We start from the raw sequence: 57671 nt of genomic DNA on the forward strand, positions 1-57671 counted from the left end.
CTTCATGTTTTGAGCTGATAAAAAAGGCCCGGTTTTAATTTTAACGCGGGCCTTTTTTTTAGTTCAGTTTCGGTTTTGATCAGTGATCATCATGATCTCCCTCTACAACATGGAGCGGGAACTTCAACGTAAAGTCAGCTGAACCGCCAAAGCGAACATGGTTTGCATCATCCCAATCTGCAGCAGTAGTTTTTGACTTATCCAGGCCGTGACGAAGTACCGCAGTTAAGGTCATAGAGCCGTCGGATGGTTTAAGAGTTGACAAGCGTCCTGTTACACCAACCTTATCATCTTCATAAGTATAATCCAGCACACCTTCCTGTGCTCCGGTGATAAACATCTGGTGCTCATCAGCTTCTTCAACGAATTCATCCTGCATCTCGCGGCCGGCAAAATCATAAGCTACTACCTTCAGGCGGTAAACTGCATCTGCATGCAGATCGTAGTGGCTTCTTGTTGCATTGCCATCTGCACCGAACACAATTTTAACCGTGTCGGTTGTTTCGTGGAAATGATCATCATCTGCCTCCAGTTCTATAAAATTGAACACAACGCTCTTGAATTCTTCCTGGGCAACTTCCGGCTCTGGATCATCTTTTTTACAAGCATTGAACGTTAAAATCAAGCCGGTTGCAAGTGTTGTTGCAATGATTCGGTACATCTTAGTGATAGTCATTTTATTGAAAATTAAAGTGTTAAACATTTATTGATTATGATTATTAAAATTTGAAAATGGTCCTGATCGTGATATTTCTCCCCTGATCATGAGAATAATATTTGAACCGGTTCATGTATTCTTTATACAAAGTGTTAAAAAGATTATCTACGGATGCGTTTAATACCAGTGTGTTTTTTCCCAATTTGAGTTCGGTACCACCCTGTATGCCGAACAAATGGTAAGCTGGGGGTGGCGGCATATAGTCGCTTGATTCCACATACCTGTTCTGCCGGGCCACGTACAGATGTTTCACATTGATGTAGCTTCCTGTGATTTTTTCATCGGCTCTTAAAAAGTATGTCAGGCTGTTTTCAATACGGTCGGAAGGGATCCAAGGCAGGTAACCATCTGTGTTGAGGTTTTTCGCTCTCACCAAAGCTCCTTTCAGTCCATAATCAAGGCCTCTTAAAATACGGTATGTTAAGCCAATATCACCGCCTGAAAATAGCGCATCCGCTTGTTTGTAATAAAACTCAGGAAACGTTCCCCTAATACTTTGATAAAAATTACCTGTAGGCTCCAGATAGATATAATTATTAATCCGGTTAAGGAAAATGCTGAGATCAAGGCTCAGCTTATTGCCATGGTGCTCCGCCGAAGTGATCCATTTATAACTTTTTTCACTTTCGAGACCAGGATCACCGATCTCGAAGGCAGCAGAGCCATGGTGCAGTCCGTTACTAAAGAGCTCGCTTACCACAGGAGGCCTCCAGGCGGAAGCGAGATTAGAACGCAGTGCCCATTGGTTTGGCAGGTTAAGCACACCTCCAAGGCTTGCTGAAAAGTTATTAAATTCCCCTGTACCTCCGTACAAATTCTGTTCAATATCATAACCTAATGCATCCTGGTATTTATGGTCAAATCGGATGCCGGCTTCCAGCTCATAATTGTTTTTACTCAGCTTCGTGATATAATACAGACCTGCATTATACGTGTCGTAGTTTGGAATAAGAGGAATGACGGATGTTCCCGGAACGTTGTTATTTACCTGCAGCAATCCGTTTACTCCCAGAGTCTGTTTCCAGCCTGCACTACTAAAACTTTCCAGGAACAAATCCAGGGTTTGCGTGGTGAGTGTAAGGTCAAGGGAGGGAATGCTGCTTCTTCCTCCGCGACGTTTATCATATTCCTGACGGGTATTGCGCTGAAAGCCATAGATGAGATCAATATGAGTGTTACTGTTTAGATGAAAATGGCTTTCCAGTTTCAATAGGCTATGAGCTACGTCTTGTCGCGGAGCATCGATACGATAGCTGAAGTCTGCCTCCTGAAAAGGCCTGCCATTGGCGATGACCGCTTTAAGATCCTCGATGCTGCCCACGTGGGAACCGCCGAATATTCCAACCTCGGTTTGAAAGTGGCTGAAATAGAGATCAGTTTCAAATTTCTTACGCGAATATCCAAGCGCACCGGAAAAGTTAAGCTCCCGTAATCCTGTATTCTCCAGGTAATAGTCAGCAGTCTCTATATTTCCCGAGGTTTTTGCAGTGCCTTGCAATCGCCAGGCCAAGCCCGGGAACTTACTAACCCCTCCTTCGACTCGACCTGAGATAGCACCTGCAGCTCCATTCGAAGAGCCGGTAAGGTTTAACTCTCCTTTTATTTCAGGCTGCTTCGGTAGAGGAGAGGGTTTCACAAGGATGACCCCGCCGATAGCCTCGGGGCCATATCTTACACCTTCTGCACCCTTAATCACCGTTACCGACTGTGCTACAAAAGGGTCTATTTCTGGTGCGTGCTCCATACCCCATTGCTGTCCTTCCTGCCGGATACCATTGTTTAGTATCAGAAGACGATTGCTGTGGAGACCCTGAATTACAGGCTTCGAAATCGACGAACCTGTCTGAAGTGTGCTTACTCCCGGAACTGTTTTAAGCGCATCGGCAAGTGTACCTCCTCTTGTTTGCTCAAGCTGCTTACCTGATACCGTTACAGCTTTGTTTAGTCCTGAAGTAACAGGCTTTCTTCCCTTGACCACAACTTCGTCAAGCTTTACATCTGACCGTTGCAATGGAAGAGTAAGATCCAGGTCGGATGTGACGGAAAGTTTCCTTTCATAGACATTGTAGCCTATGGCGTTAACCGTCAGTATAATGGTGCCATCACATAGCTTGTTTAGGCTAAAATGACCGTGCTCATCAGTGTAAGAGGTTCGGTTGGACGTAGATATTCTGATGGAAGCGCCGGGAACAGATTCTTTCGAAAGCGAATCTGTAATAAGGCCTTCCACGCGGAAGCGACAATTAGTTTGCTGGGCAAACAAAGATCTGGAAAAACAAACGAGTGTAAGGATAATAAATACCCGGTACTTCATAAAATATACGATTAAAATGATGATGCGCAGCAGACGCATGCAATAGCCTAAAGGCAATAAGCTTATGAACAAATTATCCGCAGGATACGTGAGAGGATATTATGCTATGGGTGGGCCCTTATTTGTCCAGGTGTGGACACAGCGGTCAAATAAACTTTCTGTGAAAGATGCAGGCAACACAGGAAGTTTTGTTTGGAAGATCAATGATGCTAGTCCCTGATGGTTGCTGAGATAACGTGATTGATGGTTTTGAATGTAATCACAAACCTTGCACTTGATCTCCGCCTTGTTAATCTCCGTATTTGAGGTGTTATAGATGTCTTTAACGGGTTTGATGACTTTACTGTTTTTACCTAACGATACAGAACAGGTCTCCTCATGATGGCTGTGTATGCATTGAGCCAACTGAGCCGCAGAGAAGATCAGCAGCAAGAGCAACGCAATGTAGTTATTTAAGCTTCGGAAATCTGTCATCACTATTAACGCCCACAAAAATGACATTTTTACCTGATATAATGAAAATTTAACTAAAGTGTTCTAAAATTTTTACAATCCTATTTTAAAACTAAGAATATTAATGCATCTTTGTTGCATATTGAAAAGGCAAAGAATAATATGGCTAGATAGATTCCGTTCCGCAGGTTCGCTTATGCTGCTCATGCTTTTCCTTTCTGTGCCTTTGATCAATGTCTTCCATTATCACACTGCGGTAATGCAATGTGAACTGCCGGGGGATGATGAATATATAGATAGCCTTGGCGGTGTACCTGAGCGTACATTTAGCAACACACATATCGGCCCTGAAGTTGATTCATGTAGGATATGCGATTACTTGGCTCATAAACAAGGTAGAGAACTTTACTTGTCTTTTCCTCCGCAACTAGTGCTTCCCATCCTGGAGCCAGTTATGCGAAATACTCCTGTAATTGCTGTGAACTATAAATTCACTCTCCAGGGCTTCACTAATAAAGGTCCCCCTTATTTGCTGGCCTGATATTAGTTCGAATGATTACCGATTGTTTTTACGCAAAGCATATGTTAGAATATCTATTATATTTTAATATATAGCTGTAATTAAAACAGGTTTCATTTTTTTGAACATTCTCACAGGCCCTTCACTTCTTCAATCTCATAATATAATTTAATCGCATAAAGCGATGTATCCTGAAGCTAACCAGTATTTCTGGTTCAGGGACGTCGTCTGATCCTATGTTGGTCAATAATACCGTCTTTACAATAAGCGCCGAATGGTTCAATTCGTTATGGCATCTATCATTTTTATAGCAACAAATGCATCTGTGCAGGCAAAGCAGTTTATGTTTTCAGGATCTGTGACTTATACAGAAGGACAGCCATTGCCTGAAGTACAGATCAATGTGTCTGGCAGTTCGCTTAGCGTACACAATTCTTCCTACAACATGACGCTTTTAACTACGTAGGATACAACATTGACTATTAGTAATCTCTCGTCTAATTAAAGAATAATATAAAGAATCACTTCAATCAATCAATCAATCAAATGAAACATTTAAAATCACTAAAATTCGCCTTTTTTGCAGCTATCATCATTGTATCGTCTGTAACGTCTTGTAAAAAAGATGACAATGATCCGGAACCAATAAAAGAAGGTATCGAACGCTCGGAACTGATCCTTACAGAAGTGAACGGGCATGCTCATGGAGATCATTTTCATGATCTGGCAGACATACCCGGAGCAACCCCAATTGTTATTAAATTTGACGAAAAGGGTACAGCTACCGCCAACGGCCATCTTCATCTGGAAGCAGATGCCATTTATAAAATACAGCTTAAAACTTGGGACTATACAGGTAAAGAAGTGCAAAACGACTATATTGCAAGCAAAGCTGTGGCTGATAACTATAAAGCATTCCTGGTGGGAGGCAATTTGATTCTCAATCAAAACACGCAGAACGAAAGTGGAGCTATTTTTCAACCTAGGGAAGCTACTTATGGAGATGGAACCGCTGTATCGGGTGCGATCCAAACTACTGGAATATTGAGCTACTTTACTCTCGGGCACGAAAATGAAGGCGAGAAAGAAGTAAGCTATATCCTCAGAAAATTAAATAATGGTGTAAAAGCGACAATCACCAGAGGCGATTGGAATCATAACGATTATGCAACTAAGTTTGCCGGAGAGGATGTACTTAAACTAAAGTTTGAGATCCATGCAGAGGGAGGGCATGATCATTAATTAAGAATTATTGCAGGGCTAATATTTTGCCCTGCAATAATATTATTAAACTCCGCTAAATGCCGTGAATCCTCCGTCCACCGGCAAAATTACACCGGTGATAAAGCTGGCTGCAGCGGAACAAAGAAATTGCACTGTTCCGTTTAGCTCCGAAATATCACCAAATCTCTTCATAGGTGTTTTTTGAATCACTTTCAAGCTTCTGTCGGTATAGCTTCCATCAGGATTAATAAGTACTGCCCTGTTTTGATCACCAATGAAAAACCCAGGTGCAATGGCGTTAACTCTTACACCCTCACCAAATTTTTGCGCCATTTCTGTAGCAAGCCACTGGGTGAAAATGTTTATCCCTGTTTTTGCCACCGAATATCCTGGAACGCGGGTAATGGCCGAATAAGTAGCCATAGAGGATACATTGATAATACTTCCGGAGCCTTGCTCCGCCATCAATTCTCCAAATGCCAGGCAAGGGTACACCGTACCATTGATATTTAAATTGGTAACCTTTTCCCAATCCTCGATCTTCATATCAAAGACATTTTGATCCTCCCTTAAAGTAGCTCCGGGGATATTGCCTCCGGCGCAGTTCACCAGGATGTCTACACTTCCCCAATGGGCTTTAATTTTCCTTGCTACTTCTTTTAAGTTGTCTATGTCAAGAACATCTCCAACCATGCCGGTCACATCTTTATGGATCTGTTTTAATTCGGCAACCCTGGTATCCAGGTTTTCCTGCCTGATGTCCATAGCAACAACTTTAGCTCCGGCTTTCATTAAGCTTGCAGCGATGCTCCCACCTAATACACCACCGGCCCCAGTAATTACGGCAACTTTGCCGCTTATATCAAATAATGATGTCATTTGTAAAGATTTGTAAGAGTATTTAAATTAATTATGATAAACTCCGTTCAATACCTATTTCTAGTCCGGTAATTTCCACGAGCCCCCTCATCCGTCCGATAAGTGGGTAACCGGGATTGCTGGTCCTATTAAAATCATCAAGTATTTTCAACCCGTGATCTGGCCTGAATGGCATACGGTGATCCTTTCGTCCATTGGCCATTCTCTGGTGCTGCTCTTCCAAGAGTGCTTTCAAAACCTCATACATATCAACTACACCATCGAGGTGCGCTGATTCGTAAAAGCTGCGTGTCCCGATACGCTTTATATTTCTTAAGTGAACAAAGTGTATGCGTTCGCCAAAACGCTTTGCAATCTTCACGAGGTCATTATCCTCCCTCACCGACAAGGATCCGCTGCAGAATGTAAGTCCGTTCGCTCTTGACGGATAATTGGAAAAGATCCAGTCGAAGTCCTCGAGAGTGCTTGCTATCCTTGGCAAACCCAATAAAGGATACGGCGGGTCGTCAGGATGAATACAAAGGTTGATACCCACTTCTTCGGCCACAGGAATAACGTCTTCCAGGAACAGGAGCAGGTTATTTCTTAAAACATCTTTATCAATATCATCATACTTGCTCAGATAGTCCAGAAAAACTTGCTTGTAATTCTGAACATTGCCTACTGTGCCATTGATAAAGCCCTGAGTGACTACAATAATATTAAAAGCAAGGGTATTTTGCTCGTCAATAGTCATCTTATCGAAGATCTGTTTTGCTTCGGCTAATATATCCTCAGGATAATCCTGTTTTGCATTGGGGCGATTCAGGATGAAAATGTCAAATGCAGCAAAGGTAGCGTGATCATAGAGCATGGATTCTGCACCACTTTCGCTCACAAAATGAAGGTCTGTTCTTGCCCAATCGAGCACAGGCATAAAATTGTAACAGACCGTGTCAATTCCGCAAGAGGCTAGATTCCTGAGAGAGATCTTATAATTCTCAATCAGCTGCTTACGGTCTGAATTGTTTTGCTTTATTCCCTCAGACACCGGCAGGCTTTCAACCACACTCCAGCGCATACCATGTCTTTCAATTTCTTCTTTTACCTGCATAATTTCTTCTACAGGCCAAACAGCTCCCCCTTTTATATGATGTAAGGCGGTAACTATACCCTCTACACCAAATTGCCTTAATTCGGAAAGCTTAATACTGTCATTGGGGCCGAACCACCTCCAAGTTTTTTCTAGCGCCATATTTCCTATTTGTGTTTATAAATTGGTTATTTGAGACCGACGTAGTTTCATATACAAGTAGCAATCGATTGCTATTTATTATATATCGCCTATGAAGCCATTTGGCCTTTTAATTTATTAAGTTTTATGTTTTGGTTAAAAAAAATTTGCGATGTAAAGGTATGTAATTCGTTTGAAATAACAATCGGTTGTTATACTAATTTTTAATCCTTAATTTAGGCGGAAGGGAAGCTAGTAATAAGCCTAAGAACACTAAATTTGCTTTCAGCGATATGAAGCCTAAAGAAGTTACTATTTATGATATTGCGGAACGTCTTAATATTGCTGCATCCACAGTAAGCAGGGGATTAAAAGGACATTCTTCAGTCAGCCTGGAAACACAGAAAAAGATTGCTGCCATTGCGGAAGAAATGGGCTACAGGTCCAATAACTTTGCCGCCAATCTCAGAACTAAAACCACTAATACCATTGGAGTAATATTGCCGCGACTTAACAGCAGCTTTGTAGCCAATGTAATTGCGGGGATTGAAAAGGTGTGCAATAATAAAGGCTATAATCTCATCATTACACAATCCCTGGAGAGCAGAGAAAAAGAGATAAGAAATGTAAAAACCATGTTTTCGAACAGGGTAGACGGGCTCCTGGTTTCGCTATCTGAAGACACAAAAGACATTAGCCATTTCGACCTCTTCTTTAAAAAAAATATTCCTGTTTTATTTTTTGACCGGGTTCCTAATGATAAATCCGTTGCTTCCGTCTTTATAAATAATGAAGAAGCAGGGTATCTGGTTACTAAGCACCTGATCTCTACCGGAGCAAAAAGAATTGCACATATCAGTGGTAATCAGGAAATCAATGTTTATGAAGACCGGTTTAGAGGTTATCTGCGCGCTTTAAAAGAATTTAATCTCAGCTTCGATGAAAGATATTTGATTATAACTGACCTGGGAGAGGAGACCGGTAGAGAAACAGCAAAAGCGATTGTTAATATGAAGGCGGATGGTGTTTTCGCGGCCAATGATACTTCAGCGGCGACTTGCATGAACGAGCTGAAACGACTAGGGTATACAGTTCCTGACGACATTCTGGTAGCAGGTTTTAATAATGATGTCATTTCACGAAATGTAAGCCCCCCGCTTACTACCGTAGACAATCCAGGTATGCTGATCGGTGAAATTGCCGCAAAGTCGATGGTTGATCATTTGGAAAACCAGATGAATCTTCACATCACCTCGGGAATAATACTAAAATCGGAACTGATTGTAAGAGAATCTACGGGCAATATTCCACAAATAGAGGAACAGAAATATGCTGATGAGCAAAGTAGGCTTAAGGATTAAGAAATTAAAAAGAATCTCCAAAGGTGCTTAGAATAAAGAAACCTGTTCCGCTGATCCTGACTGCTGATTTTGGTACGCACGGATCAAATTAAGTATTTCCGCACCAAACTGGCTGGTCTTTTGCTGGCCGACTCCTTTGATCGCTCCCAGTGCTTTTAAGCTTGCAGGTAGCTTCAGTGCAATCGTTTTGACGGTTTGATCACTGAAGATCATGGAAGCTGAGAGTTTAAGCTGCGCTGCCTTTTCTTCACGCCAATGAATCAAGTGCGCTACCAGTTCCTCATGTGGGTGCGCGCTGAGCGCCTGAATGAGTTTTTTATACCGGGACCGGTCTCTCCTTTGGAAGGATAAATATTCCTCCGAAGAAAAATCCTGCTTGCTAAAGTGCGACATCAACTCCTCTTTTTTCAATATAGCATCCATAATCGCATCAGCCTTTACTACCTTACCCGGCGAACCATCGGCCGCTGTCCGTAGTTGTAACTCCGCTTTCTCTATGGTACTATGGAGTTTATCTTTGAAATATAACGCAGCCTTTTTAATTCTTTCGGGCGCATAGCCGGGCAGTTGGGCCTGCATTTTTTTAGCAATTTCAAACACATCGTCATCTAAAGCCAGCGAGACACCTGGTAATTTTCCCAACGAAGTATGAAGTTCCGTAAAGCTGAAAAGCTCCTGAAGCAAAAACTGCCTGTAGCGTTCTTCGTCAGCTTTTAAAGTATTTTCATCAGGGGCAAGCTTAGGTGCGGAGGCATCAAACTGCTTCACGTTGGGGTCAGCAATAATATTGGCTTTCGAAACAGGCTGCCTTAACAGTAAGCCGTCAAGACTGCGGCAACGACTTAGCGCTACATAGGCTTGCCCTGGTGCAAATGCTTCACTGACATCCACGATCGCCTTGTCGAACGTGAGGCCCTGGCTCTTATGGATCGTAATTGCCCAGGCAAGTTTGAGCGGTATTTGGGCGAAGCTGCCAGCCATGCTTTCACCGATCTCACCATCTACTAACTTATACTGGATATTCGACCATTCGCTTGCCTGCACGGCGATCTCGCGGTCTTCGTTTTCGCATTGAACGAAGACCGTATCAGTGGCCAAGCGTATGACTCTTCCAATCTTTCCGTTGAAGTACAACTTTTCAGGAGAATTGTCATTTTTAACAAACATCACTTGTGCGCCGACTTTTAACTGAAGATTGATGTCGGTTGGATGGCTATCTGGCGGAAATTCACCGCGAACAGACGCTTTGTATTCAACCAGGTCTCCTTCAAGCTCCTGGAGGCGAGATCCGTTGATCTCCTGGACGATCCGGTTATGCGTAGTCAGTACAATGTAGCTGTCAGTATCATCTAATGTTGCGCTATAACGCTCATTCAATCGAGCAAGAGACTCGTCGCTGATCTGCTGTTCCCGAACCTGATTAAGAATATCTACAAATACCGGGTCACTTTGCCTGAATACCTCTGTAAGCTCAATACGGACAAAGCCAGCCCTGTTCAGCGCGCGACTGCTGAAAAAATATGGCGAATTGTAAAAGCCTCTTAAGTGCGACCACTCGTCATCGCGTATAATGGGACTCAATTGCGAAAGATCACCAATGAGCAGCAGTTGCACTCCTCCAAAGGGATGATCATTCTTTTTAACATTCCGCAGCAACAGATCAATACGGTCAAGCACATCGGGCCGCACCATGCTGATTTCGTCGATGGTCAATAATTCCAATGCCTGCAGAAGCTCGCGCTTTTCCTCGGAGAAATGACTTTCCGGACGTTCAGCGCCTTCAGGCAATAATGGGCCGAAAGGCAATTGAAAGAACGAGTGGATAGTCATCCCTCCGGCATTGATCGCGGCAACGCCGGTTGGTGCGACAACCGTTAATTTCTTCGAAGTATTTTGACGAATCTTCCGCAGAAACGTCGTTTTTCCCGTACCGGCCTTCCCGGTAAGGAAAACGATGCGGTTGGTTCGCTGTAAGTAATCTTCAGCGACTTGAAGTATTTGGCTCATGCTCCTGTCTTCCTAACTCAAATCTTTTCACGCCATCCCAGTGCAGGTGCAACATGCTCCAAAATAGATGATAGCACGTGTATATTATAATCAACTCCTAAAGTATTAGGTATGGTCAATAGGAGTGTGTCGGCTTCCTGGATAGCTTCATCCTGGGCTAATTCCTTGATCAGCTGATCCGGTTCTGCAGCATAACTTCTTCCAAAAATTGCCCGTCTATCACTTTCAATAAATCCGATTTTATCACCCTGATTGGCTTGTTGTCCAAAGAAATATCTATCCTGATCGTTTACCAATGCAAAAATAGAACGACTGACAGAAACCCTTGCTTCCCTCTCATGTCCGGCCTTTTTCCAGGCTTCTCTGTATAATCTTATTTGCTCTGCCTGCTGTACATGGAAAGGTTTACCACTTTCATCGTATTTTAAAGTAGAGCTTTGCAGGTGCATTCCGTTCTCTGCTGCCCAAACGGCGGTTGCATTAGACGCCGCTCCCCACCAGATACGTTCGCGCAATCCTTCAGAGTGAGGCTCTAAGCGGAGCAAGCCTGGTGGATTCGGAAACATTGGGTAGGGGTTAGGGTCGGCAAAGCCGATACCGTCTAGTTTATTTAGAAATTCCAATGCTTTTCGGCGTCCCATATCTGCGTCGGTTTCTCCCTCTGCAGGTTCATAACCGAAGTGTCGCCAACCGTCGATCACCTGCTCGGGCGAACCCCTGCTAATTCCTAGCTGTAAGCGCCCCCCGGAAATCAAATCCGCGGCGCCAGCATCTTCTATCATGTACATCGGGTTTTCATACCGCATATCGATCACTCCGGTTCCGATCTCTATTTTGCTTGTTTTGGCACCGACAGCCGAAAGCAAAGGAAATGGCGATGCCAGCTGGGCCGCAAAATGGTGTACCCTGAAGTATGCGCCATCTAAACCAATTTCCTCGGCAGCAACAGCCAGATCGATAGACTGAAGTAATGTATCGGCTGCAGTGCGGGTTTTATAGGCAGGATGGTTGGACCAATGCCCAAATGATAAAAATCCTATTTTTTTCATAGATCTCTTATTCTTAAATCAAAGGTACACCAAAGAAAGAACATGTAGGGAATGACCTTATGAAATCGCATGAGCGCATTCCTAAAAGAGGATCGTGACTGTCGAAGTCGATACAAATTCGTGAATTGGAAACAAAGCGTTGTTCATTGTCCATATTTCCTGTTTCAGCCTGTTAATATCTGTTTTCGTCGGTTGAGTGTTTGAAGTAAAAGAAAAATCAGGGATATTAACCGAAATAATTCTTTTTAGAACATAATTAACCGATTACCCAAGTATAATATGAACACTATGCTCAGCAGGCTAACACTAATGATCCTGATCCTATCATTACCTTTTACCTCTATTCAAGCTCAGGAAAAGTCCTACAGGGAAGTAGCGAAAGAGCGGGCCGATAAAATTATTGCAAGCCTTGATCTTTTTGTCAAAGATAAATTGCTTCGTACAAGGGATAATATTGCGGATCAGTATGTTGCCTTAAATGAAATTCAGGAGGCCAGAGATAAGAAGATAAAAAGTGTAGAGAATACGGCAGATGCCAAAAAGCAGATTGAGATCATTAAAAAGGAGTCGGACACTGCAATTGCTAAGCTGCATCAATCGTTTCTGGCAAAGCTGTCGAAGGATATGGACAGGGAGCAAGTGGATAAGGTGAAAGACGGAATGACCTACAACGTCGTTCCCCTTACGTTTGCAAACTATTTACTGATGTTGCCCTACCTTACTCAGCAGCAGCAAAATAAGATCATGGATTACCTGGTAGAGGCTCGTGAATATGCTATGGATGGCGGTTCTTCAAAAGAAAAACACGCCTGGTTCGGAAAGTACAAAGGCAAAATAACCAACTACCTGACGGCAGAAGGATTCGATTTAAAGAAGGAAGGTGCAGACTGGGCTAAGCGTAGAAATATCAATAGCTCAGAACTGGAAATCGTTGAATCAAATCGCATAATAACTGTCCTGAAATTTGATGATGACGCTCAGAAAGAGTCTGCAAGAAACCTGATTGCGCACCAGTACCAGCAGATTCAGGAGCTTCTAAAAGAAAGAGATGCAAAGATGGCGGAGAGTCGTGCGCAGATCAAAGACAAGGAGCAAGCCAATAAGGCTGAATCTGAGGTTTGGGTTCGCTATAAAAAGAAACTTGATGATCAGAGAGATCTGTTCATTCGTACCTTGGTAATGTTTGTGGGATCTGAGCAGGTGGAACTGGTAAAGAATGAAATGACTGGGAACGATCTTCAGAAAGAGTATTCCAAGTTTCTGGCTTTGCTTCCGGATATGAACAATGTGCAAAAAAAGAAAGTATACGACTACTTATTGCAAGCCAGAAAAAATGCGATGAACGTACTGACCAGCAGGGACCGGGAGCAGTGGTTTGCAAAATATCGTGGAAGAGCTAATAACTATCTGGCCAGCCAAAATTATGATCTGAGGAAGGCAACGGAGGAGCTGGAAAAAAGAGAAGCGAAGGGTGTGAAATAATTCAGATGCGGCGCGCTTCCTAAAAAAGTGGCAGGCGATGGAGCCGTCTGCCACTTTAATTTAAAAACATTGATGTTCACTTTAGAAAGTACTGGCATACTAAACTTTAGATCTCTGCCTTTCGTAGTCTATTTTACCATAGTCTCCATTGCAAAAATCTCTATAGGCATTTGCGATCTCCATTTGGAATTCATCACAAAAGGGCCTTCAGCGAATATCGGTTTCTGATAAGACTCTCCACCAAATAAGATAAAGTCACAGGCTTCCTAAGGCTGACATCATCTATCAGTGGCACAGCAGAAAACGGTATTCAGATTTTATCGACTGTTATCCCCAACTGATGGAACGTTTTCCGCAGCATACCACCGCGTCCTATCTCGGGGTTAATAAAGATACGCTTAGTCGTGTGAAACGCCAACGCCTTCCCCAAAAATTAAAGAAAGATACTAAGTCTTTATTAATTTTTTATATTGACCACGAATATGAAGAAGTTTATTTTTGCCTGCATTTTATTATTACACGCCTTTTGTTCTTTTTCGCAACCTGTTGCAGGAGGAAAATCAAAAGGTAAGGTCGATTCACAAAGCTTTATTGTTCCCGGTGCAGAATGGAAAGATACAGATGGCAACCCAATCAACGCACACGGTGGTGGAATCTTGTATCATAAAGGTACCTATTACTGGTATGGTGAACATAAAGGAGATTCCACTTATTGGAATCCTAAAGTTCCCAGTTGGGAATGCTACCGTACCGAAGCGGGAGGGGTGTCTTGTTATTCTTCAAAGGATCTTAAAAGCTGGAAGTTCGAAGGGATCGTGTTGAAACCGAATTTAACAGATTCCTTGTCCGATCTGCATCCTTCGAACGTTTTGGAAAGGCCTAAGGTGATTTACAATGAGAAGACAAAGAAATTTGTAATGTGGCTGCACGTCGACAGTCATGATTATGCTAAGGCTGCCGCTGGTGTTGCCGTTTCGGACAGCCCTGCTGGAGAATTTAAATACCAGGGATCCATACGCCCAAATAATGCCATGAGCAGGGATATGACGCTGTTTAAGGATGAAGATGGTAAAGCTTATCATGTATATTCTTCAGAGCATAACAAGACATTATATATCAGTTTGCTTACAGACGATTATCTACAACCAACGGGCACCTTTACCCGGAACTTTATAGATAAGTCCCGGGAAGCTCCGGCCGTGTTTAAACGTAAAGGAAAATATTATATACTTTCCTCCGGTTGTACCGGTTGGGATCCTAATCAGGCTGAATATGCAGTTGCCGATTCTATGTTAGGTCAATGGACGGTAAAAGGGAATCCGTGTAGCGGGAAAGATGCGGAATTTACGTTTTACGGACAAAGTACGCATGTGTTACCGATAGCCGGAAAGCGTGATGCATATATAGCCATGTTTGATAAATGGAACAAAAAAGACCTGATCAATTCAAGGTATATTTGGCTGCCTGTAAAGTTTACGGATAACGCGGAACTGGATATAGCATGGCAGGAAAAATGGAATATTGATAATTAATTTTTCGTTCGGTTTAGAGTTACCTTTATAACACAAAAAACTTAAAGTACAGTTGGGCTTGCTGCCCCCATTGTTTAAACGCCTTTTGAAGCGTTTCTTTTAATCCCGTATTGTCAATAGCTTTTCCTTTAGCCGGCGCCTGTAAGCTTGTTTTTGCCACAGGGGTGTCAGTTACCTTTGTCGCAAACCAGCTGATATGGTCGTGAGGAAGTGCTACTCCGAGGATCATCCCCGGAAGGCCGCTAAAGGTTTCCGGTCCTCCGGAAACAGGTATCTTATCGCTGTAAAAAGCCACTACATAAATGGAATCCATTACCAATGCATTTGCCCTGCGGCATTGGTAGCCTGCTATTTCTCTTGTTTCATCCGTTATCTTCCACTTTATTTTCCGGGTATTATCTTTCACCAGAAAAACCTGCTCAAACACTGTTTTCTGGATAGTGGTGCTATGGGTGGTATAGTTATTATGCACCACGTTAATTTGATTCACGCCGGGAAAAAAAGCAAAGGAGTTCTGTGGCGGGGTTCCTCCGGTTTCTGCCGCTTTAAAAAGTGATTCTTCTCTAGAAAAAGTAAGGACGCTTTTTGTGGTTACGAACTGGGGCTGTGAAGCTCTGTACTGATCATAGGTCCTTTGCATGTAGGCCTCGTTATCTTTATTGATAAAGGATCTTAGCAATGCAAACATGTTTACCTTCTTTTCGTACTGTATTTCGCCTTGCTGCGTAAATCGTACGTGCTGAGCTGTCATTTGAAAAGATAACAGCAGATTTAAAACTAAGGTGCTTAGGATAATTTTCATCGCGGTGTTGCAGGTGTTTTTATACCTCCACCCATTTTGTTGAAATCCCAAATGAGCGAAAGTAGGAAATATCTTTTAATGGTAGTGTAAGTGTTCTGTGTAATGGTGTTTCCGTATGCATTGCGGCTGAAACCATTGTTCTGGTTCAACAGGTCGTTTCCTGATAAGGAAAGCGCAAGATTATCCGTTTTCAGGAACTTCTTCTTAATGCTTGAATTCACTATAAAGCGTTCGAAATCCTCGTTGAAGCTTATCGTTTTTTCCTGGAAGCGATATTCTCCGTTTAAAGAGAACTCAAATTTGCCAGGTAGATAAAGACCCACATTACCCTGTCCGTTAAAATTCCATCCGTTATTGTTCAGCTGCTTTTGCAGGGATGACTCACTGGTATTATAAGAGGGGCCAAAAGAAAACCACATTTCATACTTCTTGGCCTTGTATTTATTGACACTCAGGTTTAAGGAGTAGTTGTTAGACTTTGTACGATTGAGCTCGTCATTGATGTAATTGAAGTAGGTGTTGCCATAGCCGTTAAAATTAAATCCAAGATTGAGATCTCCTAAAGCAGGGAATTTCCTGGAGAAACCTCCATACAAATTGAAATTGGATGGTAATTTGCCTTTAATATTTACAGATTGATAGGTGCTTTTGCCGAAGGAATCAGTGAAACGGCTATCTACAATGGCGTTGGTTGTAAATTGAAAGGAGCCGGAGGCATAAAAGTACTGATTGCTCAGGATCTTAAAGGTGTTGTAGTTAGCGTTGAAACGGTTATTAAAAGAAGGCTTGAGACCGGGATTCCCAAGGTAAATATTTAGAGGGTCGGTATTTACTCTTACCGGTTGTATTTGGTTAATGCCCGGCTGGTTGTTATTACCATTATAGTCAATCCTCAAAGCTTTCTGCTGCGAGAATTTGTACTGGTAATTTACCTGCGGACTGAAGTTGATAAATTCTCTTTTGTAGCTGTTGGAATTATACAGATCAACCTGGTCAAAGTTAACATAGGAAACCTTGCTGCCGAAGTTTACTGTGGTTTTATCCTTTTTGTAGTTGAAGATTGCACCTGTTTGGTGTGATAACTGATTCAACTCAAAGTTATTACTAAATACCTCATCAAAATCATTATAAACTCCCGGAGCGGTTTGATTATATGAACGCATGTCCGAGGAGCCTTTATTTAAGCCCAGGCTATAGTTAAAGGTTAATGCCAGCAGTTTACTCAGGGGTTCGGTATAAGTGATGTTAGAATTGAATACCTTGCCGGTACTGTTATTTAGTTTTAGTTGGTCAATTTTAACTTCACTGTCTATAAGAGGGCTGCCATCGGGACTACTTACCGGGTTATAAAACTGGTTAACAGAGTTCAGGTAACCTTCAGAATCGTTTTTGTTGTACGATCCGGTAGCATTTACAGAAAGGGTGCGTCGTTTTTTCTTCAGCTTTTTGGTCCAGAAGACATTCGCATAAAAGTTTTGCTGGTCGCCTTCGTTAGTTAGCAAACGGGTACTTGTGTTTTGCAGCTTTTGTTCTCCATTGCGACTGACGGTATTGTAATTGTTGTTTGACTCAGTATTCCTTATAGTCCCTTCAATAGTGAGCTTAAGATCTGAGGTCGAGTCTAATTTTACTTTATAGATAGCGTCTAGTTTCTGACGCGAAAGATAGTTTCTGAAATCCTGATCACTGTTGGTGTTTAACACCCCTGTCGGCAGGTTATTCTGGCTCAGGTTATTTCTTATCCCATTGATGTCAATCGCACCAACTTTATAATTCAGGTTTATAGATTCCTTATTTTCGTTCCATTTGGTTTCATAATGAACTGCACCTGTCTGTGCTTCGGGTATGCCTTCACCATTGTAATTAATGTCATCGCGGTTGCCATAAAACACAATATCTCCGTCCGAATTAACCTCGGTATTCGAAGCTCCGTACCTATTGCGGTCTTCCCAGTTCAATCCTGTTTTTCCTGTATTACTGTTTATGCCATATAAAGATATTTTCTGTTTGGCTGTGAAGGCGTTGAACATTGCTTGTGATGAATTGTAGTCGTCGGATGCGCCCGCATCTACTTTACCGAAGTAGCCTTTCTTTTTGTCTTCTTTAAGCTTAATGTTCAGTGTTTTGTCTTTAACGCCGTCATCGATACCGGTAAATGTCGCCTGGTCGCTTTTTTTATCATATAGTTGTACTTTATCAACCATATCGGCCCTCAGGTTTTTAGTTACCAGGGTTGGGTCGTCTCCAAAGAACTCTTCTCCGTCGACCAGAACTTTTGTTACCGTTTGGCCCTGTGCTGTGATTTTACCATCCTTATCGACCTGTATACCGGGAAACTGTTTGATCAGGTCTTCAACCCTGGCATTCGGTTGTATCACATATGCCGAGGCGTTAAACTCGGTAGTGTCTCCTTTGATGGTGATCGCATCGGCTTTCCCTTTGATCACGACTTCTGCAAGCAGACGGGCGGTTAGCTGCATGTCGATATTTCCGCAATCTTTCGTAATATGGATACTGTCTAAAGTAAAATGTTCCACATAGTCGGCATAACCCGGATAGGTCATTAGCAGGATCAGTTTACCTGTGGGCAGGTTATTGATGCTGAAGTTTCCGTCAGCAGCAGCGCGTGTAAAATCAATAAGTGTAGAGTCTTTTGCGTTTAAAACGCTGATGCTGGTATTGGGAAGTTTCAAAAAGGCTGCAGAGTCTCTTGCTACACCTTTTATAGTAAACTTGTCCTGGGCGGAGGAAGTAATCGAAAGAAGGAGTAGTAAAACTACACTCAGTGCTTTAAAAGCCATTCTTCTCATAAGATTTAGGAATGTGTTAAATTGATTAGTAAAGCGTTTAATTAGTTTTTTCTTCGAATGTAAAAATTAATTTTAAGATAAAAATGGTCTGATTGTTAAGGTTTGTTAAAAGATGATCTTTTTAAAAAAAGCTGCCGGATTAATAGGAATTTTGGGAAGAATTTGAATATCGTATTTGTGTATACCAACTATGATAGCGCAGAAGTTTTTTCTTAATGGGAAGAGCCTGGGTGTACAGCGTAAAAATAACAGCAGTCCCCAGAACCGCTAGCGCTTAATGTGGATGGATGTGAAATACGAACCGGGTACATTAAAGGTAGCCTCAAGCAGTAAAACCTTAGCGGTGAAAGCCTGAATTCAGGGCTATTCAGGCTTTCCCTTAGTCTGAATAGCTTTGAATTTCTGAATCTCTTGCGCTATCACTTCCTACGTTTCAGAATAAATAATCCTCAGGTACCATTGTTGAACCGGCCGCGTTAATGTCAATAAAAAAATTGCAGAAGCTGAGAGAGCTAAAAGAATATACGTATCGAACAGGAGGCTTATGTAACCGGTTAACAGCAAAAGCCTGATGATCTCCAGGTAAAAGATCCATCTTCGCTGTTCAAGCAGAGCCCCACAATTGATCAAAGTGATCAGGATAAATGCAGAAGAAAAGAACTTATCAGCAAAATCAAGATCACCAAAGAAGTAGGTGACCAGGAACAGCAGACTTGCCACTGCCAGTACCTGGATGTTGAGGTACACTTTAAAACTAAGCTTCTTGACCGGTCTGTTTACAACTTTGTGGGGTAAGAATCTCTTCTCGAGAGAGGCCCTGATATCCTGGTCGAGAATGGCTGGGTCTCCGAAAATGATCTTCAATTTGTTCCATAATCCGGTAGTACGCCTGCAGGCTTCGGCCATTTCCATGTAGTAGTGGAAGTGTTGCCACATGAAACTGTAGCTGTTAAGGGGATGTGTTAAACCGTAAACTGGCTTTTCTTCCTCTTTTTCAAATGTACCGAATAGTTTGTCCCAGAAAACAAAAAGATCGCCGTAGTTTTTGTTAAGATACTTTTCATTAGATGCGTGGTGAACCCCGTGGATCGAGGGGGTAACGAATACATATTCCAGCCATTGAGGAGCTTTCAGCAGCTGTGTATGAGTGAAAAAGGAATAAGCCCCATGGATCACCAGGATGCTCATTACCATAAGGGGATCAAATCCAGCAAATGGAAGGATGCACCAAAATAGATTTCGTACAACCGCTTGAATGGTAGTGATCCTTGCAGATACTGTGTAATTAAATTCTTCGCTTTGGTGGTGAACAATGTGGGCTCCCCAAAAGAGATTTATCTCGTGCCCCAGACGGTGATACCAGTACCAAACCAAATCTGTCGCTAACAGCAAGATCACCCAAACCCACAAGCTGCGGGGAATATCAAATATTGCGAAGTTGTTATAAACATAGCAAAAGAGCTGATAGAAGCTAACCGAAATAAACAGGTTTAACAACCGCTCTGCCAGGCCTATACTTAGGTTGGCTACCGAACTTTCATATTTATAAATGTCAGTGCGGTTTTTTCGTTTTGCGGCAACATACTCCAACGCCAAAAAAATAAAAAATGCAGGGATAGCAAATGCTGCGTAACTATACTCCATAAATTTAATGAACTTAACCTGAAATGCCTGAATTAAAGATCGTGTGTTTGTTAAAGCAAATGTAAGAATTTTACATGTAATAGTCTATTGTGTTGATAGGTTATTGCTGGGCCGTCGCGATTATTCCCAAGTTAGTGCTAGTTACAGTCTGCAGCTTTACTTTTGGTCCGGTTGTAGGAAATATTATTTATATCTGGAAAAAATGTATTATTGCAGCTATAAACCACACCAATAGACCATGAATTGTTCCCGAAGTTATTCAAAGATTTCGTCAGAGACAGTATTTTATCAATACACTTTTAATTTCATTCTTTTAAGCGTTTTTCTTTTTTCAGCTATAAAGACAAATGCGGGTACAAACCTCTTAAGCAAAAGTAAGCCTGCCAGGGTACTGCAATCGGTGATCATGCGCGAAGCGACCTGGGCTTTAATGCAGCAACCCATCACAGTAACTGCCGAGACCTCGGGCAGAAGTGCGGGCGGTAAACACGACTTCTTTTCAGAAGGTGACTATTGGTGGTCTGATCCGAAAAATCCTTCGGGGCCCTATATTCAAAAAGACGGGATGACTAACCCGGATAATTTTGTGGCACATCGCCAGGCTATGATCCGCTTTAGCAGGATCGTAGGGGCCCTTGCTTCTGCATATAAACTTACCGGCGATAAAAAATATGCAGATCACGCTTTAGTTCACCTGAAAGCTTGGTTCGTTGATCCTGAAACCCTGATGAACCCTAACCTTTTATATGCTCAAGCGATACAGGGACGCTTTACCGGCAGGGGAATCGGGATTATTGACACTATTCATCTCATGGAAGTGGCCCAGGGCGTATTGGTTATGAAGGCTGCCTTCAACGAAACGGATGTTAATGCCATAAAAAACTGGTTCTCAAGGTATCTGGACTGGCTTACAAGCCATCAGTATGGCAAGGATGAAATGAACGCAAAGAATAACCATGGCACCTGTTGGGTGATGCAGGTTGCATCTTTTGCGAAGCTTACCGGAAATCAGGAGCTGCTTGATTTTTGCGTAGAACGCTATAAAAGAGTGCTTCTCCCGGATCAGATGGCCGCCGACGGCAGTTTTCCACTGGAGCTGGCCCGCACCAAACCATACGGCTATTCCATCTTCAACCTGGATGCAATGACGATAATCTGTCAAATCTTGTCCAATAAAAAGGAGAACCTATGGAATTATAAAACTTCAGAGGGTAAGTGGATGCACAAAGGCATTGAGTTCCTTTATCCCTATGTTGCTGAAAAGGACAAATGGCCATTCAAAAAAGATGTTATGTACTGGGAGAACTGGCCCGTTGCTCAACCTTTCCTCGTAATGGGCGCCGCGGCCTATGGCAACAAGAAATGGTTCCATACATGGAAAAAGCTTGATCATAGTCCGGAGGTTGAAGAGGTACTACGCAATCTGCCAATACGGAATCCGCTGATCTGGCTTGATTGATTCTTGAAAGGCAAAGAATAAAAATAATCGCTTTGAGTTTGGAGGGGCGATTTGATGAGATTGTCAGGTTAGTGCATCTATATGACGCACTAACCGATAAGTAAGGTCTTTATAACCTGGATCTAAAAAAACAGATTATTCTTTTCCCTTATTTTTAAGTTCAGTTATTTCTTTTCTTGCATCTGAAGCTAAGCCTTTGATTTCCTGAAGTGCCTTTCTTACACGGGTACCAGCAGCTGAATTACCTCCGTTATAAAATTTCTCTGCATCAGCTTCTATTGATGCTACTAATTCCTTAATCTGATTGAATTTTTCCATGATTATCGTTTTGCAGCTAAGATGCGCAAGACAATCCATAATTGCAAGGCGATATTTAATGATTTAACATATTGTTATTTTATTATATTCGAAAATCAATATGAGACCGGTTTTCTATTTACTTTTCCTGGTATTGCTTAACTTCGATCTTAAAGGGCAGGCTCCTGCCGCAGGTTTCCTGTCAGGAAAGCTAAAAGATGAAACCAATAATGAGGTGATCGATTATGCTATGGTGAATCTGCTAAGTTCGCAAAGCCGCTCGGTGATTAAAAGTTTCATGACTGAGAACGACGGGTATTTTCAATTTGAAGATGTTCCGCCCGGAGTCTACTCTATCAAAGTGACCTTTATTGGTTACGAGACCCGGATAATAGATAATATTATCATCAGCCGGGATAATATGAGCCTGAATCTGGGAGCCATAAAACTAAAACAATCGTCTAATACACTTGATGAAGTAGTGATCAGCGACACCCGCTCAGCCGTAGAATTTAACGGAGATACCGTCACTTATAATGTAAGCCAAAGTTTAATGGCTGCGGGAAGCACAGCGGTTGACGTCTTGAAGAACGTACCAATGGTTTCGGTTGATATAGATGGAAAACCCTCGATTGCCGGAAAAATAAACACCAGAATATTCATTGACGGCAAACCTTCTGACTATACTTCGGCTACCATCACAGACTTGATGAACGTTTTGCCGGCAGATGCCATCGAGAAAATTGAAGTGATCACCAACCCGGATGTGAAATATTCTGCAGATGGTGATGGTATCATAAATATTGTCTTAAAAAAAGGTTATAAAATAGGTTTGAACGGTGCTCTTTCCCTTACGGGAAGTACCATTGGTAATTACAATGCCAGTTTATATACTACCTACCGCGACGATAAATTGTCTGTTTCGGTCAGTTACGGATTTAAAGAGACGCTGAGCACAGCCTATGTAAGTTCGCTCAGAACCAATTTTAATCAGTCGGGAATAATCTCTTCTTACATGAACCAGTTTTCTGATTCGGAAACAGGGAGCAATGGTCATAATGGAAGGGCGTCTGTGGACTGGGACATTACAAAAAAGCAAAATATCAGGGCCTCTGCCAATTTTAATACGGCTGCGTCCGACGGGTGGTCGCATCTGGACGATCACCGGTTAAACTCGTCAGCTGTTGAAACGGAATTACGGGTTCAGGACAATGACAACTCGAGAAGCTCGGCTAACGGGATCTTCAATGTGGATTACACCTATAAGATCAACCCCAAAAATGAAACCCTGACGGCGGGCCTGGTCTATTATTTAAACGGTATTTCACAGGACAGGGATCTTTCACGGATCTATCATAAGCCGAATGGCTCTACCAGTAACCAGTACTCGCAGGCTAATCAGAATGAGATCAAAAACCGGCGACTGGAATTTAGTTTGGACTTCCGGAAACCGCTCACGAAACTTTCAAACATTTCAGTAGGTATGCAAACCTCCCTGAACAAAAATGCTAACGATCAGGCCGTTTATGGCTTTGATTTTGTGAATCTGGTGGACACCCTAAAGCCTGGCCTGACCAATGAGTTTATCTATTCGGAAGATATCATTGCGGCCTACGGCAGCTATAATATCCGCAGCAAAACCCGCTGGTCCCTAAGACTCGGTGTGCGTTCGGAATATACATCATTAAATTTTATACAGGCTGCTGATACCGATGTTAATCCTAAGCCTTATCTGAACTTCTTTCCAAATCTGGCCCTAAATAAGCTGTATAAAAAGAAATATAATTTCGGCCTGAGTTATAGCCGTAGAATTACCCGGCCAAGGGAATATGCTTTGAATCCTTTGATCGATGATGCCAATCAGTCGAATGTTAGCTTCGGGAATCCTCTGCTCAAACCTTCATTTACGGATCAGTTTCAATTTAGCTTAGGTACTTATGGTAAGAACTGGTCTTTCACCCCGAGGGTAAGTTATGCAGTTACCAGCAGGATCATCGAGCGCTTTAGGATCAGTGCCGATAGTGTAACTTACCAGAACCTGGCAACCAACCGGACCTGGACTTATAATATGTTCGGAAATTACCGCCCTAGTAAAAAGATCACACTTGCGGGAGGTTTGAGTATGAGCAAGGTGAGTTATGAATCAAAATCGGCGATCCAACCTAACCGCTCTGGTTGGAGTTACAGGGCGAATGGTAGCTTAACAGGACAATTTCCGCATCAGATGGCCGCTGAAGGTCAAATGAATTATTTCAATAATACCGTGTCTCAGGGAAGAAGCAAGGGCTCTGCAATAGTAGCTTTTGGAGTGAGGAAAAACTTTTTGGAAAACAAGCTCCTGGTCAGGCTTCTGGCCAACGATCCTTTTACCAATCGTAATACGGCAGAATACACCGATGCAGTAACAACTTCGGGCGCAACTTATCAGCAACTCCGAAACAGGATTTCCAATACCCGGAATTATAGCCTTACGATGAGCTATCGCTTTACCAAGGTTGGCCGCAATACAGTTAATAAACAGAAAGCTGATAAGGAAGAATTAAAAACAATAGAGTAGAGGGATGGTACCTGTTATTAAAGTTCCTTAAAAGATGCAGTGGTCGCAGAAGCTTAAATAAAGAAGCTTTTGTATACGCAAAGCGTTTGAAGAAGGCTTGAATTTCGATGGTGATCCTTACTTCTTCAGTTTGCAGTTCAGCAAGATTAGATCGACTGTTTTCAGCAGGGATCTCCAAGGTATTTTTCAGCCGGATGCGGTATTCATTAAGATCAGCACTGATCTTATTCTTTAAAATACTGAGGAATGTAAGTTGCTTGGACAACATTTGTAACTGGCAGCTCTGTGAAAGATTGCTTATTGACCGGTACTTTGTTAATAGGTGAGATAAGAAAGTCAGCTCGTCCTGGAAGTATTGAATATTTAATGTGTCACGTCGGTTTAAATAGTATAACCTGGATTCGATTTCATCATTTCGGTAAGGCAGATCCTGATACCGGTTCGGTTTTAAGTTATCTTCTGAAATATCCCAATCGACACGCTTTAGCGAATCATCGCTGTGGATGTGATCATATTCTATTTCAACATCAGAATGATCAGTATTGCGATTCAACAGGCTGAGAATGTATTTAACAGGCCTGATCTTTAACAGATGATTCAAGTAAGCCATTTTTCAAGAATTAGTTTCACAGGTATTAAGCGGATCGCCTGGCAAGTTTGGTAAATTACATCCTGTAAATTACTCTAACTATTGCTGGTCAACTAATAACGTAAAAAAATGCCCGTTGTTCTTTCCGGGCATTAATTTAATTCAGTTTTTTCAGTTATTTAAAGTCATTCCCGCTGGCAGAAACTGTCCATGATCCTCATCACTTCTATTCCTTCCTGTGCAGGGCAGGGGTTTTCTCCTTTGCCGGTAAAATAATCAACCACTAGCTCGATCATGGGCTGTTGTATATGCTGTGGAGCTTTTACCTCATAACGTTCTTCTTTTCCTGCTTTGGCAACCGAGTAATACTGGCCAAAAACAGAGAAAGTGATCTTGCCCTCTGAACCTATAATTTCAACCAGGTCTTTTGTTTCTTCTTTTGGGACGGTAAAACACCAGATGCCTTTAAAAATTACACCGTTCTCAAATAATAATTGTCCTGTGACAATATCGTCGGCAGGGTAATAAGCGCCCTGATTCCCTGAAATTCCTTCTGTTTTTTTAACTTTTCCGAAGAAATAGAGCATCAGATCTATCTGGTGTGGTGCCAGATCATGGAATAAGCCTCCTCCGGAAAGTTTGGGATTTACCCGCCAGTTGTCTTCCGTTTTGGTGATCAGTTCTGATTGATGAGGTTGCAGCATTTGCAGGCTCACGAATCTGATATCTCCAATCTCATTGGTATCAATAAGTTCCTTTATTTTAATAAATAGAGGAAGTCCGCGGCGGTAATGAGCTACGGTAAGTTTTGTTTGAAACTCTTTTTCTGCCTCTGCCATTCTTATAGCAGAGAAGCTATTCATCGTCATGGGCTTCTCTACATAAACAGGTTTGCCAGCTTTAAGTGCAGCTACCGTATATTCTTCATGAAATAACGGAGGTGTAGCTATGTAAACGGCTTCCACTTCCGGGTCGTTGATAAGGGCATCAGCATCGGTATACCATTTCGGCACTCCATGTCTTCTTGCATAGTCTTCTGCTTTGGATGCGTCCCTGCGCATTACAGCAACGAGCGCCGAACCGGGAGCTTTGCTAAATCCGGGGCCGCTTTTTACCTCTGTAACATCGCCGCATCCTATAATTCCCCATTTTAAAGTACTCATATCATTTATTATTTAGTAAACCCTGATCTCTTTAGCCACAAATCTGACCATATTAAATTATTATTTAATAAACCCTGATCTCTTTAGCCACAATTCCACACGATCTGTCCAATGATCTGGTGTACGCTCGCTGGCAATTCCAAAACCATGGCCGCCTTTGGGATATATATGCATTTCGGCAGGGATGTTGTTTTTAATTAAGGCTTCATAGAAGCGCAGGCTGTTTTCCACTTTTACCGTTTTATCGTCGCCAGCGTGGATCAGCATAGTGGGAGGAGTTATTGGTGTAACTTGAGTTTCGTTCGAATAAAGCGCGGTAAGCTCTGCCGAAGGTGAAGGGCCGATAAGATTGTCCCTGGAACCTTTATGCATTAAGTCTGTGGAGAAACTGATCACAGGATAAACAAGGATCATGAAATCCGGCCGTAAGCTGATGTTTTCTTTGTCAGCAATAACCGGTTTGTTAAAATGTGTACCAAGGGTAGAGGCCAGATGCCCACCTGCTGAAAACCCTATTACACCTACCTTTGCGGTATCAATTCCCCATTCTTTCGCCTTGCTGCGTACTGTTCTTATAGCTTGCTGAGCATCCTGCAACGGTCCGGTTGTTTTATCGGTCATTGTTTTATCAGAAGGCAGACGGTATTTCAAGATAAAGGCGGCAACGCCCATTTTAGTAAATTCCGCCGCGATGTCAGTTCCTTCATTAGTGTAAGCAACGATACGATAGCCACCGCCAGGGATGATTACCACTGCAGCGCCGGTTGCCTTTTCTTTCTCTGGCAGGAAAATTTCTAATGTAGGACTCGAGACCTTTTCGTAGCGGATTTGACCAATGTCGTTAACGTTCTTTATCTCTTCGTCAGGCCCTTTTACTGAGTTGGGTATTTTTCCGGGATAGAGAGGGATGAGAGTTTGTGAATTACCATTCATAAGTATTGCGGTAAAAAACACAATAAGTAATGATTTATACATAGTTGTTCTTTACCGCAATAATAGTAATAATTATAGATTTGTTATTGTTAGTTGGTTAGCAGCTCAGCTGGCACAGGTATGAAGAAAATATATAAGAGGATTTGTATAGGCACACAACCCCGTCCTGCTAAAAGCTAGGAAACTAACTACTTATAATAGCCCGACTTGAACGTAAGTACATAACTTTCGCGTTCAAGCGTATCTTTCCACTGATGAATGAGATGTTTATATGCTTCACCTACCGGCCGGATCTTTCTGTCTAAATCATACAATCCAAGAGAGTTGACATTCCCGGCATCATTTCTAAGTGCCGAATCCCAGTCTACCTGGTCGGTCAAACTATACCAGGTAAACCCATAAATAGGTATTCCGTCGCGTTTCAACCTTCGAACGTTGGCCCATTGAGTTTGTAGCCAGCGTAAGGCGTGCGCTTCAGAAATATTCGTCTCAGTATGCATTACCGGTAATTTGTAGCGTGAATAATATTGGTGGGTAATTACATAGTACCCAAAGATTTCACCAGCCGCAGAGGTGCTGCCATTTTCATGCACCATGTGCTCATTAGTGATATAATAGTCATTTCCCATGATGCAATTACCTTTGATGATGTTGTTTTCAAACCAGTGATATTCTTGTTTGGTCATCCCGTTTTGCAGTAGGTATTCGTACATGGTAACCGAAATAGGGTAACCGTAACTCAGATCAAGAGAAAGGAATCTTTTTTGGTTCAGAAAAGCCGATAGGGCATCACAATCGGGAGTCTCCGGATGGAAGTATTCGGAAGATTCACTCTGAATAAAGGTGGCATTCGGTTGCACTTCTAAAATTGCATTCATTGCCAGTACATTAGCTTTGCAGAGATTTGTAAGTGCACGCACGAATGAACGTTCATCGGTCTTGCACTCATTCCACCAGCCATATTGTCCCGAGAACATCGCGGCAACAAAGATTTCATTTACTGGTGTGTAGAACTCTATATGAGGGAAACGCTTTGCAAATTCACGTGCGTATTCGGCGAAATGTATGGGGAAATCCGTGTTTTGAAAGTCGCCAATAAAATCCGGAGTTCCAAAATGACACAGATCGACGATTGGTACAATGCCTACTTCTTTCATGTAATTGAAAGTCTCGTCTACAAAAGTCCAATCGTATTTACCAGGGCCCAGATGGGTTTTATGCAGTGGTGCACCATACCGGAGAAATTCGATACCCATCTCTTTCACAAGGTCAAAGTCTTCTCTCCAGTATTTATAATGTCCGCATTTTTCCATTTCATCTACTCTTTTTCTTGAGCCATCCGGAAGAGTGATCATGGGATAGCTGTTCTCTATCCCTGTAGCAAACATGAACTTATTTTTTCTCATGATATCAGATAATATTGGTATTATTTGATAAGTGTTACAACGGGTGTAAATGAATTGTTTGCACAGGATGTTTCATGCCCTCTCCTAAAGGTTAAAAAAGTCATATAAATTAGATGATTTATTTCTAACAAGTGGGGAATAAATTGCATGATTGGGGAATTATGGGTAATCTTGAATAAGAGAGGGTCTACATTATTTAATGAAACTTTTTAAAATAACTACAGTATAATCCATCAAATCAGTTCTTTAAAACAATTATGAACTATGGCGTTGTTTTTGCAAACCATAGGTCATGATCAAAAAGCTACTTTTAGTAATTCTGCTTCTAAATTGCCTCTCAACAATCAAAGCTCAATCTCTAAATTGGTTTGTTTCAGCTCATGCAGGTACTGGCAATTTTAAAACAGCAAGTGCCAACGGCGCGGTTTTGGCCGGGTTTAAAAACGAAAGGGGACAGCAAGTGGCGATGGGACCTGTGGTAAAGGGATTTATGCACAACGGCATTATGGAAAACGTTATTGGAGGCCGCCTGTATTCTCAAATGAATCTGGCTGGTCCGGTAGATGTCTACCTGCAATGCGACTTAACTAATGGCAGGAATCAATTACAGTCAGCCAAAGCTCAGGTGCCCGTCCGACTTGAAACCGGTATGGGGCTGAACTTCCTGATCAGAGAAAACATCGGCATTGGTTGTGGTTATACTTTTGGAGAATATAATCCCATAAGTCAACAACGGAAAAGCAGTCCGGTACTTAAGCTTACTTATCTGATGCCTTTTCAGTCATCAAGAAACTGGTAAGAATATGCTGGAGCCGGTCGGCGATACTAACGGTTTATTTAAGTAATTGTTAAATAATTGCGCTTTTTTTATTGTTTTAAATAAAAGGTTGATATTTAGTTTGCTTGTATCAATTATTTTTATCAATATTGCAATGAAATTATTGCTTATGCTTCAATTAGTTAATATACCCGAACCTGTCTTTTACCTGGCAGTTACATTGATCGCATTCATACTTGTTTTGATCGCAATACCCTCAATTATTCACGTCGCAAATCATAGATCTTTATTCGATGATATCGATGAAGGAAGAAAAGAGCATAAACAAGGGATTCCCCGCCTCGGTGGAGTTGCTATTTTTTGTAGTTTCATGATCACTTCCCTGCTGATATCTAATGATGGCCCTTCAAAAGAGTTTAGTTTACTCTTTGCCTGCTGCATGATCTTATTCGCGGTAGGATTAAAAGACGATCTTTGGGGAGTTAATCCGAGTACGAAGTTTGGTATGCAATTTATTATTGCTGCTATAATGGTACTATTGGGAAATGTTCGTTTGACAAGTCTTTACGGAATTTTTAATATTCACGACATTCCTTACGTTGTAAGTATTATGTTAACGATGGTGATCATCACCTTTGTTATTAATGCTTTTAACCTGATAGATGGTATTGACGGCCTGGCAGGAGTTACCGGTGCGGTTGTAAATATCACCATGGGACTCATGTTTGCAGATATGTCGCAGACAGGTCTGGCCTGCCTGGCTTTCTCAGTAGCCGGCGCTTGTATTGGCTTCCTTCGTTTCAACATCACGCCTGCTAAAATTTTTATGGGCGACACAGGTTCGCTCATGATCGGTTTTATATCGGTTATCCTTTGTGTGAAATTTATAGAGCTGAACAAAATCGGAGGAAATACACCGGTTGTATACGGTTCTGCGCCTTCAATAGCTGTGGCAGTACTGATCGGGCCAATTTTTGACGCCATCAGGGTATTTACCCTTCGTACGATAAAAAGTGGTTCTCCATTTGTCGCCGACAGAAATCACGTTCACCACAGAATGCTGAATGTGGGTTTCACTCATCTTCAAACGACCTTTATTTTAATGGCATTCAACCTGGTAATGATCTATGTGGCTCTTACATTCAGGTCCGCAGGAAACTTTATTCTTATAGGTGTACTGTTTCTTATCTGCCTGGTATTTAACTATCTTCTTACTTTTCTTATTCGTTCGAGAAAAAGGAATAAATACAGTTTACTTAACTTTTTGTCCTAGGCTTAAAGAGCTTTGCGAAAAAGTAATCTAGGATATGCAACGCTCAGCACACGCGACACGCGTGTGCCAAATAGACCTTCAGGCGAAACCAATAGGGGAGATTTCGGTTCTATTAACATGATCACAAAGTCAAATGCTAAAATTGATGGTCTGGATGTAGCCTTGCTTATAAAGCCGGGAATGCCTTCTACTGATCCCGAAGTTTCTGTTATCTTCATTCATGGTTTTCCCTTCAGTGGGGAGATGTGGCGGCAACAGCTGGATGCTCTTCCTGACCAAGTTCAGGGCATTGCATATGATATCAGGGGATTCGGAGAAAGCGAAACCAATCATCATTTCTTTTCTATAGATCTGTTTGCAAGAGATCTTCTGGCGCTAATGGATCATCTTGCTATTTCAAAAGCAGTTCTTTGCGGCATCTCCATGGGTGGTTATATCGCCCTGCGCTTCGCGGAACTGTTTCCGGAGAGAGTCTCAGGCCTGATCCTTTCGGATACAAATGCTGTGGCTGACAGCAACGAAGCTAAACTTAAGCGCTTTGCCATTATAGAACAGGTTTTGGCGGGCGGCAAAGAGGACTTCATTGCAGCTTTCCTAAAAAACGTTTTCAGCGACGCTACATTCGGAAGCAACAGCTCCGTTGTAACAAACATAGAGAAGGTTATTTTGTCCACTCAGGATACAACAATTTGCGCCGCGCTCCTGGCCTTGGCATCCCGAACAGATACCACGTCTATTTTGAATCGACTGGACGTGCCGGCTTTAATCATCAGGGGAGCAGAGGATAAGTTAATGACCGAAGCCCAGGCTTTATCATTATCAGATAATATAAAATTTTCAGACAATGTAGTTATCCCGAATGCGGGGCACCTCCCAAACCTGGAAAATCCCGGCGAGTTTAATCATCAGCTTCACCATTTCCTGAACAAACATTTTCTATCCTGATTGTTTTATGATCGATGACCGACATTGATCTACTGCTGGATGAAAATAATCTGATTTATGTTACCAACAGTTCACCGGGAATTACCCGTGAGCAGTCAGGTAATGGCTTTGTCTATTATAATCACAAAGGCGAGGAAGTGACCGATGAAAAAACGCTCGACAGGATAAAAAAGCTGGTTCTGCCACCTGCCTGGCAGAACGTTTGGATTGCTGCAAAGGCAAATGCACACCTTCAGGCAACAGGGATTGATGTGGCAGGCAGAAAGCAGTATCGCTATCACAACGACTGGGCTAAATCACGTAATGAAAATAAGTTTTTCAGACTGATGGAATTTGGAAAAAAGCTGCCCGAATTCAGGCGAAAACTCCAAAAAGATCTGAGAAGAAAAGAGCTTGATGAACGGAAAGTGTTAGCTATTTCAGTTAGCCTGATGCAAAAGACCCTGATCCGCGTGGGAAATGAATCATATAAGCAGTTGTATGGCTCTTATGGTCTGAGTACACTCAGAAATAAGCATGTGAAAATCGAAGGCAGTAAAATGAAGCTCTCTTTTAAAGGAAAAAAGGGTGTGATGCATGAAATCAGTCTTACCGACCGGAATCTCGCCCGGCTGGTTAAAAAATGCCGAGATATTCCGGGGCAAGAGCTTTTTCAATATTATACCGGCGATGGCGAGAGGCGTTCGGTAGATTCAGGACTGATCAACAAATATATTCGTGAAATCAGTTGCTGCGATTTTACGGCTAAAGACTTCAGAACCTGGCATGGTACCCTCGAAGCGCTCCGTGCTTACGCCACTTACGAATATACTGAAAGTGAAACAAAGCGTAAGAAAATCAGCAATGAAGTATTAGACGAAGTTTCCGTAAAGTTAGGGAATACCCGGTCGGTATGCAGGAAGTATTATGTTTTTCCTCCGCTGGTGGAAGCTTTTGAACGGGGTGAGCTTTATCCGTATCTAAAAAAAGTTGTTCAGCAGGGGACTCCGATTACTGAAGCTGCGCTAAGTGCAGACGAAAAGGTGCTATTAAATTATCTGAGGGTAGAAAGGCGTAAGAAGGTAGCCGCTGCTGTAGTTACTACCAAATCCTGAGCTCCGTCAATATCTTCTTGTTGTTTATGGTTCCTTATTTGAACAGCATAAAAATCGCAGCCACAATTGTCATAAGTATGATGAGCCAGCGGTAATTCGTTTCGGAGATCTTATGAATAATATTTATTCCAATGAAAGCTCCAAGAATAATAGCCGGAAGACTACATAGTGCAAATAAGCAGGTATTTAAGTTTATGGTATGCCAGCTAAAGACGTGAAAGGGGACTTTAAGCCAGTTTATGATCAGGAAAAACCAGGCAGTGGTACCAATGAAAACGTTTTTAGGTAGCCGGGCAGCCAAAAAATATACTGCCATCACGCTTCCGGCCAGGTTTCCCACCATCGAAGTAAACCCACCGCTGATCCCCATACTTGCCGCGAACCAATTACTGTGAGGAACTTCTTCTTTATGGCGGTCTTTATTAAGCCATATCATGAGGCCGATACTGAGGATGATGGTAACAGCCATAATCAGCCGGAAGGTATGATCATCGATACTTTTTCCTATCACTGTTCCCAGGAAGATCCCGGCAAGCGCCCAGGGAATGAGCATCTTCAGATGTTTGAATGAAGCATGGCGGTGATAATACCAAACGCCGATGATATCTGCCAAAAGAAGTATGGGAAGCATCGTGCCACTTGACTGCTGGCCTCCAAATACCATCGCTAGTAAAGGCACTGAAAGCATCCCGGCTCCATGGATTCCGGTTTTTGACATTCCGGTAAGTATTCCCACTGCCAGGATCAAACAAATGTCTGTGCCTGATAATGAATAAGAAAAAAGTGTGTACAAGTTTTCAAAAATTTGAAGCAAAGTAAGTCAAAAAAAAACTTTTGTTACGTTTCCCCAGAGATTTGCGTATTTATCAGAAAGAGCATCATGAAAAAAGTTACCCGGTTTGCCATTTTTATTTTACTGGTTTTGGCAGCTTGTCAGACAGAGACTGAAAAAGTTTGTGAGGACAGGGTATGTACCGAGGAGTTCCGCTCAGTAGGTGTCCGATTTTTGGACAATAAAGGAGAACTCTTAGTAGTTAATGATTATCAATCGCTTAACAAAAGGACCGGTAAAGTATTGCATTCCGGCAATCCTGCTGATCAACCTTTGGAAGGTTACTACACTGTGGCAAGTGATTCAGATCTGCGGGAACTCTCAGAGAAAGGTGATGTTATTGTTGTTTCGGCCAGGCATCCTGAAACTGAAGTACTCAAAGAAACACAATTTGTTGTTTCCGGAGGAAGATGCGCCTGCCATATTTCCAAAATTTCAGGCCCTGAACAGGTCACTTTCGAGTAAGTTTTAACCCCGGGTTCTCTATCAAAATTATTAGAAAAAACGGTAAAACTTAATAAGCCTATTCCCGTACAAACGAGCATCTACAGAAGAGGGAGTTTGATTCATGGGATTTAGTATAGGATTTCAACCATCCGAGAAGCTTAGTAAAGAAGAAATTCATTCAGGTTTAAAATTGGTAGTTGCAGATGGCCTGGCGGCAGAGTCGATGGTGGCTTTTACCCAGGGAGCTTTTTTGGTGGCTATGGCAATTCAGCTGGGTGCCAGCAACTTCCAGTTGGGAATACTTGCTGCCCTGCCAACTTTCAGCAGTATTTTTCAATTAGTTTCGATATGGCTGGTTCAACGGTACAATAACCGCAGGGTGATCACCTTGGTGTTTAATTTCCTTGCACGTTTTCCATTATTTATCATTGGGTTATTGCCATTTCTGTTCAGTGCAGGCTCAAGTATGTATGCCCTGATCTTCTTTCTTTTCTTTCATTATTATTTTGGATCTGTAGCAGGAGCAAGCTGGAATTCATGGATGAGGGATCTCGTTCCGACGGAAAAACTAGGTACCTATTTTTCGCACAGAAGTAAGATGATGCAGAGCCTGAATGTCGTCTTAAGCCTTGCTACAGCTTTCGCTTTAGATCATATAAAAGTTCATTACCCCCAGTTTGAGTTATGGGCTTATTCGGGAATGTTCCTGTTGGGTGGTATATTTGGTATGATTGGTATATTCCTGCTGTCGAAAACCCCGGAACCAAAATCAGAACTCATAAAGGGTAACGTATTCAATTTGTTGCAAAAGCCATTAAGGGACAGTAACTTCCGAAAGCTTCTTTCTTTTAATTCCTTTTGGGCATTTGCTTTGAACCTTGCCACGCCTTTCTTTTCTGTGTATATGATGAAAACGCTGGGCATCAGCTTGTCATATATTATTATTCTAGGAATTATTGGCCAGGTCAGCAGTATTGTCTCCCTTAAAATGTGGGGCAGGTATTCTGACAAATACAGTAATAAAACAATAATTAATATCAGTGCTCCGGTGTATATCTTATGTATCATGGCCTGGGCATTCACCTCAATGCCGTCGTCGCCGATCGCTGTTTTGTTCTTCCTGGTACTGATCAATATATTCAGTGGAATTTCTACTGCCGGAATAAACCTTGCCATCAATAATATCGGTATGAAGCTGGCTCCTAAAGAAGATGCAATTACCTATCTGTCAGTCAAGAATATGGTTGTAGCATTTTTCTCTGCAATTGCACCAATGTTAGGTGGCTTAATGGCCGATTTCTTTTCATCCCATCAACTGGTATGGAGTTTCGAATGGAAGAATGCGGCGGGTTCGTCGGTATTTCCCCTCGTTGATTTGCAGGGTTGGAGCTTCTTTTTTATAATCGGAGGCTTGCTGGCCATGTATTCATTAAGAATATTGTCCTCTGTTAGGGAGCAGGGAGAAGTACACAAAGAACGGGTGGTTGGCGTTATGCGCACACGTGTACGGAGAAGTGTAAAAAGGGAGGCCAGAGGTTTCTTCAAAAAAAGTACTTCTTCAGCAAAAAGAGTTGCTGGTTTCTTCTCCTTTTAATTTAATGCATAAAATAGCGAAACTAATCGTTCTCTTTGTTTCGTAAAAGGCGGCTAATTTTTATCTTTGCCCATGCAAGAAAAAATCATCATTCTTGACTTCGGTTCACAATATACCCAACTTATTGCCCGGAGAGTAAGAGAGCTAAGTGTATACTGCGAAATTCATCCTTATAACAACCTTCCGGCATTTGATGAAAGTGTAAAAGGTGTTATATTTTCCGGGAGTCCATATTCAGTAAGACAGGAGGATGCCCCTCAAATTGACATCAACCTATTCCATAACAAATTACCTTTGCTGGGCGTTTGCTATGGTGCACAATATCTTGCTCAGAAATCGGGCGGTGAAGTAATTCCATCAACTATCAGGGAATATGGACGGGCTAACCTTCACTACATCAATGAAGTTAATCCCTTACTTAAAAATGTGCCTAAAGATTCACAGGTGTGGATGTCGCATGGGGATACCATTGCAGCTATTCCTGAAGATTATGAAGTAATTGCCAGTACCGATACTGTACGCGTCGCAGCCTTCCATGTTTCGGGTACACAAACCTATGGGATCCAGTTCCATCCTGAAGTAACTCATAGCACTGACGGAAAACAATTGCTGGAAAATTTCCTGGTTGATATTTGCGGGTGCAGCCAAAACTGGACTGCAGACTCATTCGTAGAAACCACCATAGCTTCACTTAAGGAGAAGTTAGGCAATGATAAAGTTGTTTTAGGTTTATCTGGGGGCGTCGACTCGTCGGTAGCCGCTATCTTATTGCATAAAGCGATCGGACCAAACCTGCATTGTATCTTTGTGGATAATGGTCTTTTACGGAAAGATGAGTTCCAGCAGGTGCTTGATTCATACCAGCATATGGGATTGAATGTACGGGGTATTGATGCAAAGGACCGTTTTATCGGGCAGTTAACAGGTGTTAAAGATCCTGAGCAAAAACGTAAGATCATAGGTCGCGTATTTATTGAAGTATTTGATGATGCGGCTCACGAAGTGCAGGATGTTAAATGGCTGGGACAAGGTACTATTTATCCTGATGTTATCGAATCAATCTCTGTTAAAGGCCCTTCGGCAACTATAAAATCTCACCATAATGTGGGCGGTCTCCCTGACTTTATGAAACTTAAGGTTGTGGAGCCTCTGAATACTTTATTTAAGGATGAGGTTAGACGAGTAGGTAAAGCTCTTGGTATCGACGATATCATTCTTCAGCGTCACCCATTCCCTGGACCAGGCTTAGCGATCAGGATACTTGATGAAATCACTCCTGAGAAAGTGGCAATCCTGCAGGAAGCCGATGCGATTTACATCAATAATCTGAAGAGTTCAGGTTGGTACGACAAGGTGTGGCAGGCTGGAGCCATATTCCTCCCCGTTCAATCGGTAGGAGTAATGGGTGATGAGCGTACTTATGAAAATGTGATTTGTCTTCGGGCAGTTGGATCAGTTGATGGTATGACCGCCGACTGGAGCCACCTACCGTATGAATTGCTTGCACGGATATCAAATGAGATCATCAACAATGTTAAAGGTATCAATCGCGTTGTTTATGATATAAGCTCTAAGCCACCAGCAACCATTGAGTGGGAATAAACTTTTTCGGTTGTTATAACAAGATTTTGTTTCTTAGCACACGCGGCACGCTGGCAAGCGAGTTTTGAAATATTAATAAATAATAGTCCCCTGTAAGGGGGACTTATGCCTATGAGATTTGAAAATCAGCTAAAAACGTTCCTGAGGATATTGGAAGAATACGAACAGAATGTTCCTTTATCCAAGTTCCTGCCGGTTTTTTTTAGGGCTAACAAACAGATGGGCTCAACTGACAGGCGAAATGCTTCGGGCCTGTTATATAATTATTTCCGACTCGGAAAAGCGTCCTCATCTTTACCCGTTCAGGACAGACTTTTTCTGGCTTTGTTCTTGTGTAATAACGCGGTAAATCCTTTCCTTGAATATTTTAAACCGGAGTTAAGCTCCAGAATCACTCACTCCCTCGATGAAAAGATACTGTTCCTGCAGGAAGGCGACTATGGCTTTTCATTAAAAGATGTATTTCCTTTTCATGAACATTTGTCGGCAGGGATAGAAAAAGATGCGTTTTTAAGATCATTCTTTATACAGCCCGACTTGTTTATCAGGCTGCACCGAGGCAAAGAACAGTTAGTTAAATCAACGCTTCAGGATGAGGGAATAAGTTTTAAGGAACAGGGAGGGGCTGCTCTCCGGTTACCAAATGGAACAAAACTCACTCAGCTATTTTCAGATCCCGAAAGTGTTTTTGAGGTACAGGACCTGTCGTCTCAACAGGCTGGTAACTACTTCAAACCTGCCAAATGGGATTACTGGTGGGATGCCTGCGCGGCTTCAGGAGGAAAATCTCTTCTGCTGTTTGATAAAGAGCCTACCGTGAAATTACTGGTATCCGATGTAAGGGAAAGCATTTTAGCAAATCTTGATGAGCGCTTTCGTAATGCCGGCCTGTTAAAATACCAGAAAAAAGTTCTGGACCTTACCCAGGATCCACAGCCAGTCCTTCATGATTTCGAGTTTGATGGAATTATCCTTGATGCTCCCTGTAGTGGGTCAGGCACCTGGGGGCGAAGTCCCGAAATGATAAGCCAGTTCAGGGAAGGCAGGATCGAAGCTTTTCAGAACCTGCAGCGTTCTATTATAACAAATGTAATCAAATATCTAAAGCCTCGAAAACCATTTATTTATATTACCTGCTCCGCGTTTAGGGAAGAGAATGAGGAAAATGTTGACTTCATAATAAGCGAGTTTGGGCTAAAACTAGAGGCCCAGGAAGTGTTAAAGGGCTATCAATACAAAGCAGATACCATGTTTGTAGCGAGGCTGGTTAAGGGGTGAGTTATAAGTTTAAAGCCCTAAGTTTTAAGTTCTTAATTCGGAACGTAGATTTGCGTGGCACATTAGTAGATCAGCATACGCTTTGAAGCAATAGTTCAAGGCTTCTTTCCGTTAATAACGGTCTATTCAATCGCTAAAATTACGTTGATGTGTTTGAAAGTATCGCGACCGGATTGTTCGTACAGATATATCAAAGCCCTGTATTTGTCCTGAAAAGCTTGATTGCAATAGCTAGCAAGATCACGCCAAAGGCTTTTCGAAGAACATTCAATCCTGATTGGCCGAGCAAGCGTTCAATCCGCATGGTGTTCTTCAATACAAAGAAAACGAATATCATGTTTATAAGAATCCCTACCAGGATATTTTGCGTTTCATATTCAGATTTCAGAGAAAGTAAGGTGGTCATCGTTCCGGCTCCCGCTATGAGCGGGAAGGCGAGAGGCACTATAGAAACACTCTCAGGTACTTCTTCTTTGAAGAAATTTACGCCCAGGATCATTTCCATAGCTATAAAAAATATTACGAAGGATCCCGCAATAGCAAAGGAGGCTACGTCAAGTCCTATGAGCTGTAGTAGTTGGTCACCAAGATAAAGAAAGAGGATCATTAATATCGTCGATACCAGGGTTGCTTTTCCTGATTGGATATGCCCGGCTTTTTGGCGTAGCGCGATAACAACGGGTATTGCTCCGATTATATCGATTATAGCAAAAAGGATCATAGTGATAGTAATGATCTGTTTACTGTCGAGAATAAAGAATTTATTCATAAGAGGAAAAGTATTGCGATCACCGAATGTATAACAAAAAAATGAAAATAAACAGAAGAGGGGCCAAGGCCCCTCTTCATGCAATACTATAGGTTGTTTTTATTTCATCGCTGGCGCATGCGTGCCGCATGAGCCTAACTCTTGTTCATTTACGTTGTTACTTCAGAACCTTTGTTCAGAAATACAAACTTATTATCGAAGACATCGAGTTGAATATGACTGTCTTTATCTACTTTTCCAGCTAGTATTTCTTTAGACAATTCGTTGAGTATCCGTTTCTGGATCACCCGCTTTAAAGGTCTTGCTCCAAACTGAGGGTCATATCCAAGCTGGGCCAGCCAGTCGAGAGCATCTTCTGAGGCATCCAGCTGGACACCCATTTCAGCAAGCGTAGACTGTACTTGTTTGAATTGCAGCGATACAATATCACGCAGCTCGTTTCGGTTAAGCGGAGTGAACATGATCAGTTCGTCTATCCTGTTTAAAAACTCCGGACGAATAGTTTGCTTTAGGAGTTCAAACAGTTGATTTTTGGTATGTGCCACCACTTCCTCACGGTTGCCTTCATTCAGCGTGCTGAAATTTTCCTGGATAAGATGTGAACCGATGTTAGAGGTCATGATGATTATGGTGTTTTTGAAGTTTACCACCCGGCCTTTGTTATCGGTTAAGCGTCCGTCGTCTAGTACCTGCAGCAGGATGTTGAAGACATCAGGATGAGCTTTTTCAATTTCATCCAACAGGATAACACTGTAGGGCTTGCGACGCACAGCCTCAGTAAGCTGGCCTCCTTCATCATAGCCTACATATCCCGGAGGCGCACCTATCAGCCTGGAAACAGCATGACGTTCCTGGTACTCGCTCATATCGATGCGCACCATGCTGTGTTCATCGTTGAAGAGGAATTCAGCCAGAGCTTTTGCCAACTCGGTCTTTCCAACTCCAGTTGTGCCCAGGAAGATAAATGACCCAATAGGTTTGCGCTTATCATGCAAGCCAGCCCTCGAGCGTCGAATGGCATCAGATATGGCCTCTATGGCTTCTTCCTGACCGGCAACACGTTTGTGAAGCTCAACCTCGAGATGCAATAGCTTTTCCCGCTCACTTTGTATCATTTTATTGACCGGGATACCCGTCCAGCGTGAAACTACCCCGGCTATATCTTCGCTGGTAACCTCTTCTTTTAACATGCGGCTGCCACCAGACTGCTTTTCTTCCAGTTCTTTTTTCAGCTTCTCAACTTTATCCTGCGAATCTTTAATCTTTCCATAGCGGATCTCTGCTACACGGCCATAATCTCCGGCCCGTTCTGCCTGATCGGCTTCAAGCTTATAGTTTTCAATCTGCTGAACTTCGTTATTAATTGAATCTACCAGGTCTTTTTCACCTTGCCAACTTGCCTTAAGAGAATCACGGTCGGCAGAAAGGTTGGCGATCTCTTCGCTTAGCTCTGCAACTTTACGCTCGTCGTTTTCACGCTTTATCGCTTCGCGTTCAATTTCAAGCTGCATGATCTTCCGGTCGAGCTCATCTACGGCTTCAGGTACTGAGTCCATCTCGAGCCGGAGCTTTGAGGCTGCCTCATCCATCAGATCGATGGCCTTATCTGGTAAAAAGCGATCGGATATATAACGCTGAGATAATTCAACTGAAGCGATGATCGCCTCATCCTTAATTCTCACCTTGTGATGGGTTTCATAGCGTTCTTTTAAACCTCGTAGGATAGATATTGCATCCTGGGTATCTGGTTCATCCACCATCACCTTTTGGAAACGACGTTCAAGAGCTTTATCTTTTTCAAGGTATTTCTGGTATTCGTTGAGTGTTGTCGCCCCAATGGCTCTTAATTCACCACGTGCTAAGGCCGGTTTCAAAATGTTAGCTGCGTCCATAGCTCCTTCGCCACCGCCGGCACCTACCAGCGTATGGATTTCATCAATAAAAAGAATGATCTCTCCGTCACTTTGGGTAACTTCTTTGATGACAGCTTTTAAACGCTCTTCGAATTCGCCTTTGTACTTGGCGCCGGCAACAAGCGCTCCCATATCTAAAGAGAAAACAACTTTACTCTTTAGATTCTCGGGTACATCACCTTTTATGATCCTGAAAGCAATACCCTCGGCAATGGCTGTTTTACCAACACCAGGTTCACCGATCAGTATCGGGTTGTTTTTGGTCCTTCGGGATAAGATCTGGATAACCCTTCTTATTTCTTCATCGCGACCGATAACAGGATCCAGTTTTCCGGATTCAGCGTATTCATTCAGGTTCCGGGCGTACTTGTTCAGGGCATTGTAGGTAGCCTCAGCGTTCTGGTCGGTTACACGGTTGTCCCCGCGAAGATCCGCGATTGCTTTTTTAAGATCTTTTTCAGTGACGCCCGCGTCTTTAAGCATTCCGCTAGTCTTATCACCAGAGTTCAGGATGCCGAGCAGGATGTGCTCAACAGAGACAAACTCATCTTTGAATTCCTTCAGGTACGACTGCGCTTTCTGTAGTGCATTGTTAGTGCCGGAAGATAGATAAATATTGCTGCCGCTAACTTTTGGGAAGCTCTGAATTTCGGCATCGAGCACCGTATTTAAGCGGTTTATGTTAACGTTTAATTTCTTTAAAAGGTAGTTGATTACATTTTCATCAACCAAGAGCAACCCCTTAAGCAAATGCGCGTTTTCGATAGCCTGCTGCTGATTTCCAGTGGCTATTTCTGAGGCTTTCTGAACGGCCTCCTGTGCTTTGATTGTAAAATTGTTAAAGTTCATAATACACTGCTTGTATCAAAACTTTTGCCAGCGCCCCCAAATTACACTAAGCTGAAATTTTGTCGTTTAATAAGCAAATTACCCGACTAAAAGTCTGTGATAAGCTAAACTTATATGAAATTCTGACGTGTAATCGCGACCTTACTCCAGTATCTTTTTTAGGGATTCTGTTTGCTGGTTCACCAGTTTTTGAAGTGGTCCGCTAGCCATCATCTTCATCATCATGTTGAGTTCAGCAGATACGGTCAGAATGGCTTCGGTAACGTTGTTGCCAAGATCGGCAAGTACCCAGCGCATTTCAACATTAAATGGAACCTGTGCTGCAGGAATAATAATTACCGTATTGTTCTCAACCCTGTTCGAGATCTTCAATTCTAGTTTCGCCATATTCTGAATCGTAAAACTTGCCTCATCCTGAGTCGAAGACCAGTTACTGATATTATCAGGCATCAATTGCTGATGGTTGTTAAAGTCAGAAAGGAATTTATAAACGCTGTTTACTGGTTTATTAATGCTAATCTTATTTTCAAATACTGTCATAATTGTCTTTAATACGTCCTTACAGTCTTTTATTAAATAATAAAGACCTACAAGAGTTTATCTGATAGGTCCTTAATTGAATATATGTAACAATTGTTTTGTTAAACCTCACTTTGTATGGAGTTGCCCCATTCAGAGGGGTTGTCTCTCCATTTACGAAGTAACTCTAAATCTTCTTTGTTAATGAAACTGTTTTCTGAGGCGTAGTCTATAAGTGCATGATAATTAGACAAAGTAGAGAAACGACATTTTGCCGCTTTAAAGTTTTCCGTTGCTACGTCCAGATCATAACTAAAAATGGCAACCAGACCTGCTACATCACAGCCTGCTTCTCTCAGGGCCTCAACCGCTTGTAAACTGCTTTTTCCTGTTGATATAAGATCCTCTACTACAACAACACGCTGTCCTGCTGAAATTTCGCCTTCAATTAAACTTCCTGTACCATGCTCTTTAGGTTTTGATCTTACATATGCAAATGGAAGACCTAGCTCCTGGGCTACAAGAACCCCCTGCGGAATACCGGCAGTAGCAACACCTGCAATCAATCCAACAGAGCCGAACTCTTCCTGAATTAAGGTTGACAGCTTCTGGCGAATATAAGTTCTGATAGAGGGATGAGAGAGCGTTACACGATTATCGCAATATATTGGTGATAGTAATCCCGATGCCCATGTAAACGGTTTGGTTGGTTGTAATTTTATTGCTTTAATTTGTAACAAAAATTCTGCAACTTTCTTTTCTGTCTCACTTTTGTTGGTCATGATGCAAATATATAGGATTTATATTAACGAAACGCTTTTAATTATCTCAGAATCTATGCCAGGCGGCATAGGAAATTATCAACAAATTGATGGTCAAGATTTTGATTTTAAAAATTTTCACAAGCAGGTAAAAGGTAAAGAACCATTTGTTTATGTGATTTTGGTGAATGAACCGAAATTGTTTTTCCGTAAGGTGCGCAAGCAATACGAAACTATCCATGCGGCCGGAGGGATAGTTATCAATGAGGAAAATGAATACCTGTTTATTTTCAGGAAAGGTAAATGGGATTTGCCTAAAGGTAAGCTTGACGAAGGTGAAAAAACTAAAAAAGCAGCGGTAAGGGAGGTGGAAGAAGAATGCGGGATAAGTGTTCAGGAACTTGGTACCAGGCTTTGTAAAACCTGGCATGTTTACGAGGAGAGGGGACAGGTGGTGTTTAAGAAAACATCCTGGTATAATATGAAAGCCCCCAAACAAGAGCTGATTCCGCAACTGGAAGAAGGAATCACAGAGGCCCGCTGGATAGCGCCGGGTGATTTTAGTGTGGTTAAAGCTAATACTTACCCTCTCATTAACGATGTAATCGGCTTAATAGAAGTAAACTGAGATATTGAGAAGTTGACTGGGCTTTGAGGAAGCCCTGATCTTATAAAAATTCCAGGGCTTCCTTTGGAATAAATTTGCTGACATCTCCTTTGTGACGTAAAATGTCGCGTACGATGGTTGAGCTTATAGATGAATATCCTGGATTACTCAGAATAAATATACTTTCTATGGAAGGTTCCAGGGCGTGGTTCATTTGCGCAATAGCTTTTTCGTATTCAAAATCTGATACAGTGCGAATACCCCGGAGCATATAGGTGGCATTTATCTCCTTACAAAACTCGATGGTAAGCCCTTCGTAAGAGGATACTTCAACTTTGGGTTCTTCGCGAAATACAGATTTGAGAATGTTTATCCTTGCTTCCAGCGATAGCATGGGCTGTTTTGTGCTGTTTTTTCCGACTCCGATAATGATCTTGTCAAATAAGGAAACGGAACGTTTCAGGATGTCAACATGAGCTATTGTTACAGGGTCAAAGGAACCTGGAAAAAGGGCTATCTTCATGCGATAAAGGTAAACTGTAAAAGGTAAAAGGCAAAAGGAATTTCAAGAAAGAAAATGTGGAAAGATGCGGAGTTATAATTTAATGCTTCACGTCATCCTGAACTTGTTTCAGGACCTCTTGCTTAAGTAGTACTGTCTATAGTTCAAGAGATGCCGAAATAAATTCACTGTTGTCCGGTAAGGTTTTAAGTAGCATTTAAAAACCCTTATTCTGGCCTCCAATGAGGCCTTTTTTGTTCATACTAGATTCCAAACCCCCGAAATCTTAAAAATTACAATCGTATTTAAAATTCGGCTGTCCGGTAAACATTTAACCAAATCACACCTTTTTTCTGCGTTTGACCGCTTATGGTTGCCATACAGCACTTTCAAAGGTTTTTATCGCAGAATATCGCAGCCATTTTGATTCCGGCTGTCCGGTAAACATTTTACGAAAATCTTTTACCGGACAACAGTGAAATAAATTCGGCATGACGAGCGACCTTTTTACAGCTTAAAAAAACTAAACGAAGAATACCCATATTTTCGCTGTTCAACAAAATTTGGATGGTCATCCAGTTTTTTCAGCGTTGGGTGCTCTACAATGAGTACGCCTTCCGGGCGAAGTAAGTTTCTTTCAAAGACCAGTTGCGGTATTAGCGGTATTTGAGGGATGTCAAAGGGAGGGTCGGCAAAGATCAGGTCGAAGGTTTCGGTTTCTTGTGCCAGATATTTGAATACATCAGCCCTTTGCGGCATTATAGCAGACAGACCGTGCTGTTTTGCGGTATTCTTTAAATAGTTATAACAACCGGTATTTTTATCAACAGATATAATCGAGGGGCATCCGCGGGAAGCAAATTCTAATGACAAGCTCCCTGTACCGCTGAAGAGGTCGAGCACCTTCAGTTCTTCAAAATTATGCTGGTTGTAGAGGATATTAAATAGAGCCTCCTTAGCCATGTCGGTTGTTGGGCGTACCGGCAGATTCGGCGGAGGGGTTAGCCTCAAACCTTTTAGTTTTCCTCCTATTATTCGCATAAGCTGAGGGCAAATAAAGAAAAGAACCGCGATGCTATAGCGCTATTAAGAGCAGTTGGCAGTACAAGGACTGAACTGTCTGTGAATGATATCTTATCAAAGTACTTTTCTATTCGCTGATAAATTAAATCCCCCGCAACAATATCGCCAGAAAGCATCACTTCCGGAAGGTTTTCTGTAAGCTTTAGTTCTTGAAGGACAGATAGCAGGTAGTAATTAAAGTCATCCGCATTGTCATAGTTGAATATATTGTAGAAATATAAACCGCTGTTAGATAGTGAGGTAATTTCAAATACAGAAGGGCCGATATTCAGGAAGATCTTGTTGCTGCCCTGGTGGGCAGATAAGATGCCTGTGATAAATGGTTCCGCTTGCGAATAAAATACGGCCTCCGGAAAAGAGTCCTGAAGCGCTTTTACGACCTGGTCCGGAGCAGAAAAAAAACTTTTTATTCCGGCTTTTTTTATTCGGGAGGTATAAATTTTGTTTTCCTGCGATTTAGAAACCAGGGGCGCAATGACATCAGACTGAGCTTCGGGATAAATATCTTCAGGAATGAATGAGAAATTAAAGCTTTGAATGGCTATCCTGACGTTTTTATATATAAAGTTCAGATACTCATTAGTAGCCTGAAGCTCCTCCAACGCGCCGGACAAAGGCTTTTTTAAGAGATTGTCGTAAACAACAATAATTTCTTTCCGGTCACTAATTACTGCATAAGATAGCCTGGAAGGGCTCACCTGTATCAATAGCTCGGAGTCTCCGGCATTACCCTGAGTAAAATCGCCGTCCTTAAAATGAAGCGTTTCTGGATTGTTCATTGCAGCAAAACTAACACTTTTTGAAAGGAAATACGCATTTTTACATCTCATGGATATTGCGGAGTATTTAGCCAGGGCTTTTGTGGCGAGCCCCACGCAACAGCAGCGGGAAGTTTTTGCTGAACTTGAAAAGTTCATTTCTTTTCGACAGAATGAAGGCTGTTTTGTGTTGAAAGGATATGCCGGAACGGGTAAGACAACTATAATCGGGACATTGGTTAGGGTGCTGCCTTCTGTTGGTTTAAAATCTATTTTACTTGCTCCGACGGGAAGGGCTGCAAAAGTTATTTCTACTTATTCGGGTAAAAAGGCTTTAACCATACATAAAAAGATATACCGGAAGAAGTCGGCAATGAGTCTCGATATGAATTTCGTGCTGGCGCAGAACCTGTCGAAGAATACACTTTTCATTGTAGACGAGGCTTCCATGATTTCTAATGACACCACAGACTTTAGCCGGAGCAGTCTCTTACACGATTTGCTGGAATATGTATACAGTGGTGAAAATTGTAAACTGATGCTGGTTGGAGATACGGCTCAGCTGCCCCCAGTGGGTTCGGAAAACAGTCCAGCTCTGGATAATAAACTATTGAGAGATTATTTTTCACTTAAGGTCTTCGGTTATGAACTCACCGACGTGGTAAGACAGCAAAAAGAATCAGGAATATTATATAATGCCACTCATATCAGGAACCTGATAAGGAGTAAAAAGGAAGAGTTTCCCAAACTGATCGTAAAAAAATACCCCGATATCTACCGGATGACCGGCGAAAAGCTGGAAGAAGGCCTGCAATATGCTTATGATAAATACGGCATTGAAAATTCGCTGGTAATATGCCGCTCGAATAAAAATGCGAATAGTTACAATCAGCAGATTCGTAACCGGATACTGTATCGTGAAGAAGAATTAACGGGTGGCGACTATCTTATGGTTGTTCGTAACAATTACTTTTGGCTGGAGAAAGAAAAGGAATCGTCAAGTGCCTTTATTGCAAACGGGGATATTGTAAAGGTACGGAAAGCAAGGGCCGTTGAAGAGATGCACGGGTTCAGGTTCGTCGATGTGGTACTCGAATTTATTGACTACCCTGAGGATGAACCATTGCATTGTAAGATCATGCTCGATACGTTGTATACTGAAGCTCCCAGTCTTACCAGTCAGGACAGCAAGCGCTTGTATGAAGCGGTAATGGCAGATTATGCGGATATCCCCGATAAGAAAAAAAGAATGGAAGCATTAAAGACTGACCCTTATTACAATGCCCTCCAGGTGAAGTTTTCTTATGCGGTTACTTGTCATAAAGCACAGGGTGGGCAGTGGGACGCCGTTTTTGTAGATCAGGGCTATCTTACGGATGAGATGCTGAACACCGATTTTTTAAGATGGCTATATACCGCTGTAACCCGTCCGGTTAAAGAACTGTTCCTGGTAAACTTCAGTCAGCAATTCTTTATAAGCTGATTTAATTTACCCAGATTAACTGAAATTTATGATAAAGACTGTGCCTTCACCGGGTGCACTTCTTACTTCTATGTTCCCGCCCATGGCAACCACCTGTGCTTTTGTAATATATAAGCCTACACCTTTGCTTTTACTGTTTTCATGAAAAGTCTGGTAGATACCAAAGATGCTGTCGCCATGCTTTTTCAGGTCGATACCCAGGCCATTGTCTCTCACTTCCATCAAGATCTTGTCGTTCTTTTTTAAGGTTCTGACGGATATTTCCGGTTCGCGATCTGGGTGTCTGTATTTGATGGCATTTGATAACAAGTTTTGGAATATGCTTTCCAGGTAGCTCTTCGGATATTTTAATTTTGGAACTTCAGAGAAGTCATAATGTAAAATGGCGTTTGATTTTTTGATGTCGGCCGACAGGTTCTTTACGACATTATTGTAGATCTGTTTGAAGGTAAGCTCTTCATGTACCGCGTAGGATTCATGTTTGCTCCTAAGCATGTCGATCAGATCATCCAGCTTTACAATCAGATTATCGGCAACTTCTTTGATTATATCCAGCAAATGTTCTTTTTCTTCCTCTGTAACCGCCTCTTCATATAATTGCAGCAGCGCGATAAGGTTAACGCCGGGAGAACGCAGATCATGTGACGCTATGTAAGCGAATCTTTCAAGTTCGTCATTTTGTTTGATCAAGTCCTGGCTCAGGCTCTGCAGTTCAGTTTTCTGAGATTCGAGTATTTCGTTTTTGTTTTCCACTTCTTTAAACAGTGCAGATAAAGTCTCGCGGTTCTGGACAATACTTATAAGGGCTGAAATGACGATTATCAGCAGGATCCAGTTACTTATGACTGAAAAAATCTGTGTTTTTTTGGTGAGTTTCTCAATCGACGCGTTGTTATCTATTAATCTCTCCTTTTCGATCTTAGAAATTTTATTAATGAGTTTAGTGATGTCATTCATCACCTGGCGCCCCGAGGGATCATTTACTTTGTCGAGCGCCAAACCTTGCTGTCCCTGCCTGTACCAGGTCATGATACTTGCTAACTTTTCACTTTTAATTTTCATTAAATGGTTTAAGTTAGCCAGATTCTTATGTTGTTCAGGGTAAATGCTCAGGTTGGAGTACAGATGGAAATAGGTGTCTCTCAGCCGCTCTACCGCCTGTAAATACGCGTCAATGTAAGTACTGTCACGGGTAAGAAGATATCCTTTTAATCCGGATTCTGCATCTTTCAAATTATCAAAAAGGTAGTGGGTCGTTTCTATTGTTTCATAAGTTTTCTGCGAACGTTCATAGCTTTTTCCATTCTTTGCCGACTGCAAAAGGAAAAAAACCGTATTCACAACAATCACTACAATTGTTGCCCCGATAAGATAATAAATGCTTTGAGCATTTTTCATAGCTTGATTAGATAGTGCAGATTTTGGCTAAAAATATCATTTTTTATGACATAATGCCATTTTTTACTCATATCATCATGCATTAAAGGCTGGTAACCAGCTGCTAAAACGAATTTATTATTTTAATAATTATTAAAATGCTTTACCTTAGGCAGATGAGATTTGACCAGCATTCTCTCTAACCAGATAACTTTTTAAATAAAATGAGCACAAACACTTATGATGCTATTGTAATTGGCTCTGGAATTTCAGGCGGATGGGCCGCCAAAGAACTTACAGAAAAAGGGCTGAAAACAATTTTACTTGAGCGGGGACAAAATGTTGAGCACGTAAAAGATTACGTGAATGCCAACAAAAATCCCTGGGACTTTCCGCACAGAGGAGGTCGGACACAGCAAATGATCGAAGATTACCCTGTATTAAAACGTGACTATGCCTTGAATGAAATGAATCTCAGCTATTGGACCAATGAGAAAGAAAATCCATATGTTGAGGTAAAACGTTTTGACTGGTATCGCGGATATCATGTAGGTGGAAGGTCATTAATGTGGGGACGCCAGAGCTATCGCCTCGGTGATCTTGATTTTGAAGCAAATGCAAAGGACGGGATTGCTGTTGACTGGCCAATAAGGTATAAAGACATAGCTCCATGGTATAGTTATGCCGAACGCTTTGCAGGAATAAGTGGTTCAAAGGATGGCTTACCACAGCTGCCCGATGGAGACTATCTACCGGCAATGGAAATGAACTGTGTAGAAAAGGATGTTGCTGACCGCATTAAAGAGCATTATAAAGGTTTACGGCATATGATAATGGGCCGTACTGCGAACCTTACCGTTCCGCATCACAACAGGACTAATTGCCAATACCGTAATAAATGCTGGTTGGGTTGCCAGTTTGGCGCCTATTTCAGTACACAATCTTCTACTCTTCCAGCCGCTATGGCCACAGGAAATCTAACTTTACGGCCTTTTTCTATTGTAACCAGGATCTTGTACGACAAAGATTCAAAAAAAGCCAGGGGCGTGGAAATACTCGATGCTGAGACTAACCAGACATATGACTATTTTGCTAAAGTTGTGTTTGTATGTGCCTCATCGTTAAACTCCGCCTGGGTACTTATGAATTCGGCCACTGATGTATGGCCTGAAGGTTTAGGGAGCAGCAGTGGCGAACTCGGACATAACCTGATGGATCATCACTTCCGTTGCGGAGCTTCAGGAAAGGCTGATGGTTATGAAGATAAATATTATTACGGCCGCCGGCCTAATGGCATATATATTCCGCGGTTCAGGAACCTCGGAGCTGATAAGCGCGATTATATCAGGGGGTTCGGATATCAGGGTCGTGCCAGCCGGGAAGGCTGGAGCCGCGAGATAGCAGAGCTTAATATCGGCGCTCAGTTTAAGGAGGCATTATGCGAGCCGGGAAGGTGGAGTATCGGTCTTACTGCCTTTGGAGAGACGCTTCCTTACCATGAAAATAAAGTAAGCCTTGATAAAACTAAAAAGGATAAATGGGGATTGCCGGTTCTCGCCATCGACTGCGAGATTAAGGATAATGAGAAGAAGATGCGTAAGGATATGATGCTTGACGCGCAGGAGATGCTTGAGATTGCCGGAATGAAAGATGTGACTACTTATGATTCAGGATACGCCATGGGCCAGGGAATTCATGAAATGGGAACTGCACGAATGGGCAGGGATCCTAAAACTTCTGTCCTCAACGAATGGAATCAGGTTTGGGATGCTAAAAATGTATATGTTACAGATGGATCGTGCATGACTTCTGCCAGTTGCGTAAACCCCTCACTCACTTATATGGCACTTACGGCAAGGGCGGTGGACCATGCAGTTAAGGAGTTGAATAAAAGGAATATTTAATCGAAAAATATGTCTGAGAGTAAAAATCAAACTTTAAAAAGCTCAAGAAGAGATTTTATAAAGAATACGGCAATTGCTGCCGCTGGATTTATCATCGTACCCCGGCATGTCTTAGGCGGAAAAGGATTTGTGGCGCCAAGCGATCGCTTGCTCATCGCAAGTATCGGCGTTGGAGGTAAGGGGGAAAGTGATATAAATAGCTTTTATAGTAGTGGTAAGGCCGATATAGCGTATCTGTGTGACGTTGACGACCGGAGGGCTGCGAATTCCATCAATAAATATCCCAAAGCGAAGTATTATAAAGACTGGAGAGTACTGTTTGACAAAGAAGCGAAAAACTTTGATGCGGTTTCCGTCTCCACTCCTGATCATAACCATGCAGTACAAACTTTGGCTGCAATGCAGCTGGGGAAACATGTTTATGTTCAGAAGCCTTTGACTCATGATATTTATGAGGCCAGGATCCTTACTGATGCAGCGAAGCGTTATAAGGTAGTAACTCAAATGGGTAACCAGGGTGCCTCCGGAGATGGCGTTCGTCAGCTCAAAGAATGGTATGACGCTGGGGAGATCGGGAAGGTGCATACCATTTATACCTGGACAAACCGGCCGGTTTGGCCTCAGGGAATAGCCTGGCCTCAAACGCGGATAGATGTGCCTAAAGAACTTGACTGGGATCTGTGGCTTGGCACAGCACCGTATAAAGAGTATGTGGATAAGGTAGTGCCTTTTAACTGGCGCGGCTGGTGGGATTACGGAACAGGGGCTCTTGGTGATATGGGTTGCCACCTGATGGAGGCTCCTTTCAGCATACTTGGTTTACAGTATGCAACGGATGTGGAATGCAGCGTGGGCACGGTTTATGTGGATGAGTTTAAGCGTGGGTATTTCCCTGAAAGTTGTCCTCCGTCTAGTCACGTTACTCTAACATTTCCGAAGACTGATAAAACAAAAGGTCCGGTCAAAATGCACTGGATGGATGGCGGAATTCAGCCAGAGCGGCCAGAAGAACTTAACGCCAATGAATTATTCGGAGACGGAGGTAACGGTACTCTATTTATCGGAACTAAAGGTAAAATGATGTGTAGTACTTATGGCGCTAATCCGAGGTTATTGCCTTTGTCGCGTAACCAGGAGGTGAACGTCAAACAAAAACTTGAGAGGGTGCCCGGTGGAGCAGACGGACATTATGCCCAATGGGTGGAGGCTTGTATTGCCGGTTATGGAAATAAAGAGGTGAGCTCTCCTTTCGAAATTGGAGGACCGCTTACTGAAGCATTACTAATGGCCAACCTTGCTATCCGGGGAGCCGATATCAGGAAGCCAAAAGCTAACGGTAAGGGTTTCGATTATCCGGGAAGCAATATTAAGCTACTATGGGATAACCAAAATATGAGGGTGACCAATTTTGATGAAGTGAACCAGTATGTTAAGCGCGATTACCGTAATGGCTGGTCGTTAAATCTCTAATTTTAATCTATCTATTTCATTTCAAACATATGAACAGACGCGAAGCAATTTCAAGGGTTGCGTGGATGCTTGGAGGAACGATTCTGGGTGCAGAATTATTTGTCGATGCGGCATGTACCACGAAAACAAACCGTGTAAACGAACTTTTTACAAGTGAGCAGGTAACGCTTCTTGATGAGATAGCGGAGACCATACTTCCGCAAACCAGTACGCCAGGGGCCAAAGCCGCGAAAGTGGGCGAGTTTATGACAGTAATGGTAAGGGACTGTTACAAGCCTGAAGATCAAAAGGTCTTTGTGAAAGGAATATCTGATCTTGAAGCTGCCTGTGAAAAAAAGCACGGCCAAAAATTTCTTGAATGCAGCGCTGAACAACGGACCGCGCTGCTTATAGATCTGGACAAGGAACAGAAAGAATTTACCGCCAAGAAAAAAAGCGAAGAAGCGAATCATTATTTCAGGATGATGAAGGAGTTAACCCTCCTTGGATTCTTTACTTCAGAACCAGGAGCTACCCAGGCATTGAGATATGTGGCAATCCCAGGGAAGTTTGATGGCTGTATGACTTATAAAAAGGGAGATAGGGCCTGGGCAACGTAAACTAGTAAGTTATAAGTTTAAAATTCAAGTAATAAGTCGGAGTTCGTAACTCGTAACTCGTAATTCGTAAATATATAACATGTTAAAAAAACTCCGGTTAGGAATGATCGGCGGCGGGGAAGGCGCCTTTATAGGCGCCGTTCACCGTATCGCAGCTCAGATAGATAACCAATATGAACTTGTTTGCGGCGCTTTTAGCAGTGATGCGGAAAAATCACGACGGAGCGGTCAGGCCCTGGGTATCAGCAACGACAGGGTTTACGCTTCATACCAGGAATTATTTGAAAGGGAAAACCTGCTTCCGCCCGCTGAAAGGGTGGAGGTGATCAGTATTGTAACGCCGAATCATCTGCATTTCCAACCCGCGAAACTCGCACTGGAGAACGGGTATCATGTGATTTTAGATAAGCCGATGACCTTCTCTCTCGAAGAAGCTATCGAGCTTAAACAGATCGCAGGAAAAAGTGGACGTTCTTTTTGTCTTACACATACTTATACGGGTTATCCTATGATAAAGGAGGCCCGTCACTTCATCCGGTCCGGACAGCTTGGAACCATAAAGAAGATCTATGTTGAATACCCGCAAGGCTGGTTAAGCACTTTCGAGGAAGGGAAAGATAATAAGCAGGCGGCATGGCGTACAGACCCTCAGAAAAGCGGGATTGCGGGGGCGATGGGGGACATAGGTACTCATGCCTTTAATCTGGCTGAATATGTAAGCAATTTGCAGGTCAGTAAACTTTGTGCCGACATAAATACTGTTGTGGAAGGAAGACGACTCGACGACGATGGTACAGTGCTCCTGAAGTTTAGCAATGGTGCCAGCGGAATGCTTTTAGCCACTCAGGTTGCCGCCGGTGAGGAAAATAATTTGAGGATACGTGTTTATGGCGAAAATGGAGGAATTGAATGGCAGCAAAGTGACGCCAATACTTTACAGGTTAAATGGTTAAACAAGCCGGCCGAAGTTTGGCGTACAGGCTCAGCTTACCTCAGCTCATATGCGCAACATAATACACGAACTCCCGCTGGGCATCCTGAAGGCTACCTGGAAGCCTTTGCCAACTTGTACCGCAACTTTGCTTTAACGGTAAAAGCTGGCTTGGAGGGAAGGGTGCCCGAGGAGGAATGGCTGGATTTTCCGGGTGCTGAGGAGGGCGTGCGAGGTATGGCTTTTATTGAGCATGTGATACGTTCAGGGCAATCAGCAGAGAAATGGACTGATTTTAATATTTGAGAAAGACACTATTAGATTAATAATAAAGAACTCATTAATTTAAATAATGAATACCATTAAAGGACCCGCAATTTTTCTTGCCCAGTTCATGGGTGATATGGCACCTTTTGACTCGCTTAACGGGATATGCCGCTGGGCTGCTGACCTGGGCTTTAAAGGCATACAGCTTCCCACAAACGACCTTCGTTTTATAGACCTTCAAAAAGCGGCCGAAAGCAAAGATTATGCAGATGAACTAAGAGGTATAGTTAATAGTTTTGGTCTGGAAATAACCGAACTTTCCACTCATTTGCAGGGACAACTGGTGGCAGTGAACCCGGCAGTTGATTCATTGTTTGATGCATTCACTCCGGAGGCCTACAGAAATAATCCGGAAGCAAGAACCGAATGGGCGGTACAGCAATTAAAATATGCCGCCAAAGCTTCTCAAAATCTGGGATTGAACGCTCATGCAACGTTTAGCGGAGCTTTGTTGTGGCCAATGGTCTATCCCTGGCCCCAACGTCCTGCCGGTTTGGTGGAAACAGGCTTTGATGAGCTGGCAAAGCGTTGGGCTCCCATATTAAACTACTTCGACGAATGCGGAGTAGATCTTTGCTATGAAATCCATCCAGGTGAAGACCTTCACGACGGGATAAGTTATGAGATGTTCCTCGAGCGGGTAAATAATCACCCAAGGGCCTGCTTGCTTTATGATCCCTCTCATTTTGTACTTCAATGCCTTAATTACCTGGAATATATCGACATTTATCATGAACGGATCAGAATGTTCCATGTGAAAGATGCTGAATTCAGACCAAGCGGAAGACAGGGAGTATACGGTGGATATCAAAGCTGGGTAAACCGGGCCGGTCGTTTCCGTTCACTGGGTGACGGACAGGTCGACTTTAAATCAGTATTCAGTAAACTTACGGAATACAATTTTAAGGGCTGGGCCGTAATGGAATGGGAATGTGCTCTTAAGCACCCTGAAGACGGAGCCAGAGAAGGAGCAAAATTTATAAAAGATCACATTATAAGGGTGACAGAACGGGCATTTGATGACTTTGCCGCTTCAGGTGACAGTTTACAATTTAATAAAAAGTTATTGGGGTTAGAGTTATAAGTAGTAAGTTATAAGTAGTAAATTATAAGTAGTAAGGTTTTAGTAGTAGGTCTTAAGGCCCCTGCTAGCGAACGCCTGCCGCGTGTGCTATACAACTAAGCAATTTTAATTTTTAAAATAGTAGATCATAAAATAAATCACACACATGAAAAAAATGATAGTTATGCTATGTGCATCTGTTGCCATAGCCGCTTGTACCAGCAATTCAAATTCAGGAAATACGGAGGATACCGTAACGGCCGGAGAGCATGCTGCATCCGCGAGGCAGTCGGAAGTGGATACTTCAATAAATAATACGGGAACTAATCGTGGCTCAGGTTCTGAGCCTGCCGGGGCCTATGAGAAAGGTGCTCAGCTGATATCTTCTTCCGATTGCCTTAGCTGTCACAAGGTGGATCAGAAAATTGTAGGTCCTTCGTATAAAGAAGTAGCTCAAAAATATGAAGCTAATGAAGCCAATGTGAGCTACCTGGCCGGCAAGATAATTAAGGGAGGTAGTGGAGTATGGGGAGAGATCCCAATGACGCCGCACCCTACCTTAAGCGAGGATGATGCAAAAGAAATGGCTAATTATATATTATCTCTAAAATAAGCTTATGAAATTTAATGTAATCAGTACCATACTTTCAGCAGGGGTGCTAGTATTATGCATGTCTCTGAAGTCCGACAAAAGTAAAGCTAAAAAAGACGGATGGATAAACCTGTTTGACGGTAAAAGCACACATGGCTGGCATAGCTATGGAAAGAATACTGCCGGGGCTGCCTGGAAGGTTGAAAATGGAGCCTTGCGTTTAGACGTAGCCGCAAAAAAAGCTAATGGGGGTGGAGGTGATCTTGTCACTGATGGAGAGTATTCTGACTTCCATCTGAAACTGGAATGGAAGGTAGCTCCTGGCGGGAATAGTGGTGTGATCTTCTATGTAAAGGAGGATGTTGCACAATACAAGAACACTTATAATACAGGACCCGAAATGCAGGTCCTGGATAATGAACGTCATCCTGATGCTAAGATACATAAACACAGGGCGGGTGATCTTTACGACCTTATCCCAAGTAAAAAAGAAACTGTTAAACCTGCCGGCGAATGGAATAAGGCTGAAATAAAAAGTAAGGACGGAAAATTGCAGTTCTTTTTAAACGGGACTGAAGTTGTTTCTACCACCCTTTGGAATGAGGATTGGAAGAAGCTGGTGGCAGGAAGCAAATTTGCCTCAATGCCGGGTTTCGGAACTTTTAAAACCGGAAAAATAGCCCTGCAGGACCATGGCGACGAGGTATGGTACCGAAATATAATGATTAAAAAGCTGTAAGTCGTTTAAAAACCAAACAAAAATCATGACTTTAACTAACCGCTTCAAATTATCAACCATGATGTTCCTCGAATTTTTTATCTGGGGAGCCTGGTTTGTTACATTGGGAACTTTCCTAAGCAAAAACCTCGGAGCTACAGGAACTCAAATAAGTCTGGCATATCTTACACAATCTATCGGAGCCATTGTAGCGCCATTTATTATTGGTTTGATTGCAGACCGTTTTTTTGCCGCTCAGAAGATACTGGGTATCCTGCACTTTGCCGGGGCCGGATTGTTGTGGCTTTCTTCAGACTCTGCAAATTTTGATGATTTTTTTCCGGGCATCCTGGTCTATATGATCTTATTTATGCCAACCCTCGCCCTGGTAAACTCCGTGTCGTTCAGACAGATGAAGGATCCGGGTAAGGAGTTCCCGCCGATCAGAGTTCTCGGGACAATTGGCTGGATCATTGCCGGACTCACCATCGGCTGGCTAAACTGGGAACAAGCCGGGCAATTGAACCTGACTTTCCGGACGGCAGCCATCGCTTCAGCATTACTTGGAATATTGAGTTTTACACTACCGGATACCCCGCCGTTAAAAAAAGAATCTAAAACATCGTTAAAAGATGTTCTGGGATTGGATGCCATTGGTTTACTGGCTAACCGCTCATACCTGTTGTTTTTCCTGGCATCAGTAGCAATTTGTATCCCCCTGGCTTTTTATTACAATTTCACTAACCTTTTTCTCAATGAAGCTGGTATGAAATCGGCGGCAGGTGTTCAATCGTTGGGCCAGGTTTCTGAAACTCTGTTCATGCTTTTAATTCCGCTCTTTTTTGTCCGCCTGGGTGTAAAGAAGATGCTGGCAATTGGGATGCTTGCCTGGGTGCTCCGTTATGTGCTTTTTGCGTTCGGAAATGTGGATGCGAACTACTGGATGCTGATCGGCGGAATTGTGCTGCATGGCATCTGCTACGACTTCTTCTTTGTTACCGGGCAGATTTATACGGATAATCTGGCAGGCGAGCGATTTAAAAGTGCTGCCCAGGGAATGATCACCCTGGCTACTTATGGGGTGGGTATGCTGATTGGTTCCCTGGTATCGGGACCTATAGTTGACGCTTACAGTTCTGGAGACGTGCATAACTGGAAGATGATCTGGCTGATACCGGCTTTAATAGCTGC

General features: G+C 42.5%; 51 protein-coding genes (1 of these 51 only partly in view). 27 read left to right on the forward strand and 24 right to left on the reverse strand.

Translation table 11 applies throughout. The features are described from left to right. Positions 1-79: 79 nt before the first annotated feature. A complete protein-coding gene (locus tag J3P37_RS13940) occupies positions 80-676 on the reverse strand; it encodes a hypothetical protein (protein WP_256011914.1) in 597 nt (198 codons plus the stop codon). Between the two features lie 43 nt (positions 677-719). Continuing rightward, a complete protein-coding gene (locus tag J3P37_RS13945) occupies positions 720-3032 on the reverse strand; it encodes a TonB-dependent receptor (RefSeq protein ID WP_256011916.1) in 2313 nt (770 codons plus the stop codon). 64 nt (positions 3033-3096) lie between these two features. Between J3P37_RS13945 and J3P37_RS13950 the strand changes: the two genes are divergently transcribed. From J3P37_RS13950 to J3P37_RS13965, 4 genes are all read left to right on the forward strand, one after another. Beyond that, positions 3097-3252 carry a hypothetical protein gene (locus tag J3P37_RS13950; RefSeq protein ID WP_256011918.1) on the forward strand — a complete coding sequence of 52 codons (156 nt, stop codon included), beginning with the start codon at positions 3097-3099 and terminating at the stop codon, positions 3250-3252. Positions 3253-3744: 492 nt separating this feature from the next. Continuing rightward, entirely contained in the window at positions 3745-4026 is a 282-nt protein-coding gene (locus J3P37_RS13955) for a hypothetical protein (protein ID WP_256011923.1), read from the forward strand. Positions 4027-4294: 268 nt separating this feature from the next. Continuing rightward, entirely contained in the window at positions 4295-4471 is a 177-nt protein-coding gene (locus J3P37_RS13960) for a hypothetical protein (protein ID WP_256011924.1), read from the forward strand. An 80-nt stretch (positions 4472-4551) separates the two neighbouring features. Next, positions 4552-5247 (forward strand): hypothetical protein, encoded by a 696-nt coding sequence (locus J3P37_RS13965; RefSeq protein WP_256011925.1) that lies wholly within the window; start codon positions 4552-4554, stop codon positions 5245-5247. A 45-nt stretch (positions 5248-5292) separates the two neighbouring features. On the opposite strand, the gene J3P37_RS13970 is transcribed toward J3P37_RS13965, so the two are convergent. Both J3P37_RS13970 and uxuA read right to left on the reverse strand, forming a co-directional pair. Continuing rightward, positions 5293-6108, reverse strand: coding sequence for an SDR family oxidoreductase (locus J3P37_RS13970; protein WP_256011926.1), 816 nt, complete (start codon positions 6106-6108; stop codon positions 5293-5295). A gap of 31 nt (positions 6109-6139) precedes the next feature. Further along, positions 6140-7342, reverse strand: a complete 1203-nt coding sequence (uxuA, locus tag J3P37_RS13975) for a mannonate dehydratase (RefSeq protein WP_256011927.1) — start codon at positions 7340-7342, stop codon at positions 6140-6142. Positions 7343-7614: 272 nt separating this feature from the next. Here uxuA and J3P37_RS13980 point away from each other — a divergent pair, with 272 nt between their 5' ends. Next, positions 7615-8682 (forward strand): LacI family DNA-binding transcriptional regulator, encoded by a 1068-nt coding sequence (locus J3P37_RS13980; protein WP_256011928.1) that lies wholly within the window; start codon positions 7615-7617, stop codon positions 8680-8682. A gap of 27 nt (positions 8683-8709) precedes the next feature. Here the strand turns inward: J3P37_RS13980 and J3P37_RS13985 are convergent, their stop codons facing one another. After that, positions 8710-10689, reverse strand: coding sequence for an HRDC domain-containing protein (locus J3P37_RS13985; protein ID WP_256011929.1), 1980 nt, complete (start codon positions 10687-10689; stop codon positions 8710-8712). 17 nt (positions 10690-10706) lie between these two features. After that, entirely contained in the window at positions 10707-11738 is a 1032-nt protein-coding gene (locus J3P37_RS13990; RefSeq protein WP_256011930.1) for an LLM class flavin-dependent oxidoreductase, read from the reverse strand. Between the two features lie 279 nt (positions 11739-12017). Between J3P37_RS13990 and J3P37_RS13995 the strand changes: the two genes are divergently transcribed. Continuing rightward, the gene (locus J3P37_RS13995; protein ID WP_256011931.1) at positions 12018-13220 is read left to right on the forward strand and encodes a DUF3826 domain-containing protein; all 1203 of its coding nucleotides are present in this window, start codon (positions 12018-12020) and stop codon (positions 13218-13220) included. Between the two features lie 128 nt (positions 13221-13348). On the opposite strand, the gene J3P37_RS23140 is transcribed toward J3P37_RS13995, so the two are convergent. Further along, positions 13349-13471, reverse strand: coding sequence for a hypothetical protein (locus J3P37_RS23140; RefSeq protein ID WP_369414081.1), 123 nt, complete (start codon positions 13469-13471; stop codon positions 13349-13351). 231 nt (positions 13472-13702) lie between these two features. Between J3P37_RS23140 and J3P37_RS14000 the strand changes: the two genes are divergently transcribed. Beyond that, positions 13703-14752 carry a glycoside hydrolase family 43 protein gene (locus J3P37_RS14000; protein WP_256011932.1) on the forward strand — a complete coding sequence of 350 codons (1050 nt, stop codon included), beginning with the start codon at positions 13703-13705 and terminating at the stop codon, positions 14750-14752. Between the two features lie 25 nt (positions 14753-14777). Here J3P37_RS14000 and J3P37_RS14005 read toward each other — a convergent pair whose 3' ends face one another. The 3 genes from J3P37_RS14005 to J3P37_RS14015 form a co-directional block, all read right to left on the reverse strand. After that, positions 14778-15554: a GLPGLI family protein gene (locus J3P37_RS14005; RefSeq protein ID WP_256011933.1), complete on the reverse strand. Its 777-nt coding sequence runs from the start codon at positions 15552-15554 to the stop codon at positions 14778-14780. Further along, on the reverse strand, positions 15551-18355 hold the full coding sequence (locus tag J3P37_RS14010; protein WP_256011935.1) for an outer membrane beta-barrel family protein: 2805 nt from the start codon (positions 18353-18355) through the stop codon (positions 15551-15553). The genes J3P37_RS14005 and J3P37_RS14010 overlap by 4 nt, the downstream gene beginning before the upstream one ends. Positions 18356-18790: 435 nt before the next feature. Continuing rightward, complete coding sequence (locus tag J3P37_RS14015) at positions 18791-20008, reverse strand: sterol desaturase family protein (protein WP_256011937.1); 1218 nt, start codon at positions 20006-20008, stop codon at positions 18791-18793. A 238-nt stretch (positions 20009-20246) separates the two neighbouring features. Between J3P37_RS14015 and J3P37_RS14020 the strand changes: the two genes are divergently transcribed. Continuing rightward, the gene (locus tag J3P37_RS14020) at positions 20247-21467 is read left to right on the forward strand and encodes an alginate lyase family protein (protein ID WP_256011939.1); all 1221 of its coding nucleotides are present in this window, start codon (positions 20247-20249) and stop codon (positions 21465-21467) included. A 135-nt stretch (positions 21468-21602) separates the two neighbouring features. Here the strand turns inward: J3P37_RS14020 and J3P37_RS14025 are convergent, their stop codons facing one another. Further along, a complete protein-coding gene (locus tag J3P37_RS14025; protein ID WP_256011942.1) occupies positions 21603-21785 on the reverse strand; it encodes a BF3379 family histone-like protein in 183 nt (60 codons plus the stop codon). Between the two features lie 100 nt (positions 21786-21885). On the opposite strand from J3P37_RS14025, the gene J3P37_RS14030 reads away from it, so the two are divergent. Then, positions 21886-24321, forward strand: coding sequence for a TonB-dependent receptor (locus J3P37_RS14030; protein WP_256011945.1), 2436 nt, complete (start codon positions 21886-21888; stop codon positions 24319-24321). Here the strand turns inward: J3P37_RS14030 and J3P37_RS14035 are convergent. The 4 genes from J3P37_RS14035 to J3P37_RS14050 form a co-directional block, all read right to left on the reverse strand. Next, positions 24275-24931: a hypothetical protein gene (locus tag J3P37_RS14035; protein WP_256011947.1), complete on the reverse strand. Its 657-nt coding sequence runs from the start codon at positions 24929-24931 to the stop codon at positions 24275-24277. The two genes, J3P37_RS14030 and J3P37_RS14035, sit on opposite strands and share 47 nt — an antisense overlap. A gap of 164 nt (positions 24932-25095) precedes the next feature. Further along, positions 25096-26073: a Gfo/Idh/MocA family protein gene (locus J3P37_RS14040; protein WP_256011949.1), complete on the reverse strand. Its 978-nt coding sequence runs from the start codon at positions 26071-26073 to the stop codon at positions 25096-25098. Between the two features lie 60 nt (positions 26074-26133). After that, positions 26134-27006 (reverse strand): alpha/beta hydrolase, encoded by an 873-nt coding sequence (locus J3P37_RS14045; protein WP_256011951.1) that lies wholly within the window; start codon positions 27004-27006, stop codon positions 26134-26136. 188 nt (positions 27007-27194) lie between these two features. Next, on the reverse strand, positions 27195-28412 hold the full coding sequence (locus J3P37_RS14050) for a family 1 glycosylhydrolase (protein WP_256011952.1): 1218 nt from the start codon (positions 28410-28412) through the stop codon (positions 27195-27197). 292 nt (positions 28413-28704) lie between these two features. Here J3P37_RS14050 and J3P37_RS14055 point away from each other — a divergent pair, with 292 nt between their 5' ends. From J3P37_RS14055 to J3P37_RS14070, 4 genes are all read left to right on the forward strand, one after another. Next, the gene (locus tag J3P37_RS14055; RefSeq protein ID WP_256011953.1) at positions 28705-29211 is read left to right on the forward strand and encodes a hypothetical protein; all 507 of its coding nucleotides are present in this window, start codon (positions 28705-28707) and stop codon (positions 29209-29211) included. A 133-nt stretch (positions 29212-29344) separates the two neighbouring features. Beyond that, entirely contained in the window at positions 29345-30463 is a 1119-nt protein-coding gene (locus tag J3P37_RS14060; RefSeq protein ID WP_256011954.1) for an MraY family glycosyltransferase, read from the forward strand. A gap of 117 nt (positions 30464-30580) precedes the next feature. Next, positions 30581-31408 carry an alpha/beta fold hydrolase gene (locus J3P37_RS14065; protein WP_256011955.1) on the forward strand — a complete coding sequence of 276 codons (828 nt, stop codon included), beginning with the start codon at positions 30581-30583 and terminating at the stop codon, positions 31406-31408. A 14-nt stretch (positions 31409-31422) separates the two neighbouring features. Continuing rightward, positions 31423-32502, forward strand: coding sequence for a DNA topoisomerase IB (locus J3P37_RS14070; protein WP_256011957.1), 1080 nt, complete (start codon positions 31423-31425; stop codon positions 32500-32502). A gap of 34 nt (positions 32503-32536) precedes the next feature. On the opposite strand, the gene J3P37_RS14075 is transcribed toward J3P37_RS14070, so the two are convergent. Next, complete coding sequence (locus tag J3P37_RS14075; protein WP_256011960.1) at positions 32537-33295, reverse strand: sulfite exporter TauE/SafE family protein; 759 nt, start codon at positions 33293-33295, stop codon at positions 32537-32539. Positions 33296-33382: 87 nt separating this feature from the next. Here J3P37_RS14075 and J3P37_RS14080 point away from each other — a divergent pair, with 87 nt between their 5' ends. From J3P37_RS14080 to J3P37_RS14095, 4 genes are all read left to right on the forward strand, one after another. Next, positions 33383-33799 (forward strand): hypothetical protein, encoded by a 417-nt coding sequence (locus J3P37_RS14080; protein WP_256011962.1) that lies wholly within the window; start codon positions 33383-33385, stop codon positions 33797-33799. Between the two features lie 103 nt (positions 33800-33902). Then, positions 33903-35375 carry an MFS transporter gene (locus J3P37_RS14085; RefSeq protein ID WP_256011963.1) on the forward strand — a complete coding sequence of 491 codons (1473 nt, stop codon included), beginning with the start codon at positions 33903-33905 and terminating at the stop codon, positions 35373-35375. A 72-nt stretch (positions 35376-35447) separates the two neighbouring features. Next, positions 35448-36977, forward strand: coding sequence for a glutamine-hydrolyzing GMP synthase (gene guaA / locus J3P37_RS14090; protein WP_256011964.1), 1530 nt, complete (start codon positions 35448-35450; stop codon positions 36975-36977). Between the two features lie 111 nt (positions 36978-37088). After that, positions 37089-38255 (forward strand): RsmB/NOP family class I SAM-dependent RNA methyltransferase, encoded by a 1167-nt coding sequence (locus J3P37_RS14095; protein ID WP_256011966.1) that lies wholly within the window; start codon positions 37089-37091, stop codon positions 38253-38255. A gap of 190 nt (positions 38256-38445) precedes the next feature. On the opposite strand, the gene J3P37_RS14100 is transcribed toward J3P37_RS14095, so the two are convergent. From J3P37_RS14100 to pyrE, 4 genes are all read right to left on the reverse strand, one after another. Continuing rightward, positions 38446-39024, reverse strand: coding sequence for a MarC family protein (locus J3P37_RS14100; protein ID WP_256011968.1), 579 nt, complete (start codon positions 39022-39024; stop codon positions 38446-38448). 149 nt (positions 39025-39173) lie between these two features. Beyond that, positions 39174-41786, reverse strand: a complete 2613-nt coding sequence (gene clpB / locus J3P37_RS14105; protein ID WP_256011969.1) for an ATP-dependent chaperone ClpB — start codon at positions 41784-41786, stop codon at positions 39174-39176. Between the two features lie 141 nt (positions 41787-41927). Then, positions 41928-42326, reverse strand: coding sequence for an SRPBCC family protein (locus tag J3P37_RS14110; protein ID WP_256011972.1), 399 nt, complete (start codon positions 42324-42326; stop codon positions 41928-41930). A 101-nt stretch (positions 42327-42427) separates the two neighbouring features. Continuing rightward, positions 42428-43087, reverse strand: a complete 660-nt coding sequence (gene pyrE, locus J3P37_RS14115) for an orotate phosphoribosyltransferase (protein ID WP_256011973.1) — start codon at positions 43085-43087, stop codon at positions 42428-42430. On the opposite strand from pyrE, the gene J3P37_RS14120 reads away from it, so the two are divergent. After that, a complete protein-coding gene (locus tag J3P37_RS14120; RefSeq protein ID WP_256011976.1) occupies positions 43086-43694 on the forward strand; it encodes an NUDIX hydrolase in 609 nt (202 codons plus the stop codon). The two genes, pyrE and J3P37_RS14120, sit on opposite strands and share 2 nt — an antisense overlap. A 40-nt stretch (positions 43695-43734) precedes the next feature. Here J3P37_RS14120 and coaD read toward each other — a convergent pair whose 3' ends face one another. From coaD to J3P37_RS14135, 3 genes are all read right to left on the reverse strand, one after another. After that, a complete protein-coding gene (coaD, locus tag J3P37_RS14125) occupies positions 43735-44196 on the reverse strand; it encodes a pantetheine-phosphate adenylyltransferase (protein ID WP_256011977.1) in 462 nt (153 codons plus the stop codon). Between the two features lie 486 nt (positions 44197-44682). Continuing rightward, positions 44683-45216 (reverse strand): RsmD family RNA methyltransferase, encoded by a 534-nt coding sequence (locus tag J3P37_RS14130; protein ID WP_256011978.1) that lies wholly within the window; start codon positions 45214-45216, stop codon positions 44683-44685. Beyond that, positions 45207-46037: a DUF3822 family protein gene (locus J3P37_RS14135; RefSeq protein ID WP_256011981.1), complete on the reverse strand. Its 831-nt coding sequence runs from the start codon at positions 46035-46037 to the stop codon at positions 45207-45209. Before J3P37_RS14135 ends, J3P37_RS14130 begins: the two co-directional genes overlap by 10 nt. A gap of 49 nt (positions 46038-46086) precedes the next feature. Here J3P37_RS14135 and J3P37_RS14140 point away from each other — a divergent pair, with 49 nt between their 5' ends. After that, positions 46087-47499 carry an ATP-dependent DNA helicase gene (locus J3P37_RS14140; protein WP_256011983.1) on the forward strand — a complete coding sequence of 471 codons (1413 nt, stop codon included), beginning with the start codon at positions 46087-46089 and terminating at the stop codon, positions 47497-47499. 15 nt (positions 47500-47514) lie between these two features. Here the strand turns inward: J3P37_RS14140 and J3P37_RS14145 are convergent, their stop codons facing one another. Then, positions 47515-48897 carry a sensor histidine kinase gene (locus tag J3P37_RS14145; RefSeq protein WP_256011985.1) on the reverse strand — a complete coding sequence of 461 codons (1383 nt, stop codon included), beginning with the start codon at positions 48895-48897 and terminating at the stop codon, positions 47515-47517. A gap of 203 nt (positions 48898-49100) precedes the next feature. On the opposite strand from J3P37_RS14145, the gene J3P37_RS14150 reads away from it, so the two are divergent. From J3P37_RS14150 to J3P37_RS14185, 8 genes are all read left to right on the forward strand, one after another. Next, positions 49101-50780, forward strand: a complete 1680-nt coding sequence (locus tag J3P37_RS14150; protein WP_256011986.1) for a GMC oxidoreductase — start codon at positions 49101-49103, stop codon at positions 50778-50780. Positions 50781-50789: 9 nt separating this feature from the next. Continuing rightward, positions 50790-52250 carry a Gfo/Idh/MocA family protein gene (locus J3P37_RS14155; RefSeq protein WP_256011988.1) on the forward strand — a complete coding sequence of 487 codons (1461 nt, stop codon included), beginning with the start codon at positions 50790-50792 and terminating at the stop codon, positions 52248-52250. Positions 52251-52279: 29 nt separating this feature from the next. Then, complete coding sequence (locus J3P37_RS14160; RefSeq protein WP_256011989.1) at positions 52280-52849, forward strand: gluconate 2-dehydrogenase subunit 3 family protein; 570 nt, start codon at positions 52280-52282, stop codon at positions 52847-52849. A gap of 79 nt (positions 52850-52928) precedes the next feature. Next, positions 52929-54086: a Gfo/Idh/MocA family protein gene (locus tag J3P37_RS14165; RefSeq protein ID WP_256011990.1), complete on the forward strand. Its 1158-nt coding sequence runs from the start codon at positions 52929-52931 to the stop codon at positions 54084-54086. Positions 54087-54132: 46 nt separating this feature from the next. Continuing rightward, positions 54133-55191 carry a sugar phosphate isomerase/epimerase family protein gene (locus J3P37_RS14170; protein ID WP_256011991.1) on the forward strand — a complete coding sequence of 353 codons (1059 nt, stop codon included), beginning with the start codon at positions 54133-54135 and terminating at the stop codon, positions 55189-55191. A 145-nt stretch (positions 55192-55336) separates the two neighbouring features. After that, a complete protein-coding gene (locus tag J3P37_RS14175; protein WP_256011993.1) occupies positions 55337-55783 on the forward strand; it encodes a c-type cytochrome in 447 nt (148 codons plus the stop codon). Between the two features lie 4 nt (positions 55784-55787). Next, on the forward strand, positions 55788-56501 hold the full coding sequence (locus J3P37_RS14180) for a 3-keto-disaccharide hydrolase (protein WP_256011995.1): 714 nt from the start codon (positions 55788-55790) through the stop codon (positions 56499-56501). A gap of 25 nt (positions 56502-56526) precedes the next feature. Beyond that, a protein-coding gene (locus J3P37_RS14185; RefSeq protein WP_256011997.1) for a nucleoside permease crosses the window boundary here: on the forward strand, positions 56527-57671 show its 5' portion. 109 nt of this gene lie beyond the right edge of the window; only the first 1145 of its 1254 coding nucleotides appear in the window; it begins with the start codon at positions 56527-56529; its stop codon lies beyond the right edge, outside the window.

The sequence above is a fragment of the Desertivirga xinjiangensis genome, assembly GCF_024436435.1.
GTDB classification, from domain to species: domain Bacteria; phylum Bacteroidota; class Bacteroidia; order Sphingobacteriales; family Sphingobacteriaceae; genus Desertivirga; species Desertivirga xinjiangensis.

What these genes read in the sequence shown, in the direction of transcription:
- J3P37_RS13940 (WP_256011914.1), bottom strand. Translation starts at nt 676, where the DNA reads ATGACTATCACTAAGATGTACCGAATCATTGCAACAACACTTGCAACC.
- J3P37_RS13945 (WP_256011916.1), bottom strand. Translation starts at nt 3,032, where the DNA reads ATGAAGTACCGGGTATTTATTATCCTTACACTCGTTTGTTTTTCCAGA.
- J3P37_RS13950 (WP_256011918.1), top strand. Translation starts at nt 3,097, where the DNA reads ATGAACAAATTATCCGCAGGATACGTGAGAGGATATTATGCTATGGGT.
- J3P37_RS13955 (WP_256011923.1), top strand. Translation starts at nt 3,745, where the DNA reads ATGCAATGTGAACTGCCGGGGGATGATGAATATATAGATAGCCTTGGC.
- J3P37_RS13960 (WP_256011924.1), top strand. Translation starts at nt 4,295, where the DNA reads ATGGCATCTATCATTTTTATAGCAACAAATGCATCTGTGCAGGCAAAG.
- J3P37_RS13965 (WP_256011925.1), top strand. Translation starts at nt 4,552, where the DNA reads ATGAAACATTTAAAATCACTAAAATTCGCCTTTTTTGCAGCTATCATC.
- J3P37_RS13970 (WP_256011926.1), bottom strand. Translation starts at nt 6,108, where the DNA reads ATGACATCATTATTTGATATAAGCGGCAAAGTTGCCGTAATTACTGGG.
- uxuA (WP_256011927.1), bottom strand. Translation starts at nt 7,342, where the DNA reads ATGGCGCTAGAAAAAACTTGGAGGTGGTTCGGCCCCAATGACAGTATT.
- J3P37_RS13980 (WP_256011928.1), top strand. Translation starts at nt 7,615, where the DNA reads ATGAAGCCTAAAGAAGTTACTATTTATGATATTGCGGAACGTCTTAAT.
- J3P37_RS13985 (WP_256011929.1), bottom strand. Translation starts at nt 10,689, where the DNA reads ATGAGCCAAATACTTCAAGTCGCTGAAGATTACTTACAGCGAACCAAC.
- J3P37_RS13990 (WP_256011930.1), bottom strand. Translation starts at nt 11,738, where the DNA reads ATGAAAAAAATAGGATTTTTATCATTTGGGCATTGGTCCAACCATCCT.
- J3P37_RS13995 (WP_256011931.1), top strand. Translation starts at nt 12,018, where the DNA reads ATGAACACTATGCTCAGCAGGCTAACACTAATGATCCTGATCCTATCA.
- J3P37_RS14000 (WP_256011932.1), top strand. Translation starts at nt 13,703, where the DNA reads ATGAAGAAGTTTATTTTTGCCTGCATTTTATTATTACACGCCTTTTGT.
- J3P37_RS14005 (WP_256011933.1), bottom strand. Translation starts at nt 15,554, where the DNA reads ATGAAAATTATCCTAAGCACCTTAGTTTTAAATCTGCTGTTATCTTTT.
- J3P37_RS14010 (WP_256011935.1), bottom strand. Translation starts at nt 18,355, where the DNA reads ATGGCTTTTAAAGCACTGAGTGTAGTTTTACTACTCCTTCTTTCGATT.
- J3P37_RS14015 (WP_256011937.1), bottom strand. Translation starts at nt 20,008, where the DNA reads ATGGAGTATAGTTACGCAGCATTTGCTATCCCTGCATTTTTTATTTTT.
- J3P37_RS14020 (WP_256011939.1), top strand. Translation starts at nt 20,247, where the DNA reads ATGAATTGTTCCCGAAGTTATTCAAAGATTTCGTCAGAGACAGTATTT.
- J3P37_RS14025 (WP_256011942.1), bottom strand. Translation starts at nt 21,785, where the DNA reads ATGGAAAAATTCAATCAGATTAAGGAATTAGTAGCATCAATAGAAGCT.
- J3P37_RS14030 (WP_256011945.1), top strand. Translation starts at nt 21,886, where the DNA reads ATGAGACCGGTTTTCTATTTACTTTTCCTGGTATTGCTTAACTTCGAT.
- J3P37_RS14035 (WP_256011947.1), bottom strand. Translation starts at nt 24,931, where the DNA reads ATGGCTTACTTGAATCATCTGTTAAAGATCAGGCCTGTTAAATACATT.
- J3P37_RS14040 (WP_256011949.1), bottom strand. Translation starts at nt 26,073, where the DNA reads ATGAGTACTTTAAAATGGGGAATTATAGGATGCGGCGATGTTACAGAG.
- J3P37_RS14045 (WP_256011951.1), bottom strand. Translation starts at nt 27,006, where the DNA reads ATGAATGGTAATTCACAAACTCTCATCCCTCTCTATCCCGGAAAAATA.
- J3P37_RS14050 (WP_256011952.1), bottom strand. Translation starts at nt 28,412, where the DNA reads ATGAGAAAAAATAAGTTCATGTTTGCTACAGGGATAGAGAACAGCTAT.
- J3P37_RS14055 (WP_256011953.1), top strand. Translation starts at nt 28,705, where the DNA reads ATGATCAAAAAGCTACTTTTAGTAATTCTGCTTCTAAATTGCCTCTCA.
- J3P37_RS14060 (WP_256011954.1), top strand. Translation starts at nt 29,345, where the DNA reads ATGAAATTATTGCTTATGCTTCAATTAGTTAATATACCCGAACCTGTC.
- J3P37_RS14065 (WP_256011955.1), top strand. Translation starts at nt 30,581, where the DNA reads ATGATCACAAAGTCAAATGCTAAAATTGATGGTCTGGATGTAGCCTTG.
- J3P37_RS14070 (WP_256011957.1), top strand. Translation starts at nt 31,423, where the DNA reads ATGACCGACATTGATCTACTGCTGGATGAAAATAATCTGATTTATGTT.
- J3P37_RS14080 (WP_256011962.1), top strand. Translation starts at nt 33,383, where the DNA reads ATGAAAAAAGTTACCCGGTTTGCCATTTTTATTTTACTGGTTTTGGCA.
- J3P37_RS14085 (WP_256011963.1), top strand. Translation starts at nt 33,903, where the DNA reads ATGGGATTTAGTATAGGATTTCAACCATCCGAGAAGCTTAGTAAAGAA.
- guaA (WP_256011964.1), top strand. Translation starts at nt 35,448, where the DNA reads ATGCAAGAAAAAATCATCATTCTTGACTTCGGTTCACAATATACCCAA.
- J3P37_RS14095 (WP_256011966.1), top strand. Translation starts at nt 37,089, where the DNA reads ATGAGATTTGAAAATCAGCTAAAAACGTTCCTGAGGATATTGGAAGAA.
- J3P37_RS14100 (WP_256011968.1), bottom strand. Translation starts at nt 39,024, where the DNA reads ATGAATAAATTCTTTATTCTCGACAGTAAACAGATCATTACTATCACT.
- clpB (WP_256011969.1), bottom strand. Translation starts at nt 41,786, where the DNA reads ATGAACTTTAACAATTTTACAATCAAAGCACAGGAGGCCGTTCAGAAA.
- J3P37_RS14110 (WP_256011972.1), bottom strand. Translation starts at nt 42,326, where the DNA reads ATGACAGTATTTGAAAATAAGATTAGCATTAATAAACCAGTAAACAGC.
- J3P37_RS14120 (WP_256011976.1), top strand. Translation starts at nt 43,086, where the DNA reads ATGATGCAAATATATAGGATTTATATTAACGAAACGCTTTTAATTATC.
- pyrE (WP_256011973.1), bottom strand. Translation starts at nt 43,087, where the DNA reads ATGACCAACAAAAGTGAGACAGAAAAGAAAGTTGCAGAATTTTTGTTA.
- coaD (WP_256011977.1), bottom strand. Translation starts at nt 44,196, where the DNA reads ATGAAGATAGCCCTTTTTCCAGGTTCCTTTGACCCTGTAACAATAGCT.
- J3P37_RS14130 (WP_256011978.1), bottom strand. Translation starts at nt 45,216, where the DNA reads ATGCGAATAATAGGAGGAAAACTAAAAGGTTTGAGGCTAACCCCTCCG.
- J3P37_RS14135 (WP_256011981.1), bottom strand. Translation starts at nt 46,037, where the DNA reads ATGAACAATCCAGAAACGCTTCATTTTAAGGACGGCGATTTTACTCAG.
- J3P37_RS14140 (WP_256011983.1), top strand. Translation starts at nt 46,087, where the DNA reads ATGGATATTGCGGAGTATTTAGCCAGGGCTTTTGTGGCGAGCCCCACG.
- J3P37_RS14145 (WP_256011985.1), bottom strand. Translation starts at nt 48,897, where the DNA reads ATGAAAAATGCTCAAAGCATTTATTATCTTATCGGGGCAACAATTGTA.
- J3P37_RS14150 (WP_256011986.1), top strand. Translation starts at nt 49,101, where the DNA reads ATGAGCACAAACACTTATGATGCTATTGTAATTGGCTCTGGAATTTCA.
- J3P37_RS14155 (WP_256011988.1), top strand. Translation starts at nt 50,790, where the DNA reads ATGTCTGAGAGTAAAAATCAAACTTTAAAAAGCTCAAGAAGAGATTTT.
- J3P37_RS14160 (WP_256011989.1), top strand. Translation starts at nt 52,280, where the DNA reads ATGAACAGACGCGAAGCAATTTCAAGGGTTGCGTGGATGCTTGGAGGA.
- J3P37_RS14165 (WP_256011990.1), top strand. Translation starts at nt 52,929, where the DNA reads ATGTTAAAAAAACTCCGGTTAGGAATGATCGGCGGCGGGGAAGGCGCC.
- J3P37_RS14170 (WP_256011991.1), top strand. Translation starts at nt 54,133, where the DNA reads ATGAATACCATTAAAGGACCCGCAATTTTTCTTGCCCAGTTCATGGGT.
- J3P37_RS14175 (WP_256011993.1), top strand. Translation starts at nt 55,337, where the DNA reads ATGAAAAAAATGATAGTTATGCTATGTGCATCTGTTGCCATAGCCGCT.
- J3P37_RS14180 (WP_256011995.1), top strand. Translation starts at nt 55,788, where the DNA reads ATGAAATTTAATGTAATCAGTACCATACTTTCAGCAGGGGTGCTAGTA.